The organism is Alitibacter langaaensis DSM 22999 (assembly GCF_003096995.1).
In the GTDB taxonomy this organism is placed as follows: Bacteria; Pseudomonadota; Gammaproteobacteria; order Enterobacterales; family Pasteurellaceae; genus Exercitatus; species Exercitatus langaaensis.
The window spans coordinates 1-42230 of record NZ_QENU01000016.1 but is presented as its reverse complement, the minus strand read 5'-3'; the positions used below and the strand labels follow the sequence as shown (position 1 = coordinate 42230).

37 protein-coding genes and 2 pseudogenes are annotated in these 42230 nt (G+C 42.0%); 4 read left to right on the top strand and 35 right to left on the bottom strand.

All coding sequences use genetic code 11. From position 1 onward, the window contains the following. From C8D76_RS08710 to thrA, 4 genes and pseudogenes are all read right to left on the bottom strand, one after another. Positions 1-101, bottom strand: a pseudogene (locus C8D76_RS08710) (IS1595 family transposase); the annotation flags it as partial. Positions 102-141: 40 nt separating this feature from the next. Then, a complete protein-coding gene (gene thrC, locus C8D76_RS08705) occupies positions 142-1416 on the bottom strand; it encodes a threonine synthase (protein WP_116632394.1) in 1275 nt (424 codons plus the stop codon). 68 nt (positions 1417-1484) lie between these two features. Further along, positions 1485-2432 (bottom strand): homoserine kinase, encoded by a 948-nt coding sequence (gene thrB / locus C8D76_RS08700; RefSeq protein ID WP_116632393.1) that lies wholly within the window; start codon positions 2430-2432, stop codon positions 1485-1487. After that, positions 2432-4888: a bifunctional aspartate kinase/homoserine dehydrogenase I gene (gene thrA, locus C8D76_RS08695; RefSeq protein ID WP_116632392.1), complete on the bottom strand. Its 2457-nt coding sequence runs from the start codon at positions 4886-4888 to the stop codon at positions 2432-2434. Before thrA ends, thrB begins: the two co-directional genes overlap by 1 nt. Before the next feature lie 450 nt (positions 4889-5338). Between thrA and C8D76_RS08690 the strand changes: the two genes are divergently transcribed. Further along, the gene (locus tag C8D76_RS08690) at positions 5339-6040 is read left to right on the top strand and encodes a YggS family pyridoxal phosphate-dependent enzyme (RefSeq protein WP_116632391.1); all 702 of its coding nucleotides are present in this window, start codon (positions 5339-5341) and stop codon (positions 6038-6040) included. Between the two features lie 65 nt (positions 6041-6105). Here the strand turns inward: C8D76_RS08690 and murA are convergent, their stop codons facing one another. From murA to C8D76_RS08645, 9 genes are all read right to left on the bottom strand, one after another. After that, positions 6106-7383 (bottom strand): UDP-N-acetylglucosamine 1-carboxyvinyltransferase, encoded by a 1278-nt coding sequence (gene murA / locus C8D76_RS08685; RefSeq protein WP_116632390.1) that lies wholly within the window; start codon positions 7381-7383, stop codon positions 6106-6108. Positions 7384-7398: 15 nt separating this feature from the next. Next, a complete protein-coding gene (locus C8D76_RS08680) occupies positions 7399-7656 on the bottom strand; it encodes a BolA family protein (RefSeq protein WP_116632389.1) in 258 nt (85 codons plus the stop codon). Positions 7657-7672: 16 nt separating this feature from the next. Beyond that, positions 7673-8023, bottom strand: coding sequence for an STAS domain-containing protein (locus C8D76_RS08675; protein WP_165814362.1), 351 nt, complete (start codon positions 8021-8023; stop codon positions 7673-7675). A gap of 7 nt (positions 8024-8030) precedes the next feature. After that, the gene (mlaC, locus tag C8D76_RS08670) at positions 8031-8666 is read right to left on the bottom strand and encodes a phospholipid-binding protein MlaC (RefSeq protein WP_116632387.1); all 636 of its coding nucleotides are present in this window, start codon (positions 8664-8666) and stop codon (positions 8031-8033) included. A 47-nt stretch (positions 8667-8713) separates the two neighbouring features. Next, positions 8714-9217, bottom strand: coding sequence for an outer membrane lipid asymmetry maintenance protein MlaD (mlaD, locus tag C8D76_RS08665; protein WP_116632386.1), 504 nt, complete (start codon positions 9215-9217; stop codon positions 8714-8716). Between the two features lie 25 nt (positions 9218-9242). Then, positions 9243-10022 carry a lipid asymmetry maintenance ABC transporter permease subunit MlaE gene (gene mlaE / locus C8D76_RS08660; RefSeq protein ID WP_423802754.1) on the bottom strand — a complete coding sequence of 260 codons (780 nt, stop codon included), beginning with the start codon at positions 10020-10022 and terminating at the stop codon, positions 9243-9245. Continuing rightward, positions 10019-10828, bottom strand: a complete 810-nt coding sequence (gene mlaF, locus C8D76_RS08655) for a phospholipid ABC transporter ATP-binding protein MlaF (protein ID WP_116632385.1) — start codon at positions 10826-10828, stop codon at positions 10019-10021. The genes mlaE and mlaF overlap by 4 nt, the downstream gene beginning before the upstream one ends. Positions 10829-10970: 142 nt before the next feature. Continuing rightward, positions 10971-12677, bottom strand: coding sequence for a 2-succinyl-5-enolpyruvyl-6-hydroxy-3-cyclohexene-1-carboxylic-acid synthase (menD, locus tag C8D76_RS08650; protein WP_116632384.1), 1707 nt, complete (start codon positions 12675-12677; stop codon positions 10971-10973). Between the two features lie 2 nt (positions 12678-12679). Next, positions 12680-13948: an isochorismate synthase gene (locus C8D76_RS08645; RefSeq protein ID WP_116632383.1), complete on the bottom strand. Its 1269-nt coding sequence runs from the start codon at positions 13946-13948 to the stop codon at positions 12680-12682. A gap of 149 nt (positions 13949-14097) precedes the next feature. On the opposite strand from C8D76_RS08645, the gene C8D76_RS08640 reads away from it, so the two are divergent. After that, on the top strand, positions 14098-15315 hold the full coding sequence (locus tag C8D76_RS08640; protein ID WP_116632382.1) for a pyridoxal phosphate-dependent aminotransferase: 1218 nt from the start codon (positions 14098-14100) through the stop codon (positions 15313-15315). A gap of 56 nt (positions 15316-15371) precedes the next feature. Here C8D76_RS08640 and C8D76_RS08635 read toward each other — a convergent pair whose 3' ends face one another. Then, the gene (locus C8D76_RS08635; protein ID WP_116632381.1) at positions 15372-16520 is read right to left on the bottom strand and encodes a 3-phenylpropionate MFS transporter; all 1149 of its coding nucleotides are present in this window, start codon (positions 16518-16520) and stop codon (positions 15372-15374) included. Continuing rightward, complete coding sequence (proC, locus tag C8D76_RS08630) at positions 16520-17335, bottom strand: pyrroline-5-carboxylate reductase (protein WP_116632380.1); 816 nt, start codon at positions 17333-17335, stop codon at positions 16520-16522. Before proC ends, C8D76_RS08635 begins: the two co-directional genes overlap by 1 nt. 62 nt (positions 17336-17397) lie before the next feature. On the opposite strand from proC, the gene rdgC reads away from it, so the two are divergent. Next, a complete protein-coding gene (gene rdgC, locus C8D76_RS08625) occupies positions 17398-18297 on the top strand; it encodes a recombination-associated protein RdgC (protein WP_116632379.1) in 900 nt (299 codons plus the stop codon). 148 nt (positions 18298-18445) lie between these two features. Here rdgC and hda read toward each other — a convergent pair whose 3' ends face one another. The 20 genes from hda to C8D76_RS08525 form a co-directional block, all read right to left on the bottom strand. Further along, positions 18446-19141 (bottom strand): DnaA inactivator Hda, encoded by a 696-nt coding sequence (hda, locus tag C8D76_RS08620; protein ID WP_207775016.1) that lies wholly within the window; start codon positions 19139-19141, stop codon positions 18446-18448. Further along, positions 19142-22618: a DNA polymerase III subunit alpha gene (gene dnaE / locus C8D76_RS08615; protein ID WP_116632377.1), complete on the bottom strand. Its 3477-nt coding sequence runs from the start codon at positions 22616-22618 to the stop codon at positions 19142-19144. It abuts the gene before it with no gap. A gap of 45 nt (positions 22619-22663) precedes the next feature. After that, the gene (gene paeA / locus C8D76_RS08610) at positions 22664-23965 is read right to left on the bottom strand and encodes a polyamine export protein PaeA (RefSeq protein ID WP_116632376.1); all 1302 of its coding nucleotides are present in this window, start codon (positions 23963-23965) and stop codon (positions 22664-22666) included. Between the two features lie 2 nt (positions 23966-23967). After that, positions 23968-24492 (bottom strand): DUF1523 family protein, encoded by a 525-nt coding sequence (locus C8D76_RS08605; protein ID WP_116632375.1) that lies wholly within the window; start codon positions 24490-24492, stop codon positions 23968-23970. A gap of 28 nt (positions 24493-24520) precedes the next feature. Continuing rightward, complete coding sequence (locus C8D76_RS08600; RefSeq protein ID WP_116632374.1) at positions 24521-25303, bottom strand: TatD family hydrolase; 783 nt, start codon at positions 25301-25303, stop codon at positions 24521-24523. A gap of 9 nt (positions 25304-25312) precedes the next feature. Next, positions 25313-26290, bottom strand: coding sequence for a DNA polymerase III subunit delta' (locus C8D76_RS08595; protein ID WP_116632373.1), 978 nt, complete (start codon positions 26288-26290; stop codon positions 25313-25315). After that, entirely contained in the window at positions 26287-26925 is a 639-nt protein-coding gene (gene tmk, locus C8D76_RS08590; protein ID WP_116632372.1) for a dTMP kinase, read from the bottom strand. Before tmk ends, C8D76_RS08595 begins: the two co-directional genes overlap by 4 nt. An 11-nt stretch (positions 26926-26936) precedes the next feature. Further along, entirely contained in the window at positions 26937-27965 is a 1029-nt protein-coding gene (gene mltG, locus C8D76_RS08585; protein WP_116632371.1) for an endolytic transglycosylase MltG, read from the bottom strand. Between the two features lie 139 nt (positions 27966-28104). Next, positions 28105-29337, bottom strand: coding sequence for a phosphoglycerate dehydrogenase (serA, locus tag C8D76_RS08580; protein ID WP_116632370.1), 1233 nt, complete (start codon positions 29335-29337; stop codon positions 28105-28107). Between the two features lie 53 nt (positions 29338-29390). Continuing rightward, on the bottom strand, positions 29391-30050 hold the full coding sequence (rpiA, locus tag C8D76_RS08575; RefSeq protein WP_116632369.1) for a ribose-5-phosphate isomerase RpiA: 660 nt from the start codon (positions 30048-30050) through the stop codon (positions 29391-29393). A 219-nt stretch (positions 30051-30269) separates the two neighbouring features. Further along, on the bottom strand, positions 30270-31646 hold the full coding sequence (locus C8D76_RS08570) for an L-serine ammonia-lyase (protein WP_116632368.1): 1377 nt from the start codon (positions 31644-31646) through the stop codon (positions 30270-30272). Between the two features lie 52 nt (positions 31647-31698). Beyond that, positions 31699-32967 (bottom strand): HAAAP family serine/threonine permease, encoded by a 1269-nt coding sequence (locus tag C8D76_RS08565; protein WP_116632367.1) that lies wholly within the window; start codon positions 32965-32967, stop codon positions 31699-31701. A 335-nt stretch (positions 32968-33302) separates the two neighbouring features. Then, positions 33303-34457, bottom strand: coding sequence for a radical SAM family heme chaperone HemW (gene hemW / locus C8D76_RS08560; protein ID WP_116632396.1), 1155 nt, complete (start codon positions 34455-34457; stop codon positions 33303-33305). A gap of 225 nt (positions 34458-34682) precedes the next feature. After that, positions 34683-35276, bottom strand: coding sequence for an RdgB/HAM1 family non-canonical purine NTP pyrophosphatase (rdgB, locus tag C8D76_RS08555; RefSeq protein WP_116632366.1), 594 nt, complete (start codon positions 35274-35276; stop codon positions 34683-34685). 83 nt (positions 35277-35359) lie between these two features. Continuing rightward, positions 35360-35692 carry a ComEA family DNA-binding protein gene (locus C8D76_RS08550; RefSeq protein ID WP_207775015.1) on the bottom strand — a complete coding sequence of 111 codons (333 nt, stop codon included), beginning with the start codon at positions 35690-35692 and terminating at the stop codon, positions 35360-35362. Between the two features lie 290 nt (positions 35693-35982). Continuing rightward, positions 35983-36927, bottom strand: a complete 945-nt coding sequence (gene ispH / locus C8D76_RS08545; protein WP_116632365.1) for a 4-hydroxy-3-methylbut-2-enyl diphosphate reductase — start codon at positions 36925-36927, stop codon at positions 35983-35985. Then, on the bottom strand, positions 36924-37412 hold the full coding sequence (gene lspA / locus C8D76_RS08540) for a signal peptidase II (protein WP_116632364.1): 489 nt from the start codon (positions 37410-37412) through the stop codon (positions 36924-36926). The genes ispH and lspA overlap by 4 nt, the downstream gene beginning before the upstream one ends. Before the next feature lie 178 nt (positions 37413-37590). After that, the gene (gene ileS / locus C8D76_RS08535) at positions 37591-40395 is read right to left on the bottom strand and encodes an isoleucine--tRNA ligase (protein WP_116632363.1); all 2805 of its coding nucleotides are present in this window, start codon (positions 40393-40395) and stop codon (positions 37591-37593) included. A 27-nt stretch (positions 40396-40422) separates the two neighbouring features. Beyond that, the gene (ribF, locus tag C8D76_RS08530) at positions 40423-41373 is read right to left on the bottom strand and encodes a bifunctional riboflavin kinase/FAD synthetase (protein ID WP_116632362.1); all 951 of its coding nucleotides are present in this window, start codon (positions 41371-41373) and stop codon (positions 40423-40425) included. A gap of 263 nt (positions 41374-41636) precedes the next feature. Beyond that, complete coding sequence (locus C8D76_RS08525; protein WP_116632361.1) at positions 41637-42056, bottom strand: DoxX family protein; 420 nt, start codon at positions 42054-42056, stop codon at positions 41637-41639. Between the two features lie 73 nt (positions 42057-42129). Here C8D76_RS08525 and C8D76_RS08520 point away from each other — a divergent pair. Beyond that, a pseudogene (locus C8D76_RS08520) lies at positions 42130-42230 on the top strand (IS1595 family transposase); the annotation flags it as partial.

The following is a 42230-nucleotide window of genomic DNA, read 5'->3' as shown; positions in this document are numbered from 1 at the left end:
CCAAGTAAATCTGCAGCTGAGCGAGCCGTGACTTCTAGCACAAAAAATTCAAGTAATTTTCTCTGTATAGATTTCTTTAGTTTACAATGAGTTATATTCATTTTTGTAGATTAGCATAGTACCTAATCTACGTCAGCCCCTTTATTTTAATAAATACGCACGCAATGTGGCAAAATCAGCGTCCATTTCATCGGAAAGTAATGGCAATTTATTATGTTTATCGAGCGCTTCTGGTAATGGCAACTCGGTATTCAAAATACGTTCCACGCTTTCTTTAAATTTTGCTGGATGCGCGGTGCAAAGGAAGATTCCCGTTTCCCCTGCTTGCAATTGGTCTTTTAGTGCTTGATAAGCGATTGCGCCATGAGGCTCACATAAATAGCCTTCTGCATATTCTGCTTTTAATGCGGCTTCCGTTTCGGCATCATTTAAAGCTGCTGCACCTAATTCTTTCAAATTCCAACCATTGCGTTTAAAGAGTTCTTCCACGCGAGGCCAGTTATTTGGGCGGCTCACGTCCATCGCATTTGAAAGGGTTGCCACAGTCGCATTCGGCTCCCATTTTCCGCTGGCGAGATAACGTGGCACGGTATCATTGGCATTGGTTGAAGCGATAAAGCGTTTGATTGGCAAACCTAATGTTTTAGCAATGAGCCCTGCAGTTAAATTCCCAAAGTTGCCACTTGGTACTGAAACCACCACATCTTTACGTTTTTCTTTTGGTAATTGAGCCACCGCTTCAAAGTAATAACAAATTTGTGCCAATAAACGGCTGATATTAATTGAGTTTGCGGAATTTAAACCAATCGCTTGACGCAATTCTTCATCGTCAAAAGCCTGTTTCACTAATGCTTGGCAGGCATCAAAATCTGCATTAATGGCGACAGTGCGAATATTGCCCCCTAAGGTGCAGAACAGTTTTTCTTGTAATGGGCTGATTTTGCCTTTCGGATACAAAATCACCACATTGATATTTTCTAAACCGTAGAATGCATGAGCAACCGCTGCGCCTGTATCGCCAGAGGTTGCAGTCAAAATCGTGATTTTCCCATCGCCACGCACAGTTGCTAAGGCCTGTGCCATAAAGCGTCCACCAAAATCTTTGAAGGCTAATGTTGGCCCGTGGAATAATTCTAGCGCATAAATATTGTCATTCACTTTTGCCAATGGCGCGGGGAAAGTAAAGGCATTTTTTACCATTGCATTCAATTTATCAGCGGGAATTTCATCACCGATGATCGCCCCTAAGATTTTTTGGCTACGCTCATCTAAGGGTAAATCAAGCAATGCGTCAATATTGTCTAATTTTGGCAGCACTTCAGGGAAAAATAAGCCTTGATTTTTGCCTAAGCCTTGTCGCACAGCTTGGGCGAAGTTTACTTGTTGCTCTGGGTGTTTGATATTGTATAAGTTCATTTTTTCTTCCAATTTTGTTAAAAATTACCGCACTTTAACGCAAAAGTGCGGTGAGATTTTGCGTTATTTTATGCTAATTCCCGTGCGCCTGCATTATCCACTTTGCAAATATGCACAAAACCTTCGTTATTTTGCAAATAATGGTTTTCTAAATAATGCTCAATTTTCATCGCCGTTTGCAGATCTGGGGCGATACTAAACATCGTTGGTCCAGAACCTGAAATGCCCGTTGCCAACGCACCAAGATCGCGGGTCGCTTGTTTCACGTCTGCAAAGTTTGGCAGCAATGAGGCGCGATAAGGTTCAGCAACGACATCACGCATCATTAATGCGGCAAGCACTTCTTGATGGGTATGGCAAGCGTGCACAAAGCTGCCTAAATGGCGACCATGAGCAATCACATCTTGACGAGTATAGCTTTTCGGCAGAATTGCACGCGCTTCAGCGGTGGAAACTTCAATACCGGGATAAGCTAACACCCAATACCAATGATCAAAAAATGGTAAAGTTTGGCTGATATTGCCTAAGCTTTCCACCATGAGTTGCACCCCGCCTAAATAGCATGGCGCCACATTATCATAATGGATAGAACCTGAAATACGCCCCTCTAATTCGCCCATCATTTCTAGCAATTCCATTTTTGAAAACGGCTCTGCATGAAATTGATTTAATGCCACCAATGCTGCCACAATAGAACAAGCACTGGAGCCTAAACCTGAGCCGATGGGCATATTTTTTTCTAAGGTTAAGCGTAAAGGTTTAACATTGCCGCCGCGTAATTTTAAACGCTCGCTGAACAACACATAGGCTTGATAGACAATGTTTTTTTGCGGTTCTTTTGGCAATTTGCGAACAAAATAGCCCGCACTTTCCAATTCAAAACCCGATGCAATTTCATCAATTTGTACTACATCGCCGAGCAATGAACCATCAATGGGGGAAATTGCGGCGCCAAGGGTATCAAATCCCACACTAATATTGGCGCTGGATGCTGGCGCATAAATTCGTAAGCTCATTATGCGGCCCCCTGTAAAGTGCGGAGAATATCCGCAAAGATTCCTGCGGCAGTGACATCTGTCCCTGCGCCATAGCCCCGTAATAACAATGGAATTGGGCTGTAATAACGAGTCAAGAATGCAAGGGCATTTTCGCCGTCTTTAACTTTATAAAGAGGATGATTTTCATCAACGGCCTCAATGGATACACGGCATTTGTCGCCATTTATGGAGCCAACATAACGTAACACTTTTCCCTCGGCTTTAGCGGCATCAATACGCTGACTAAATTCGGCGTCCACTTCTGGTAACACTTTAAGAAATTCTTCTTTTGTCATTCCTTCAGCGAATCCTTTAGGCAATACGCCTTCCACCTCGATATCTTCAAACTCCAATGCAAGACCAGTTTCACGCGCTAAAATTAATAATTTGCGTGCAACATCGGCGCCAGATAAATCATCACGCGGATCTGGTTCAGTAAAGCCTTTTTCTTTGGCTAACAATGTGGCTTGTGAAAGGGTTAAGCCTTCTTCTAATTTACCAAAAATGAAAGATAGCGAACCAGATAAGATCCCTTCAAATTTTTCTACTTCATCGCCTGCGGCAAGCAGATTTTGTAGGTTTTCAATCACAGGTAAACCTGCGCCCACATTAGTTTCATATAAGAATTTATGGCGTCCTACACGTTCTGCTTGGCGTAATTCTTGATAATAAGCAAAACTTCCTGTATTGGCTTTTTTATTTGGTGTGACCACGTGGAAGCCTTCTCGTAATGCGCGCACATACAGATTTGCCACAGATTGTGCGGCGGTACAATCAACAAAAACGGGATTGACCACATGGTGTAATTTAATAAATGAAAGCAAGACATCAAAATCAGATGGCTGAATGGCGTGTTCGAGATCTTCTTTCCAATTATCTAAATTCAAACCGTTTTCATTGAGCAACATTTTATCCACGTTAGCCAATGCACAAACTCGGATCTCAATGCCTTTCTTTGCTAGAAACTCCTTTTGCTGTTTAATCTGCTCAATTAACGCGCCACCAACGCCACCTACGCCAACAAGAAACACATCAATCGACTTTTTATTATTGAACAATCCTTGGTGTGTCGCTTTCACCGCTTCAATGGCTTTATTCATTGGTACAACCGCAGAAATTGAGCGTTCAGACGATCCCTGTGCGATTGCCACAATGCTAATATTCGCTTGCGCAACGGAAGAGAAGAAACGCGCAGCGATCCCTTTTGCGGAACGCATACCATCGCCCACCACAGAAACAATCGATAAATCTTTAATAATTTCTACGGGATCTAAATCTCCGTTTTGCAATTCTTGCGCAAACTCTGTATTTAACACCGTCAATGCCCTTTCTGCTGATTTTGCTGGCACACAGAAACTGATACTATATTCTGATGAAGATTGAGTAATCAAAATCACCGAAATACCTGCATTAGACATTGTGGAAAATACACGCGCTGCCATACCAACCATGCCTTGCATACCAGGGCCTGATACATTAAACATTGCCACGTTATCTAAATTGGTAATGCCTTTAACTTGTAATTCTTCAGACGCATTTTCATCGCTATCAATAATCGAACCAGGTGCGGTCGGATTTCCGGTATTTTTGATTAAACATGGGATATTGGTTTGCACTAAAGGACCAATGGTGCGTGGGTGAATCACTTTCGCCCCAAAATAAGAAAGCTCCATCGCTTCTCGATAGGAAAGGTGCGGCAACAAACGCGCATCAGGCACTAAACGCGGATCACAAGTGAACACGCCATCTACGTCAGTCCAAATTTCACATACACTTGCTTTTAAACAGGCTGCCAAACAAGCCGCTGAATAGTCCGAACCGTTGCGCCCTAAAAGCACCAATTCTCCTTTCTCATTGCCCGCAGTGAAGCCTGCCATTAACACCACATTTTGTTTTGGAATGGAGCCTGCATCCACGCGTTTAGTGGATTCTGCAATGTCCACACTGCTTTCTAAATAAGTGCCATACGCCAACAATTTTTCTACTGGATTTATAACAGTTACCGCATAACCACAAGCCTCGAACCATGCTTTCATCATCGCAATGGATAATTTTTCCCCACGGCTATCAATTGTCGCTTTCACGGCATCTTCAACTTTGCCTGCTGCACGAATTTCATCTAATAAGCTGGCAATTTGCGCAAATTCAGCGTCAATTAAGGCTTTGGTTCCTACTAAGTCAAAGTGATTATTTTTTGCGTGTAATCCGTTGATAATGTTATAGAAAATTTCAACAGCATCATTAAAATGAGAATCGGTTGGTTGATTTTGGCTGGCTTTTTCAGAAAGTGCCACCAGATGATTGGTGATTTTGGCTGGTGCGGAAAGCACGCCCGCGGCTTGTTCTTCTAAATGGGCTTTTTCGATCAGCTCAGCAGCTTGCAAGAAACGTTCTGGATTGGCAAGCGATGTGCCACCGAATTTAAGTACACGCATAATGATTTCCTTCTAATTTGTTGTATTTGCTTTAATTTATAAAAACCGCCCACAAAAAAACCCGCTTAACTCGCGGGTTCCTGTGATAATCTTTCATTCGCACTAACCCGCCACGGACATCGTCATGGTAATGATAATAATGGTGGTTAAAGTGCGGTTAAAATTCATAAAATTTTCTCTTGAAAACGTATGCGTCTATAAATACCTAGATTTTATGCCGTTGTCAAATAGAAAATAAATATAAAAACAATGTTTCATACTTATTCTTTATCAATTTCTTTGATTTCACTACATTACAAAGTATTTTTCGCTAACAATATCCTTAACTTTCTGTTATCCATATCTATGATTGCCCCATACTAAAATAAAAAGTGTTTTCTCATAAGTGATTGAGCCGTGCTAAAATACGTTTCCACATACGCCAATTGACTCAAAGATAATTTCATAGCTATGCAACAGATAAAAGATAACTTAGAACAGATTCACCAAGCTATCCAAAGGGCTTGTGAAAAAGCGCGCCGCCCGCAAAGTGCGGTCAAATTATTAGCCGTTTCCAAAACAAAACCCGTGGAAGACATTCAAGCGGCAATCAACGCTGGACAGCTTGCTTTCGGTGAGAATTATGTGCAAGAAGGTGTGGAGAAAATTCAGTTTTTTGCTGACAAACACCCAGAATTAGAATGGCATTTTATTGGGCCTTTGCAATCGAACAAAACCCGTTTGGTGGCGGAATATTTTGACTGGATGCAAACGATTGACCGAGCTAAAATTGCCGATCGTTTAAATGAGCAACGTCCAGCGGGCAAAGCGCCATTAAATGTGCTTATCCAAATTAACATTAGCGATGAAAAGAGCAAATCGGGCATTCAGCCTGATGAAATGCTAGAACTAGCAAAACATATAATAAATCGACCGCACTTGCGCTTGCGAGGGCTAATGGCAATTCCTGCGCCAACGGCAAATCTTACCGAACAGCAACAGGCGCTCAGTGCGATGAATCAATTATTTGAGCAATTAAAAGCAGCATTGCCTCAACAACAAATTGACACCTTATCAATGGGAATGACTGATGATATGGAAAGCGCCATTCAATTTGGTAGCACGATGGTGCGTATCGGAACAGCAATTTTCGGCAAAAGAAATTATGCTTAACAAAAAATAGCGGAGTATTCTCCCCGCTATTTTTTTATTACACAAATGATGACACGAAACAAAAATTATTCTTCTGTGCTTTCTCTAAAACGTTCAATTTTAGCGCCTAAACCACGTAATTTTTCTTCGATGTGTTCATAGCCACGGTCGATATGATAGATACGATCGACGATAGTTTCGCCCGTTGCAATGCAGCCTGCTAGTACAAGGCTAATTGAAGCGCGTAAGTCCGTTGCCATCACTTGTGCACCAGATAATTGTTCAACACCTTGAATTAATGCGGTATTGCCTTCAATTTCCCCTTTCGCACCCATACGGATTAATTCTGGCACGTGCATAAAACGATTTTCAAAAATTGTTTCTGTAATTTTGCTTGTACCTTCTGCGATCACATTCAATAAGGTGAATTGGGCTTGCATATCCGTTGGAAAACCCGGGTGCGGCATGGTACGAATATTGACAGCGTTAGGGCGTTTGCCATGGCTGTCTAAGGTAATGGTATTTTCAGTTACTGTTACTTCCATGCCTGCTTCGCGTAGTTTTTCAATCACTGCTTCCAGCGTGTCTGGTTTGGCATTTTTACACACAATCTTGCCGCCAGAAACTGCGGCAGCGATCAGGAAAGTACCAGTTTCAATACGGTCAGCAACCACAGCGTGTTCACAACCCGCTAAGCGTTCAACCCCTTCGATAGAAATGGTATCTGTCCCTGCCCCTGAAATTTTTGCGCCCATTTTATTGAGAAAATCCGCTGTATCTACAATTTCAGGCTCACGCGCTGCATTTTCGATAATCGTGGTGCCGTTAGCCAAGGTTCCTGCCATCATCACAGACAAGGTTGCACCCACGCTGACTTTATCCATATAAACTCGAGTTCCTGTTAAGCGACCATTCACAGTGGCTTTTACATAACCCTCGTCTAATTCAATTTGCGCACCCATTTTTTCTAAACCAGAGATATGCATATCAACAGGGCGTGCGCCAATAGTACAACCACCTGGCAAAGAGACTTTCCCTTCGTGGAAACGCGTGAGCAATGGTGCTAATGCCCAAATTGAAGCACGCATGGTTTTTACCAGTTCGTAAGGTGCTACATAATGGTTAATCTTGCTGGCATCGATCAAGACTGATTTGTCGGCATCACGCTCTACCGTTACACCTAATTTACGCAAGATTTTAAAGGTGGTATCAACATCTTTGAGCTCAGGAACGTTAGTTAATTTAACGGGTTCTTCTGCTAAGATCGCAGCAAAAAGAATAGGAAGTGCGGCGTTTTTTGCCCCAGAAATTTGAACTTCACCACTTAATGGCGTTGCTTGTCCATATACACGAAATTTTTCCATTTTATTTACCTTGCCCTAACTCGCCATATTTAACATACGATCCATTTTCCATTTTTCTTTAGTATACGTTTTAATGGTTAATGCATGGATCTCACCACTCTCAAAATAAGACATTAATGGCGCATAAATCGTTTGTTGTTGTTTTACACGAGATAATTGGGCAATTTCATCATTCACCACAATCACACCAAAGTGAGCATTTTCACCTTGCGCATACACTTCTTCAAGGTTTAAGGTTTCTTTTAAAATTCGTTCAATTTCTTTTGGTTCCATTCTTTGTTCCATTACATTAAGGCTTTATAAAAGAGTCTAGCCAACTATCTAAATTAAAAAGTTCAGCTAATGTCTGTAATTCGTCAGGAGCATGTTCAATTATTTGGCTTGCAGCAATTTCTTGCATATCATGCAATAATTCGCTAAATAAAGCGAAACCCGCCGAATCCATACGTGTAAGCTGAGATAAATCCCAAATAACTTGCTGATTGGCAATTTGCGAAGCCGTTAAAACAGCAAAACGTTGTTTCCCTTTCCATTCTTTCCAAAGGGGCAACAACGTATCACGAGAAAGCTCCCCAGCGAGCTGGAGAGCAATTCTATCATTATTTTGTACTGTCGACCATGTCAGTTTTTCAGATGCCATAATTCGATTATTTTACCGTTACAGGAACTGCCGCTGCTTTTTGTACTTGAACAGTTAATGCATCAATACCGTCTTTGCGTAGGATACTGCTCCACTCTTGTTTTTTGGTTTCTACCATACTCACACCTTCAGCGGTCATATCGTACACTTGCCAGTTGCCTGTTTTACTATTTTTACGCCATTGGAAATTTAAGTTTAACGGTGCTTGTCCATTTTTTTGTAATAATTTCACCAGCACGCTAGCTTGACTCTCACTATTTAACTGTTCTTTTTGTACTTGAATGTCTTGATCAGTGTACATCGTTAACGCTTGCGCATAGGCTTGTTCAATAAATTTATTGAACGCTGCGAAGAATTTCTCACGTTGTTCTGGCGTGGTTGATTTAAAATATGTACCTAACACTAATGAGCCAGCATAATTCACATGAACATAAGGCATTAAATCATTGCGCACAATTGAACGCAAAGAGTCTGGGTTTGCTTTAATTTGTGCTTGATTCGCTTTAAGATCGGCGAATAATTTCTCAGCGGCTTGCTGAGTTAATTCATAAGGGCTACCAGCCGCCATAACACTTTGCATCGCAAAAAGTGCGGTCGCTAAAACGATAATTTTTGAGAACCAAGTTTTTAATTGCATTTTCATAAATACTCCTCTAAAGAGAAATTGTAAGGATTCTTTCCTAAATCAAATTATTGAGCTGCTGGCGTTTCTGCTGCGGGCTCATTTTTATTCTTATCGCCATATAAGAATTGGCCGATAAGATCTTCTAGCACCATCGCAGATTTAGTATCTGCCACTTTGCTGCCTTCTTTTAACATTGCTGTTTCACCATCATCAAAACCCAAGCTAAGGGCGACATATTGTTCACCAAGTAAACCTGAAGTTTTGATCGAAAGTGAGCTGTTATCTGGAATTTGATTAAATTCATCATTTATTGCAATAGTGACGGTTGGCAAATAAGTTTTTTCATCTAAATCAATATTTGTTACCCGTCCCACAACAACACCGCCCACCTTGAGTGGTGCGCGCACTTTAAGACCACCGATATTCTCAAAAGTTGCAGTAATATGATAGGATTTTGCTTCGCTAAAACCTTGAACATTCGCGACTTTAAGCCCCATAAACACAAGGGCGGCAATACCTAATAATAAAAATAATCCCACCCAGAATTCATATTTAATTGTTTGTCTCATCATTATTTCCTAATTAATTACTTGATTAAGCACCGAACATCATCGCTGTTAACACGAAATCTAAACCCAGCACCATTAATGACGCGTGAACCACGGTCTTGGTGGTCGCCTGACTGATTCCTTCAGAAGTTGGGATACAATCATAACCATTGAACAAGGCAATCCAGACCACGGCAAAGGCAAAGACCACGCTTTTAATAAAACCATAAAGCAAATCCTTTGTATCCACTGCATTTTGCATTACTGACCAAAAGGAACCGCTATCAATGCCTTTCCAATCAACACCCACAAGGGAACCACCAACCACGCCGACTGCAGTAAACAAAATAGCTAAAATTGGCATAGCAATAATACCGCCCCAAAAGCGAGGTGCGATTACTCGGCACAATGGATCGACCGCCATCATTTCAAGGCTAGAAAGCTGTTCTGTGGCTTTCATCAAACCAATTTCTGCGGTTAATGCTGAACCTGCACGTCCTGCAAATAAAAGTGCGGTCACCACAGGGCCTAATTCTCGTAATAAGGAAAGCGCCACCAGCTGCCCAACATTGGCTTCTGCGGCAAAATCCACCAACACCACATACCCTTGCAAGCCGAGCACCATACCGATGAAAAAGCCAGAGAGCAAGATAATCAATAAGGATTGTACGCCTAATACATACAATTGCTTGATTAATAATGGCGTATGTTTCCGAAATTCAGGTTTACCAATTAAGGCGCCAAATAACATAAAACCAGAACGCCCTAAGGCACGCACGGATTTTATTGTACTCTCGCCTAATCCAGAGATTAATTTCACAATCATTGGAATAAATCTCCTAAATAATCATCTGCAGGATAATGGAAACGCACAGGTCCATCTTCCTTGCCTTGGATAAATTGCATCACTTGCGCATCTTGGCTTTGTAGCAAACTTTTTGGCGTGCCTTCTGCAATAATGCGTTTGTCCGCAATAATGTAGGCATAATCCGCAATGCTTAATACTTCCTGCACATCGTGAGAAACCACAATAGATGTCAGATCCAGTGCTTCGTTTAAGCGTTTGATCAAGCTGATAATTACCCCCATACTAATCGGATCCTGCCCTGTAAAAGGTTCATCATACATAATGAGCTCGGGATCCAACGCAATGGTACGCGCCAATGCGGCACGACGCGCCATTCCGCCAGAAAGCTCCGATGGCATTAAATGCGCTGCACCACGCAAGCCCACAGATTCCAATTTCATCAATACCACTTTGCGAATGAGTTCTTCGGGCAGTTTGGTATGTTCACGAATAGGAAATGCCACATTATCAAAGGTGGAAATATCGGTAAATAATGCGCCCGATTGAAATAACATTCCCATGCGCTGACGCACTTTATATAGTTCGCTATTTGACATTTTACAGAGATCTGCACCATCAAATAAAATCTCACCCGTTTCGGGTTGCAATTGCCCCCCAATAAGCTTTAATAATGTGGTTTTACCAATTCCTGACGGCCCCATAATTGCGGTAATTTTGCCTTTTTCTACACGCAAATTGAGGTTGTCATAAATGGTACGTTCTCCACGCTTAAAGGTGAGATTTTTCACTTCAACGAGTGCTTTCTCACGTATTTTTTCTTCCATTTCACTCTCAAAAATCAAGTCAAAAATTAAGGCGGATCAATGAAATCCGCCATTAGATTATACTGTTTCAAATTCAATAATTTTTTGACTATAACATTCGTAAATCGTTCATATTCAAAATAAATTAAATTTTGACCGCACTTTATGCGCCAATGACGGCATGGCTAATTTGCTCAATTAAGCTTTTATAAATATGCGAACCATCTGTTGGATTCACTTTAATTTCAACAATGGTGGTTTCTTTGCGTGAATAGGCTTGTTTCAACGCTTGTCCCAAATCCGCCCAAGTGTAAGGGCGCGCATATTTCAAATCAAATGCCGCCGCTGCTTCGGCAAAGCCAAGATTGTGCGGCATGCGATAAAAGGCGTTTTTGACCTCGTTATCCACGGGCAACATATCAAAAATCGCCCCACCATTATTGTTGACCACAAAAACGACTGTTGGCTGGGTCACTTTTTTGAGCAACGCCAACGAATTTAGATCATACAATGCAGAAGTATCGCCCACAACCGCTGCCACTGGCTGATTGCCACCAATGCCAACCCCTGCAATCGTGGCGAATAAACCATCAATCCCACTCGCACCACGATTAGTATATACAGGGTAGTTTTCAGATAATTTCGTCAAGGCATCCACTAAACGCACAAACAAGCTGTTGCCCAAAAATAAAGCACAACTTTTTGGCAATACGCGTTCAATATGATGTGCCAAAGAGGCTTCGTTTAAGCCGCCACCTACTTTTTCTTCAATAAATTTTGCACAGAAATTTGACAGCGCTAACGGCTCGATCAACCAAGGTTTTTGACGCAACGGTGGGTGCGCGCGTAACCAATGATGCACTTTTGCGGTAAAGCGCGTTTGCAGATGATGATAAGGATCGACGCGATTTTCACTATCATCCACCAGCCAAAATTCACCACGGAAATCGGCTAAAAATTGGTTAATCCGTTTGCTCACAAAGCGCGAGCCCAGCTGCACCACAATATCCGCTTGTAATAATTTATCGCGCACCGTTTTATTCGCCAACCAAATATCCGCATAAGGCAATGTAGGTTCTACCCCTGATTGAATATCGGTGAGCATAATCCAGCCCATAGTTTCCGCCCAGGCTTTCACGCCCATTGCCTGTCCGTGCGGTAATTTTCCGACAACTAGCACGCCACGTTTAGTGCGCCAATCATCCCAATGTTCATGCACGAGTACTTCTTCTTGCGGCGGCTGATGAATCGCCCAAGGTCTCTTTTGTGCAAGCCAACGTTGCACAGGCGCCAACCAAGGATGGCTGTCAATTTCGCTCACATTCGCATCATAAAGCGGCTCGGCAAAAGGCGCATTAATATGAATCACGCCCGAACGTTCGGCTTGTAAATAACAAGCTTGATCAATGCTAGAAATCAGCCAATTCGCCGCATAATCTTGGCTCGGTTTAGGCAAATTCAAGGTAGAAACGGGGTACTGCCCAAACATATTTTCTTGCAAAATCGCTTGATTAGCGCCACATTCGAGCAATTCTGCAGGGCGATCTGCGGTAATCACAATTAAATTGACCGCACTTTGGCGCGCTTCAATAATCGCAGGATATAAATTCGCCGCTGCTGTGCCAGAGGTAACGATAATTGCCACAGGGCGATGTGAAGATTTGGCTAATCCTAAGGCAAAAAAGCCTAAACCACGTTCATCAAAATGCGTATGACATTGTACTTTTTGTTTTTCTTGCAAACGCACCGCTTCTAATGTTAGCGGAGTCGAGCGAGAACCTGGCGCGATACAAACGTGTTTCACGCCGTGACGCGTCAAGGTTTCTAAAATCACTTTAGACCAACAACGGTTAAAGGTACTAACTGACATCTTTACTCTCCACTACTTAATAAGGTCAATAGCCCAGAGGCTTTACGCTCAATTTCTTGCCATTCTAACAAGGGAACAGAACCTTCGACAATGCCTGCGCCGGCAAAAATACGGATTTTATTTTGTTCAATAAATGCACATCGAATCGTCACACAAAATTCGCCTTGCTGTTTACTCATCACCCCAAGGGTGCCAGCATACCAAGTGCGGTCAAAATTCTCTGAGTTTTGTAAAAACGCAATGGCTTTTTGTTGTGGCAGCCCTGATACCGCAGCGGTGGGGTGAATCGCCTGCAAACAAGCTGCATCAGAAAATTCAGGTTTGAGCGTGGCTTCAATTTGGCGGCGTAAATGCTGTACTCGGCGTAATTGTTTGAGTTCAACCTTCCCCACGTTTACTTGGGTGACGACATTTTGTAGGTTATCGCAAATATCTTTCACTACAAACAAATTTTCTTCGTCATTTTTACGATCCTGCAACAACCACGCCGCCTGCTGTTGATTTTGCTGTTCATCATCAGACATCAAAGCCGTTCCCGCAAGAGCCTCTGTTTTTACTTGAGGACCTTGACGCTTAAACAATCGCTCGGGCGTTGATCCAACAAAGGTACAATCCGCATTTTCAGCATATAAAAAATGGTAGCAGCCCGTATTTTGTTTTTCGCTTTCCGCCAGAAAATCTTTTGCATTAATAGGCTGCGCGCTTTCAAATTGGCTTTCATTTGCCAGCACTACTTTGGTTAATTTATTTTGCTGAATGGCAATCAACGCACGCTCCACCCAGCTACACCACTGCGCTTGATTCGCTTTTTGCGAAACCAGTTTCACTTGCTGTTTCAATGGCTCAAGTGCAGTGAAATGTTGTAATGTTTTTAGCGCGTTTAAGGCTTCACGTTTTTCTTGCGCGCCATCCGCTTGATTGTCCATATAAACGGAAATTCGCACGCCTTGCGCGTTTTGTTCAATCATTAAACGTGGCAACCAAAAATGCCCTTGTTTAGCAAAGGTCATGCCGCCTACTAAGGTTAAATCTTGGCTAGCCACAAAATGCTGTGCAGAAATCTCATCAGAAAATGACCGCACTTTACCAATGGCGGCGATTTTTCGCACGCTGTCGCGGAAATTCAAATAATATTGCGGAAAGGTGTCTTGTCCTTTCATCCATGCCAAAAGATCGCCAAATTCGGCGATTTCTAATTGAAATACACTGATCATCGGCGATTGTGGATTAACTTGGTGAGATTTCACTTTTTCAGCGAGTGACTCAAACATAGCTTCCTTCAATAAAACAAAGGCAAAATTGCCGTGCATTTTACCCCAATTCAAAAAAAATTTTTAGTAAATCTTTTATTCCCGAAAAAATAGGGGTAAAGTGCGGTTAATTTTTCACATTTTTTTATTTATAACAGAAGGAAATGCCAATGAATTATTTTCCTAAATCCGACAAGCTGGAACACGTTTGCTATGACATTCGTGGCCCCGTTCATCAAGAAGCGTTGCGCCTAGAAGAAGAAGGCAACAAAATTCTTAAATTAAATATCGGTAATACGGCACCATTTGGTTTTGAAGCCCCTGATGAAATTATGGTGGATATTATTCGTAATATGGCGACTTCGCAGGGCTATTGCGATTCAAAAGGGTTATATTCGGCGCGTAAAGCGGTGGTGCAATATTATCAATCTAAAGGCATTCATGGGGCAACGGTGAATGATGTGTATATTGGCAATGGTGCCTCTGAGCTCATCACGATGTCTATGCAAGCCTTGCTCAATAACGATGATGAAGTGTTAGTGCCGATGCCTGATTATCCGCTATGGACGGCGGCGGTTACGTTGTCTGGCGGCAAGGCGGTGCATTATTTATGTGATGAAGAATCCGATTGGTTTCCTTCCATAGACGATATTAAAAGTAAAATCACCTCTCGCACAAAAGGCATTGTGATTATTAATCCCAACAATCCAACGGGCGCGGTGTATAGTAAGGATTTACTGGAACAAATTGCGGATTTAGCGCGTGAACATGGTTTGATCATCTTTGCAGACGAGATTTACGATAAAATTTTATACGATGGCGCGGTGCATCACCATATCGCAGCAATCGCACCTGATATTTTAACCGTAACGTTCAATGGTTTATCCAAAGCTTATAGAATTTGTGGTTTCCGCCAAGGTTGGATGATCTTAAACGGACCTAAAGAAAAGGCGAAAGGCTATATTGAAGGCTTAGATATGATCGCATCGATGCGTTTGTGTGCCAATGTGCCAATGCAGCATGCAATTCAAACTGCGCTAGGCGGCTATCAAAGTATCAATGAATTAATCGTGCCGGGTGGGCGATTATACGAACAACGTCAACGGGCGTATGACTTGCTCAACCAAATTCCCGGTGTGAGTTGCGTAAAACCTAAGGGCGCGCTTTATATGTTCCCGAAAATTGATATTGAAAGATTTAATATTCATGATGACGAGAAAATGGTTCTTGATCTGCTCCGTCAAGAAAAAGTGTTGTTAGTGCATGGCCGCGGTTTTAACTGGCATGCGCCAGATCATTTCCGTTTGGTGTTTTTACCCCATATCAGCACCTTAGAAGATGCACTTGGGAAATTCTCGCGTTTCCTTGCGAATTACCAACAAAAATAGCGAAAACACTCAAGAGAAAGGGCGCGTTGTGCGCCCTTATTTATGTGTTGAATCAATTATTCTGCGACACGCATTTTCCTTGGAATGGTCACTAAAGCAAGTGCGGCAGCACCTGCCATTACCGCAAACATAATAGAAGCATTTTGATTGTATAACCAACCTGCCACCACCGTCATCAGCGCAACAGACATACAGCTCGCCAAGCCGTTATACAAGGCTTGTAACTTCACAATATTTTGCTGCGGTTGGCTTGCGATATAACGCATCATCGCAAAATGTAACAGGGCAAAGGTAAGACAATGGAAAAGTTGTAACGGCGTAATAATCCATAAACTCACGGATAAACTGTATCCCATCCAGCGCACCACCGCACCTACCGCCGCCAATGTCATTAATTTAGACACCGACCAGCGCTTGAACAAACGACCAGAGAAAAAGAACAAGGTGATTTCTGCAATCACCGCCAAGCCCCACAATAAACTTGTGGTTTGCACGGGGATTCCTTGCTCGTTCCAATATAAGATACTATATACATAATATCCTGCATGGGAGCCCTGCACTAAACACGCTGACACTAAAACGCGGCGTGTTAGTTTATCCTTCAATAAGCCTAAAAATGTCACCTGCGAAGAAGTGTCATCAGCCTGCTGATCTTTGACTTGAATGGCGGGATTCATTAATAAAAGCATGGCATAAAAGACAAAAAGTGCGGTCAAAATCCAGATAATTTGTTGTTCGCCGATAATGCCAATAATCTGCCCGACCACAATTAATCCAATGGTAAACGCCATTGAGCCGATTAAACGCGCTTTGCCATAATCAATGCTAATTTGTTTTTGCCATGTTGTAGCTAAGCTGTCGGTTAAAGGCATTCCCCCTGCATTCAACAGGCTAAACAAGCCAATAGAACAGAATAAGCCCCAAAAACTTTCCGCAAAATATGCCATCAAAATAGTAGAAAATACGATCAACCACGATGTAAGGCGTAAGGTGGGTAATAATTGGCTGGATTTCTTCACTTTGCTGCCAAAGAAAAAACTGCCAACAAAACGAAATAGATAAGAAGATGACATCACCAAACCGATGATCTCAGCGCCGTATTGTTGTGATTTTACCCACACGGGAAGATAAGGCACGACCACGCCATAGGCAAGGTAATAGCCTAAAAAAGCACAAGAAAGCCATAAAAAAGGAGAGATGTTCATTAGAATAATTTTTCCATTTCTTGAGATCTTGCCACGCAAGCTTGCATAGCTTGTTCCACGGTGCTGGCAAGTTGATGTTGTTCAAAAATCGCCAATGCGGCTGCCGTCGTTCCACCTTTAGAAGTGACATTTTCTCGCAACGTTGTAAAGGAAAATTGTGGTTTTTCCACCACCATTTTTGCCGCGCCTAATGCGGATTGTTGAATGAATTCGCGAGCTTGCTGCTCTGTTAAACCCATATTGGATAAGGCTTGTTGCATCGCTTCCATAAACAAGAAAAAATAGGCAGGGCTTGAGCCAGATGCGGCGGTGACCACATGCATATCGCTCTCTTGTTCAACCCAGCAGGTTTTCCCCACGGCACTTAATAGCTCCTGTGCGAACTGCTTAAATTCAGCCACAACGTTGGTTGGCGCAAATAAACCTGCCATGCCTTCCGACACCAAAGCGGGGGTATTTGGCATCACTCGCACAATATTATGCGCACTTGGCAAAAGTGCGGTCAATCTTTGTGAAGAAATGGCTGCCATAATAGAAATCAATAATTTATCGCTAAAATCGACCGCACTTAGCGCAGCACAAGCCGCTTCTGCCGCCTGTGGTTTCACCGCAAGCACCACGACCTCAGCTTGCTTCACCGATTGTTCATTATTTGTGCTAATTTGCACACCGCGCTCTGCAAACAATGCCAATTTCGTTTCATTGTGATCACAAACGGTAATATGAGCGGCGGGATAGCCTTGTTTTAGTAGCCCAAATACAATTGCCTGTGTCATATTTCCACCGCCAATAAAACAAATTGATTTATGTTGCATAATTTTCCCTAAGATCGATTAGAATAGCCGCAACATTTTACATTTAATAAAAAGGAATGCCAATGTGGTTTAAAAATGTATTAATTTATAAATTAACGAAAGAGCTTGATTGGTCGGGCTTACAAGATCAATTAGCGCAACATCAATATTTCCCTTGTAATCAATCAGATATGAGCAAGTTTGGCTGGACAACACCGTTGCGTGGCAGCGAACTTTTGCATTTTTCCGTCGGGAAACAAATTTTGCTGGTTGCGCATAAAGAAGAAAAAATCTTGCCAAGTCATGTAGTAAAAGCAGAACTTGACGAACGCATACGCCATTTGGAAGAGAAAGAAGCGCGCAAGCTGAAAAAAACCGAAAAACAAGCCTTAAAAGATGATGTGGTAGCTATGCTGCTGCCCCGCGCATTTAGCAAAAATCAGCAAACGGCGATTTGGATCAACGCTGAAACCAATTTAATTTATGTGGATGCCGCCGCCAATAAACGAGCTGAAGATGCATTGGCTTTATTGCGAAAATCTTTGGGCTCGTTGCCTGTGGTGCCACTTGCTTTTGTGATAGAACCCGCATTGGCGATGACAAATTGGATCGCGCAAAGCAATATTCCGCAATATTTGACCGCACTTGAAGAGGGCGAGCTGAAAGCCGCAGAGGACAAGGGCATTATTCGTTGCAAGAATCAATCTTTAGAAAGTGAAGAAATTTTTTCCCACTTAGAAAAAGGCAAATTAGTCACTAAGCTTGCCTTGGATTGGGACGAGCATTTAAGTTTTGTTTTCTGCGAAGATGGCTCACTCAAACGGCTAAAATTTGCGGATCAAATTCGTGAAAAAAATGATGACATTCTTAAAGAAGACTTCGCCCAACGTTTCGATGCCGACTTTATTCTGATGACTGGGGAATTAACCAAACTAACAGCATTCTTGCTTGATGATTTAGGCGGCGAGAAAGAACGTTTATAAAGCCATTGCGAGTACATTTCATTCGGTGCGTGCCATTCTTCGGCGCGCACTTTTCTTGAACCTTGCCCTAATAACATTCTTGTGATTAAAAATACGCCAATCAGACAATGATAAAAGAAGCCAAAGCCATAAACCTGTAAAACCTGATTTATAACTTTAATGTTTCCTTTACAAATGGAATGGTCAATTTGCGTTGAGCTTGTAGCGAGGCTTTATCCAGTTGCGCCAAGGCTGCAAACAAGGTATGCATATCACGATCTAGACGTTTAAGCAGAAAATTAGCGGTTTCATCGGGCAATTCAATGCCTCGACTATGTGCATTTTGCTGCAAAGCAATGACTTTTTGCTGATCATCAAGCCCATGTAGCTGATAAATTTCGCCCCAGCGTAAACGTGAAGCTAAATCTGGGAGCTGTACAGAAAGCGTATTCGGCGATTGGTCGGCACTAATCAACAACAAGGTGTGATTGGTTTCACGAATGCGATTAAATAAATCAAAGAGCGCCAATTCCCATTCGGTTTTGCCGACCACACATTGAATATCATCTAAACAAACCAGTTCCTGTTGCTCTAAATTATCCAACACAGCAGGAGAAAAATAAGCAGATTTGTTGAGTGGCACATAAAGTGCGGTGCGATTTTGAGCAAAAAATTCATTTGCCAATGCTTTCAATAAATGAGTTTTGCCACAACCTTGAGTGCCCCAAACATAGAAAAAAGGCTGTTTTAGTTGGCTGAAATTTTGGCGTAAAGAATTGAGCAACAATAAATTATTGTTGCCATAAAAATTTGCAAGGCTAGCATCATCATGCTGATGAATCGGCAAAGACAGTTGCAACATAATTTAAGCAAACTCCAATTCCACCGCACTTTCCCCAAGGAAACTAACTAATTCAGAAAGCAATTCATCGGTAGGCTTAATATACCATTGCACGCCTAATTTCATCAATGCACGCCCTTGTGGACTGTCGTAATAAATATTAATCGGCAACGCTCCGCCACTATGTGGCTCAATCACGCGCTTAAATTGCTTAATAAAGTGCGGTGAAATTTGCTGTTGTTTTAGGATAATCGCAAGGCTTTTGGCGTATTGAGTTCGGGCCTCATCAATGGTCATCAATTCGCGCACAGACATCCTTAAGCTCTGCGAGAAATCATCAAAACTCACCTGCCCTTTCACGATGATAATGCTGTCTTTATGCAATTTTTCGCCATATTTTTCTAAGGCATCGGCAAATAAAGTGATCTCTAATTTCCCAGAGCGATCTTCTAGCGTAGCAATGCCCAAGCGGTTGCCTTTTTTGGTGACTGCAAAACGTGATGCAATCACCAAACCACTGGCGGTGCTCATTTCACCACGGCGATTCGGTGCAAGATCTTTCAATCTTGTCGAACTGTAATAGGAAAGCTCTTTCAAATAAGGGCTAATCGGATGGCTACTTAAATACAAGCCTAGGGTTTCTCGCTCGCCCTCTAGCTGTTGTTTTTCTGTCCAACGTGGTGTATTGGCGTATTTACGCTCAACATCAGCATGGCTTTCCGTTAGCACGCCAAACATATCCCCTTGCCCAATTTCTTCATTTTTGGCAAATTGACTAGAAGACTGCAACGCGTCTTCCAAATTTTTTGCGAGCGCGGCTCGGTGCGGACCTAATTTATCAAACGCCCCTGATTTAATCAGACTTTCAAAGGTACGGCGATTAATTTGTTTTAAATCCACGCGCGCGCACAGATCAAATAAGTCTTTGAAAATGCCGCCTTGTTCACGGGCTTTAACCAACGCATCAATCGGGCCTTCGCCGACCCCTTTAATTGCGCCGATACCATACACAATTTCGCCTTGTTCATTGACGCTGAATGGGCGTTTACCTGCATTAATATCTGGCGGCGTAACTTTTAAGCCCATACGCAAACATTCATCGTATAAACCCACAATTTTGTCGGTATTATCAATTTCCGAAGTCATTACCGCAGCCATAAATTCCGCAGGGAAGTGCGTTTTTAGCCACAGGGTTTGATAGGAAACCAAAGCATAAGCGGCAGAGTGAGATTTATTGAAGCCATAACCTGCGAATTTTTCCACTAAATCAAAGATCTTCATCGCCAGATCGCCATCAATGCCTTTATTTTTAGCCCCTTCTTCAAACACAGAACGTTGTTTTGCCATTTCTTCTGGCTTTTTCTTACCCATTGCACGGCGCAACAAGTCAGCGCCACCAAGCGTATAACCTGCCAATTCTTGTGCAATTTGCATAACCTGTTCTTGATAAACAATTACGCCATAGGTTGGCTCTAAAATGGGTTTCAAGCATTCATGTTGATATTGCGAATCGGGATACGCCACTTCTTCACGACCATGTTTACGATCGATAAAGTTTTGCACCATACCTGATTCCAATGGACCTGGGCGGAATAATGCCACCAAGGCAATAATATCTTCAAAACAATCGGGTTGCAGGCGTTTGATAAGATCTTTCATGCCCCGTGATTCCAGCTGGAACACCGCGGTTGTTTCCGCATTAAGCAAGGTTTTAAAGGATTCAGGATCATCAAGGGGAATGCTTTCAATCCGCACTTCAGGCTTGCCCTCACGAGCCATTCGCGCATTAATCATTTCCAACGCCCATTTAATGATCGTTAGCGTCCGCAACCCCAAAAAGTCGAATTTTACCAAGCCCGCATATTCCACATCATTTTTATCAAAATGGGTAACGGGATGTAAGCCCTCGCTATCACAATACAGTGGCGAGAAATCCGTAATCAAGGTTGGGGAAATCACCACGCCCCCCGCATGTTTACCTGCGTTTCGTGTCACCCCTTCTAACTTGCGAGCCATATCGATCAGCGCTTTCACTTCTTCATCGCTGTCGTACACTTCTTGCAGCTGCGGTTCCATATCAAAGGCTTTTGCCAATGTCATACCAGGATCGGGCGGCACTAATTTGGAAATGCGATCCACAAAACCATAAGGATGACCTAACACACGCCCTACATCGCGAATCACCGCTTTGGCAGCCATTGTACCAAAGGTGATGATCTGCGATACCGCACCACGCCCGTAAGTTTCCGCAACGTGTTCAATAACGCGGTCGCGACCTTCCATACAGAAATCCACATCAAAATCGGGCATGGATACACGTTCTGGATTTAAAAAACGCTCGAAAAGCAGATCAAACTCAAGGGGATCCAAATCTGTAATTTTTAGCGCATAAGCCACTAAAGAACCCGCGCCCGATCCGCGCCCTGGCCCGACTGGCACGCCATTATCTTTTGACCACTGAATGAACTCCATCACGATTAAGAAATAGCCAGGGAAGCCCATTTGGTTAATCACACCCAATTCGGTTTCTAAACGTTCATCATAAACTGCACGCTTTTCTGACCGCACTTTGGGATCGGGGAAAAGAAATGCTAAGCGTTCTTCCAAGCCTGTGCGTGCTTTTTCGATTAAATAATCTTCAGTGGAAAGATCGCCTGTGGGGAATTGTGGCAGAAAATATTTCCCTAAACGGATGGTGACATTACAACGCTGCGCAATCAACACGGTGTTTTCTAAAGCGCTGGGAATATCCGCAAACAGATCGCACATTTCCTGTTCGCTGCGGAAATATTGCTGTTCGCTATAAAGCTGTGGGCGTTTAGGATCGTCTAGGGTAAAACCATCGTGAATGGCGACACGAATTTCGTGGGCTTCAAAATCTTCGGATTTTAAGAAAACGACATCATTAGTGGCAACCACAGGCAAGCGATGCTTACGCGCGATCTCTAAAGCCGCACGAATATAACGCTCTTCATCGCTATGCCCGACTCGGGTTAAAGCAAGGTAAAAATGTTGTGTAAAAAATTCTTGATAAAAATTGACCGCACTTTCTACGTCTGCCCAATGTTCTTTTAATATTTTTTTCCCAATATCACCTTTTCGCCCACCAGATAAAATGATGATGCCGTCTTTATGCTCAATCAACCATTCCTGATCGATATAGGGCAAATCGTCATAGCCGCGCTGATAAGCCTTTGATAATAAAAGGGTAATATTTTTATAACCCTCATTATTTTTAGCGAGCAAAGTAAGTTCAAAGCGTTCATCGCCCATTAATTCACTTTTCACTAATACATCAGCACCGATAATCGGCTTCACGCCTGCGCCTAAGGTTTCGCCATAAAATTTCACCAAACCACAAAAGTTAGTGAAATCCGTCAGCCCCATCGCCACCATATTTTCTTGCACGCAGGCTTTCACCAAGGGTTTCACCTTGGCAATACCGTCAATCATGGAAAAGTCACTATGTGTACGCAAGTGAACAAAGCGAGGCTGGCTCATTGAGAATCCTTATATTAATCGGGGATAAATTCGGGCAATAAACAATTACATTTCGTGCGCTAAATCTTGGCGAACGGAGACCAAAAGCTGATCGATTTTGAAATTGTCTGTATCAATAATTTCAAATTTGTATTTATCATAAAGCACAAAATCGGTTTTCTTTGGAATTTTGCGTAGCATATACATCATAAAACCAGCGATTGTTTCATAATTTTCCCAGTCGGGAAATGCTTCAATATCTAAGGCTCTCATCACATCTTCAAGGGGCGTTGCACCATCAATCAGCCATGAACTTTCATCACGGCGGACAATTTGCTCTTCTTCGCTAGACACTAATTCGCCCATAACGATACTCATCACATCGTTTAAGGTAACAATGCCTACGACCAAAGCGTATTCATTGACAATCACTGCAAAATCTTCGCCCGCAGATTTGAATAATTCCAAGACTTCATACAACGAAAGCGTATCGGGAATAAATAAGGGCTTGCGCAGCAAATGGTTATCCGTGAGGGAAACTTTGTCGCCTTTTAAATAAAAGGTTAGCAAGGTATGGGATTCCACATAACCAATAATTTTATCCAAGCTGCCATCACAAATCGGCAATTTGGAATGGCTGTCCGATTCTAAGGTGGCGAGCACTTTTTCACGGTCAAAAGTGCGGTCTAAAAACACGATATTTTCGCGGGTCGTCATTGTCGAAGTGACGGTGCGCTCTTGCATATCGAAAATATTTTCGATCAAATAATGCTCTTGCGCTTTTAAAACGCCTGATTCCGCCCCTGCTTCTACTACCGCCACAATATCTTCCGATGTCATGCTTTCTTCACGAATCGTGGATACACGCAATAATCGAAGCACAAAATTGGCAAGGCTGTCGAAAATCCACACCAATGGGCTGAACACAAAAATGCAGAATTGCATAATTTTCACGGTGCGCAATGCCACCACTTCGGGATAGGTCATCGCAATGCGTTTCGGGATCAAATCCGCAATTAACACAAAAGAAAAAGTAACTAAAGCAAATGCCGTCCATGATGCAACGCTAGCCAATAAATCTTTTGGCACGACATTAGTCAACGCCTCTGCAATATATGGCGTGAGCGCGCTTTCCCCTAACTTCCCCGCTAAGACTGCCACCATATTTAGCCCAATTTGGACAACCGTAATAAAACGCCCAGGCCGTTCTTGCAAACGCAATATCAGCGCGGCGTTAAGGTTGCCCTCATGGGCTAAGGTTTGTAACTTTAGCCTACGCGAGCCAGCTAAGGAAATTTCTGCGGAAGAAATCACCGCACTCATCGCTATCAATAATGCAATAATTAAAATGGGTTCAAGCAATCCCATGCTTATGCCTCGCTGTCAAACCAACCGCGGATAAATTGAATGCTAAAGAACATCGTTAGCAAGCCTAAAACATAGAAAATCCAGCTTAAAATTGGGTGTGAAACTTGCTCTTCATCCACTTCGTGCATTGAAACGACATTACGGAATTCATTAAACATCACGATGTTCCAGCCATAATATTTCACTTCCACCAATTTTTTATTTTGGGCAAAACCTGAAGCGCGCGCCTGTTGCACCGCGGAATCAAATTTAAAATAGAATGGAAAGCCCCAGCGTGTATCTTCATTGCGATACACTGTTGGTTTTGCTTCATCAGTGCGTTGCGTATAAATATAATAAACATCACGCGTTGGGCCGTCTTCTGGATTTGACTTAGTAATTGGGCCATCTTTATCCACCCGTTTGACTTCTACCCCTGTTACATAGGTGGTTTCATAATGTGGGAACACAAAATTAATCCCCGCGAATAATACCGCGTGGAATAGCACCACCACGAGAATGAAGAAATATTTGATAAATTTACGCATGTTGTCTCCTTTGCTTAAAAAGTGCGGTCTATTTTACTTGAATTTTAAATAAACGCTCAAAATTTTCTGTGGTAATTTTCGCAAATTCTTGCGCGCTTACCCCTTTCAATGTTGCCACATATTCGCAGACTTCGCGCGTATAGGCAGGTTGATTTTGTTTGCCACGATACGGCACTGGCGCTAAATATGGGCTATCTGTTTCCACTAACAAACGATCCAACGGCACTTGGCGAATCACCTCGCGCAGTTCTTCTGCATTTTTAAAGGTCACAATGCCAGAACAAGAAATGTAAAAACCGAGATCCAATGCTTGCTCAGCAAACTGCATTGTTTCGGTAAAACAATGAATAACGCCGCCACAATGTTGCGCCTGATTTTCTCGCAACAAAGCAATGGTATCATCGCCTGCATCACGGGTATGAATAATCACAGGTTTATTTAGCTGATTTGCCACTTGAATTTGGCTGGCAAACACCGCTTGCTGTTCAGACTTATTTTCCGCGCTGTAATAATAATCTAGTCCAATTTCCCCAATTGCCACCACTTTAGGGTGAGCAGCTAAGGCTAACAAACGCGCCTGATCATAAGGCTCTTCATCTAAATCCAACGGATGGACGCCACAAGCCAAAGAAACGTTATCTAAATGGGCTAACATTTTTTGCTGCTGTTCAAAACGGCTTAATGTCACCCCAATATTCAATAAATGGCGAACACCACGCAAACGGGCTTTTTCTACCACATCATCGACATTTTCATGTAATTTTTCATAATCCAACGCGTCTAAATGGCAATGACTGTCCACAATAAACATAAACTTTCCTTAATTTTCAAATACTTCTGTCACTAATTTTGTTAATCCATCAAGCAAAATCAATTCCTGATTCACCGCATTAATTTGGGTTAAATCTGACCGCACTTTTTGTACAATTTGGTTGGCGTTGAGTAGCCCTTGAGCGGTTTGTTTTTGGCTGAATTGTTGGATGCCACGCTGTAAATCTTGGTTAATCCAGTTAGATTGAATGCCCAATTTGTCTTTTAATGCATCGGATAAAAAAGAAGAAATCCAATCCAATTGCTGGAAAATCAATGCGCTATCAAATAATGGCAACAATTCTAACGGGGAAGAGCGGGTATAAAATAGCCAAAATTGGCGCAAAAATTCACGGCGTTTTTCCAATAAATTTTGTTGCAAGCACTCTAACGCGAGCAGTGGACGGCCATAATTAATGCGAAGTGCGGTCAAAATTTCGTGCGTTTCTGCAGAATATTCTGTGTGCAACCAATCTTGCGCCACTTGCAAAGAGGGCGCATTCACAATCCAAGTCTGACAACGACTGTGAATGGTTGCCAACAAAGGTGAACTTAAACCTGTTTGCAGTAAAAAATAAGTATTCGGGCGTGGTTCTTCTAAGGTTTTTAATAACGCATTCGCCGCAGCTTCTGTCAAACGCTCCGCCCCTTGCACCATCACTACTTTATTGCCATTTTGCTGTGCGTGCTGATTCACTTTTTCGTTCATCTCGCGCACTTGATCTACGCCAATATCTTTATTATCAATCGGCGCAAGCAAGTGAAAATCGGGGTGGCTACCCGCAGAAAATAAATGGCAAGCATGGCAATGGCCACAAGGTTTTTCACTTTCTTGGCAAAATAACAAACTAGCAACCGCATCAATCAATCGCTCGCTGCCCAAACCAAAATCGGTTTTGAACAATAACGCGTGATGCCCATGCCCTTGTGAAAAAGCATTGCTAATTTGATGATAAATTGGCTCAAGCCACGGGTAAAGTGTGGTCATAAATCGATAAATTTAGAAAAAACGAAATTTTTAACCGCACTTTTAATATCGGCAGTCACTTCTTCGAGCGTTTGTTCAGCATTGATAATCACTGCTTTGGGATTATCCTTGACCAGTTCTAAATAACGCGCTCGGGTGCGATAAAAAAAGTCCAATCCAGATTGTTCAATGCGATCTAATTCGCCACGACCGCGTGCGCGCGCCAACCCAATCGCTGGGTCAATATCTAAATAAATGGTAAAATCAGGTTCAAAATCGCCTAAAACGCTGTTTTTTAAGGTTTGCATAAACTGTTTGTCGAGCTGTCGCCCGCCACCTTGATAGGCTTGTGATGACAGATCATGGCGATCACCAATCACCCATTTTCCTTGCGCTAAGGCTGGCTTAATCACATTTTCCACTAACTGAATACGCGCGGCATAAAGCATCAGCAATTCAGCCTTGTCTGTGATTGGTTCTTCGGTTTCATGCTTGATTAACTGGCGTAATTTTTCCGCTAACGGCGTGCCGCCCGGCTCGCGAGTGAACACTAAGTCTGTAATGCCTAATGCTTGTAGTTCTTCCACAATCGCATTATGCGCTGTGGTTTTGCCCGCACCTTCTAAACCTTCAAGGACGATAAATTTTCCGTTCATACTGTTCCTGATTATTTATTTTTGTTTTGACGTTGCCAGCGTAAATATTCTTGCACGGCACGATTATGCTCTGTGAGCGTGCGTGTAAATTTATGTCCGCCCGAACCATCTGCAACAAAATAGAAAAAATCGGTTTTTTCTGGGTGTGCCACTGCCATTAGCGCGCTTTCACTCGGATTCGCAATCGGCGTTGGCGGCAAGCCATCAATGGTATAAGTATTGTATGGCGTTGGTGTTTCTAAATCTTTTTTGCGAATATTGCCGTTATAGCTATCGCCCATACCATAAATCACGGTAGGATCGGTTTGTAAGCGCATTTGAGATTTCAAACGGTTAATAAATACAGAGGCAATTCTTGCACGTTCGGCTTGCACGCCACTTTCTTTTTCTACAATAGAGGCAAGAATCAGCATTTCATATTGATTGGCGAGCGGTAAGGCTTCATCACGTTCAGCCCAAGCCTTGTCTAAACTTGTCTGCATTTTTTCTACGGCACGTTTCAACAGCGCAAGATCCGTAGAATTAGGCACGTAATTATAAGTGTCAGGATAAATCCAACCCTCCAATTTGCCTTGTGAATTTTCTGGCAATCCGAGCAATGTCATTATCTCGGCTTCTGTTTTATCCGTTAATTCGTGGGTCAAGTGCGGTGCATTTTGCAAAGATTTTAATGCTTGCTTTACAGTTTCGCCATCAGTGAAACGAATGGCGAGTTGGGCCTCTTTTCCACTATTCAGCAATGTTAATAAATCAGCTACGGTTTTCACATCTGTCAGAGAATACGTTCCCGCTTTCACATTGTTATATTCAGGCTGCAACTTCAATGCCCAAACCAACCATTTGCTATCATTTACCAAATGTTCACGTTCTAACAATACGGCTAATTTTTTGCCCGTGGTGCCACGTTCAAGGGTCAATAATTGATCTGGCTGAGTATGCACAGGTTGCTGAATAAATCGCTGAATTTGCTGATGCCCCCAAAAGCCTACACCAACAAGAGCAATCAATATAAAAAGTAGGAAACAGAAAAATTTTTTCATTTAGTCTTTGTTATTAGCCAATAATTTGCAGGGAATTTTAGCACATAACGCGAGAGAAAGAAAAAGTGCGGTGATTTTGACCGCACTTTGAGTTGGAAGAGTTAAAGCGAGCAAAATAGCGCTTATTTATTGCATTGCTTTAGTACAAAAGACGCGCACGAATAGTGCCATCAATGGCTTTCAATTTCGTTAATAATGCTTCTGTGTCATCTGATTCCACATCAATAACCACATAACCAATTGTCGGATCAGTTTGTAAGAATTGGGCGGCGATGTTGATATTCGCATCCACAAACACTTTGTTGATTTGATTTAAAATACCTGGGCGATTGTGGTGAATATGTAATAAACGTTTCGTCCCTTCGTGTTCTGGTAAAGACACTTCAGGGAAGTTAACCGCAGACAAGGTTGAACCATTATCTGAATATTTAACAAATTTTAATGCCACTTCCGTGCCGATATTTTCTTGCGCTTCCGCCGTTGAACCACCGATGTGTGGCGTGAGCAACACATTATCAAATTTACGCAACGGGGATTCAAACACTTCATCCGCAGATGCAGGTTCGACAGGGAATACATCAATGGCGGCGCCACGAATTTTTCCTGCTTCCAATGCAGCAGCTAGGGCATCAATATCGACCACCGTGCCACGCGCAGCATTCACTAAAACACTGCCCTGTTTTAATTGCGCAATACGATCTGCATTCATTAAATTTTTGGTTGATGGGTTTTCTGGCACGTGTAATGAAATAACATCACATGAACTCAATAATTCTTCCAGCGAGCCTACTTGATGGGCGTTACCCAAGGGTAATTTAGTTTCCACATCGTAGAAATACACATTCATGCCCAAAGATTCAGCAATAATACTCAACTGCGAGCCGATATGCCCATAACCAATAATACCCAATTTTTTCCCGCGTACTTCGTGAGAGCCCACCGCAGATTTATTCCATTGCCCACGATGTACTTCCGCATTGGCTTTTGGAATTTGGCGCATTAACAAAATAATTTCAGCCAACACTAATTCTGCCACAGAACGGGTATTTGAATAAGGCGCATTAAAAACAGGGATCCCTTTTTCTTTCGCTGCAGATAAATTGACTTGGTTGGTGCCGATACAAAAACACCCCACCGCAACTAATTTATGGGCGTGTTCTAAAATATCTGCCGTTAAATTTGTGCGAGAACGTAAGCCCACAAAATGCGCATCTTTAATCGCTTCTTTCAATTCTTCGGGATCTAAGGCTTTTTTGTGGTATTCAATATTGGTGTATCCCGCTTCGTGCAATACATCAATCGCATTTTGATGCACGCCTTCTAATAATAAGAACTTAATCTTTGATTTATCTAAAGAAACTTTAGCCATAATATTTTCCTTATAATAATTTTGAATATGTTGTGTTTGCGCTTAAAGTGCGGTCATTATTTAATAAGTTTTGCCCCTTCAGCGGTGCCAACAATGACAATGTGCGCTAAATTTAAAGCAAAAATGCCGTTGGTCACCACACCCGCTACGTTATTTAATTCTTTTTCCATTTCAATGGGATTCATAATTTTGAAATTATGCACATCCAAAATTACGTTGCCATTATCAGTCACCACGCCTTCACGCCATTCTGGTGAACCGCCAAGGGCGACTAATTTACGCGCCACTTGCGAACGCGCCATCGGGATGACTTCCACGGGCAAGGGGAATGTTGAACCTAAAACATCCACCTGTTTTGAGCTATCCACAATGCAGATAAATTGTTTAGCCAATGACGCAACGATTTTTTCTCGTGTCAACGCTGCCCCACCGCCTTTGATCATCATTTTTTGTGGGTTAATTTCATCAGCACCATCCACATAAATGTCCAAACTTGAGACATCATTTGCGCTGAATACTTCAATACCTTGCTTGCGCAATAATTCTTCCGAGGCCTTTGAAGCCGCCACAGCACCTTTAATTTGATTTTTCATTGAACCCAATGCTTCGATAAAACAATTTACCGTCGAGCCGCTGCCAACGCCAACGATAGTATCAGGTTGTACAAATTTTAACGCTTCCTGCGCTGCCAATTTCTTCATTTCGAGCTGGTTCATATGTTTCCTTATTGCGCATAATACTCAAACGATTGCTATACTCTAATACTCAACAGAATAGGATGCAATAATATTCTGTTATAAATTATTTCATCTCATTATAAAAGCGTGCATTTTGCACTGAAATCATAGCTTACCACATCTTTACAAAATTAGAACAATCAGAAAAAAATAAGCCAGAATTTTCGTTCTGGCTTATGGGCAATACTCAACTGGGGATTAGCTACAAGTCACCTTAATAGCAAGACCGCCTTGTGAAGTCTCACGGTATTTTGTGTTCATATCTTTACCCGTTTCATACATGGTTTCAATCACTTTGTCTAAAGACACACGCGGGCTAGATGTGCGGCGCAGTGCCATACGGCTAGCATTAATAGATTTAACGGCAGCAAGGGCATTACGTTCAATACAAGGCACTTGTACTTGCCCTGCAACAGGATCACAAGTTAATCCTAAATTGTGTTCCATTGCGATTTCAGCGGCAATACATACCTGTGATGGACTACCCCCCATAATTTCTGTTAAGCCAGCCGCTGCCATAGAACAAGCCACCCCAACTTCGCCTTGACAGCCTACTTCCGCACCAGAAATAGACGCATTCATTTTATACAATGAACCAATCATGCCGCAGGTTAACAAATAACACTCAATGATTTCTGGCTCTAATGGGGCAATAAATTTTTCATAATATGCCAAAACAGCAGGCACAATGCCACAAGCACCATTGGTTGGCGCGGTAACAACTCGTCCACCAGAGGCATTTTCTTCACTCACTGCAAGCGCAAATAAATTCACCCAGTCAATAATCCCCATTGGATCATTCGACAAGTTATGTTGTGATTGCAACATACGGTATAAATTCGGCGCGCGGCGTGGCACTTTAAGTGGCCCCGGCAAAACACCTTCCGTTTTGATGCCATTGCGAATACACTCGCTCATCGTTTTCCAAATAGAGGCTAAATAGGCTTCCGTTTCTTCTTTACCATGCAATACTTTTTCATTTTCTAGCATGACTGATGAAAATGGCAGTGCATTTTCTTCGCAATAATGCAAAATATCTTCAGAGCTTTTATACGGAAATGGAATTTTCTCATCGGCGCTTTCTGCTTGTTCAGTTGAAGCATTCAGCTCTTCTTCTGTCGAAATAAAGCCACCGCCAATAGAATAATAGGTTTGTGCGTAGAGCAAGGTGTCATGATGAAATGCCTGAATACGCATACCATTTTCATGCAGCGGCAAAAAGTCTGAATGGAAAATCAGATCCTTATCAAAATCAAATGCGGCTGTTACCGCGCCTTCGGCTAAAGGCAAAAGTGCGGTCGATTTTACTTGAGAAATAAAGGTCGGAATATTTTTAATATCCACATTATGCGGCAGAAAACCTGCTAACCCCATAATAATGGCAATATCCGTATTGTGTCCACGCCCTGTCATGGATAATGAACCATACACATCCACTTGGATATGATTGGTTTGGGTTAATAAATCGCGTTCGATTAAATCGTTCACAAATTGTTTGCCTGCACGCATCGGCCCAACCGTATGCGAGCTTGAAGGTCCAATGCCAATTTTGAACATATCAAATACACTAATCATATAATCTCACTTAAAAACTGAGACGAACCCTGTGTCCGTCTCCTATGAATGGTTAAAATAAACCGTAAACCACCGCTGAAATAGCAATTAATCCCATTACCGTCACAAACACATTACTCAGTTTACCTTGATAACGTTTCATTGCGGGTACTTTAGCAATGGCGTACATTGGCATAATGAACAAGATCATCGCAATAATCGGGCCGCCTAAGGACTCAATTAAGCCTAAAATACTTGGATTAATAATTGCCACTGCCCAAAGTGTCACGAGAAAAAATACTGCCGCGCCATAATTTAATTTGCGTGGTGGAATCGGCGTTTTGTCTTGACGCAATTTTAAGAATAACCCTTCTAAACCTTCTTTAGCACCAAGATAATGCCCGAAGAACGAACTAGTGATCGCTAAGAACGCCACAAGTGGTCCAAAGTATGAAATATACGGATTATCAAACTTATTGGCTAAGAACGATAAAATGCTGATATTTTGTGTTTTAGCTGCGGCTAATTCTTCTGGTGAAAGGGTTAATACGCAGCTAAAGACAAACAACATGACGAAACATAATAACACAGTTGAGGTGCCTTTTAATGTGCGACTCACATGTTTTTCTGTGCGTTCAAATTCTTGATATTCACGTTGTTGTGATAAGCTGAAAGCTGAAATTTCTGGCGAATGGTTAAATGAGAACACCAAAACTGGAATGGTGATCCATAATGTTTTTAAGCATTCTGAGAAGGTTGGATACTCTGAAAGTGATGCTGTATTCCATTCAGGAATTAAATAAATTGATAGCACAAAAAGAATGCAAACTAAGGGATAAACCAAATATTCGGTGATTTTTAACATCACTTTTTCACTGAGCAACATTACGCCAATAAGCGATGCAATCAATACCAAAGACAAAATCGCGCGGTTTGGTGATGCCATACCCAATTGGTTCACAATAAAGGAATCCACGGTGTTAGTAATCCCGTTTCCATAAATTAACAGGATTGGGAAAATCGCAAAAAAGTATAATAAGGTAATCAAAATCCCGGCTTTGCGTCCAAAATGCTCCTCCACCACATCGGTAATATTGCTCCCTGGTTTACTTGATGAAAGCACGAAACGAGCCAACCCACGGTGCGCCAAATAAGTCATCGGCATAATAATGATTGCCATAACCACTAATGGCCAAAAGCCGCCCATACCCGCATTGATTGGTAAGAAAAGCACGCCCGCACCAACAGCCGTACCAAATAAATTGAACACCCAAGTGATGTCAAATTTATTCCATTTATTATCATTAGAATTGGAAAGTGTAGAATGAGAATTGGCAGACATAAGATTCTCCAAAGTTAAAAAATAAAATTGTTGAAAACCACATTAAAGCATCAAAATACGAAACCGACAGTTTTCAAGATCAAGTTTAAGGGCTTAGAAATTAACTTTAGACGAATAAATTGCTCACTTGCACCGAAAATAAGGCGCAAAAAAGACGGGTCAGCAAGTTTTCTTGCTGTCCTAAATGAAAAAATCAAACAAATAATAAAATCTTTTCGTTTAGCTTAATTCGTCTTAAAGCACACAAAATATGCAATAAAAAATCTAAGCCTTTCACTTTGGGCGGCATATTAATCGCAGAAATCAGAAATAGCAAATATAAAAAGTAATCAAATTTAATCTGGTAGGAAAATTTCTAATAATTCATTTAAGAATAATTTGCCATGTTCGGTGATTTGCCACTGAGAATCTGTTTCTAAAATATAATTTTGCTCAACCGCAAAATCTATTTGTTTTTTGACCGCACTTATTGAAATACCCGTAAATTGCTCAAATTCTCTTTTCGGCACGGCTTCAAGTAAACGGAAACGATTCATAAAAAACTCAAAAGCGCGGTCATTTTCTGGCACATTTTTTTGTTCATAAAGATATTCACCGCGCAAATAACCTTTGGGGTGTTTCGTTTTTGAATAACGAATAATATCGCCCTGTTCAAAACTCATTTTTCCGTGCGCGCCGCAACCTATGGCAAGATAATCACCAAAGCGCCAATAATTTAAATTATGCTGACATTGAAAACCTGCCTTTGCATAAGCGGAAGTTTCATATTGCTGATAACCCGCGTCAGTCAGCAGTTTATGCCCTTGTTCAAAAATCGCCCAAAGTTCATCGTCATCGGGCAATTTCGGTGGACGATAGGCAAACATCGTGTTCGGCTCAATAGTGAGCTGATACCAAGACAAATGCGGCGGTTCAAGAGCGATGGCTTGGCGTAAATCATCAAGGGCTTGTTCAAGGGTTTGATTAGGCAGCCCATGCATAAGATCTAAATTGAAACTTTTCAGCCCAGAAACTCGCGCAATTTCCACCGCACTTTTGGCTTCTTGCGCATTATGAATGCGCCCAAGCGACTGTAATTTTTCATCTGAAAAACTTTGAATGCCCATAGAAATGCGCGTTACCCCAGCTTCCACATAGCCATGAAAACGTTCGGCTTCTACGGTGCCGGGATTGGCTTCCATTGTGATTTCAATGTGCGGTGAAAATTCGACCAGTTTTTGAATTTCAGCTAATAAAAAACCAATGCCTTGAGCCGAAAATAAACTTGGCGTACCACCCCCAATAAAAATGGAATGCAATGGCCGCTGTTGTATCGAATCCTTAAAACGCAGTAGATCGACTTTCAGATCGGCAATTAAATGTTGAAGATAGGCTTGTTCGGGAATGTCACCCTTTTGCCCGTGAGAATTAAAATCGCAATAAGGGCATTTTTGTACACACCAAGGAATGTGCACATATAAACTTAACGGCGGGAGCGTGAGTTTAGCCATTAATGCACCATACATTAACGCACCATAATAGCTGGGCTTGGGTTGTTGTCATTAACATTTTACTTTCCTAAAAATAAACGCACAAAGTGCAGTCTAAAATTTTCTTTTTTCTGACCGCACTTTGGCTTAAATTTAAAAGCTATTTTCTTTCATTAAGAATTATAGAGTAGCTAAAATCATCGCAGACTAGCCGTAAAAAATATGAAGAAAATAGTCGGACCCAAATTAAGCGCCTAATTTCGCTTTTAATACTTTTAATGCTCGTGCGCGGTGAGAGATTTTTTTCTTCTCAACCGTTTCAAGTTCTGCAAAGGTGCAGCCCGTGTCATCGCTTAAAAATAGGCTGTCGTAGCCAAAACCATTTTCCCCTTTTTCTGCAAAAATAATCGAGCCATGGCATTCGCCTTCAGCAATAACAGGGGTTGGATCGGTTTCATGTTGCAATAACACAATGCAACTGACAAATTTTGCTTGGCGTTTTTCTGCAGAAACAGTAGCCAGTTCACGCAATAATTTTTGGCGATTGGCTGCGTCGTCGCCGTCAACACCTGCATAACGTGCGGAATACAAACCCGGTGCGCCATTTAAAGCGTCAACCGATAAGCCGCTGTCATCGGCAATTGCAGGCAATCCAGACAGTTTCGCCGCATGGCGCGCTTTCAATAATGCGTTTTCTACAAAGGTTAAGCCTGTTTCTTCAGGGCTTTCAATGCCGAGTTCTGTTTGCGCCACCACTTCAAAACCGAAGTCTGCAAGCACATCTGACATTTCTTTTACTTTGCCTTTATTTCCTGTTGCCAATACAATTTTTTGTTTCATCGCAAAGATCCTTATTTTAATTAGATGCGATATTATAACAAAAAAGCGGCATATTCCTATGCCGCGATTGGGTCTCAATGATTTTAAAAAGCAAGACGATCTTTGTTTTTTTCTAAAGTGGCTTTGCCAATGCCTTGCACTTCTAGCAATTGTTCCACCGCGGTGAAATTGCCATGTTTTTCACGATACTGCACAATCGCCTCTGCTTTTTTGGCACCAATACCAATTAATTTGCTTTGAATCTCAGCCGCATCGGCGTTATTGATATTCACTTTGTCATTGGCTGGCAAGGGTTGTGAATTCTCCGCAATTTTTTGTTGCTGCAGCGTATTTTGTTCCGCTGCCGTGCTTTGCTCCGCTACCACATTTTGCTCCTGCGCCGTATTTTGCTTCGCTACTGTACTTTGCTCCGCTATTGTACTTTGCTTTGCAAGGGCTTTCACTTCTGGGGTTGAATTCGCCAAGGCGGTGGCGCTAAATACTGTGGTTAGAGATAATGTGGCGAGGGCGACCAGTGCTGTCAGTTGTTTTTTCATAGTTTCTCCTTAATCCTAATTATGCTGTTGAGAATGTTCAACGGGCCTACTTTCATAGAATAAGGAAAAACTCGCAATAAATTGACCGCACTTTTGGAATGAAGATCACGAAAATACTTCAAGTGCGGTCAAAAATTCAAGAATTTTAAGGTTAGCCAATATGCCGTTGGCTATGATACATCACGAATTCGCAATTCTTTTGGCACTTCAAAAAACATATTTTCTTCTACGCCCTGCAAATTTTCGACATCATTTGCGCCGAGTTCTTTTAAACGGGCAATAACCGACTGAACCAACACTTCAGGCGCTGAGGCCCCGGCGGTTAAGCCAATGGTACCCACATTTTCTAGCCAATTTGGCTCAATATCTTCTGCGCCATCAATCAAGCGCGCTTGCACGCCCATGCGTGTTGCCAATTCGGCTAAACGATTGGAATTTGAGGAATTTTTTGAGCCAACCACCAAAACTAAATCCGATTGTTTGGCTAATTCACGCACAGCCTGCTGGCGATTCGTGGTGGCGTAGCAAATATCATTTTTGCGCGGGCCTTGAATATTGGGATATTTCACTTTTAACGCTTCGATAGCTTCCGCGGTGTCGTCTAAAGACAAGGTTGTTTGCGTCATAAAGGTCAAATCGGCATCATCTTTAATGTTTAAGTTCACGATATCTTCTACACTATCCACCAGAAAAATGCCGCCTTCTGGGTTGTCATATTGCCCCATCGTTCCTTGCACTTCAGGGTGCCCTGCGTGACCAATCAAAATTGCTTTGGTGCCTTTTCGGCTTGCACGCGCAACTTGCATATGCACTTTTGTTACCAAAGGGCAAGTGGCATCAAACACCTTGAGATGACGGCGTTTGGCTTCTTGGCGAACCGCTTGTGATACGCCATGTGCAGAAAAAATCACGATAGCGCCATCTGGCACTTCATCTAATTCTTCCACAAAAATTGCACCGCGCTCACGCAATCCATTGACCACAAAACGGTTATGCACCACTTCGTGGCGTACATAAATTGGTGCGCCGTGAATTTCTAAGGCGAGTTCAACAATGCTAATGGCGCGATCTACGCCCGCACAAAAACCACGTGGATTAGCTAAAATAATTTTCATGCTTTTTTCTTCTCTGGATTTTTAAATGCGTCTAATGCCAATAATCCTGCGCCAACGCAGATCATAATATCGGCGACATTAAAGACGGGATAATGCCAAGTTTTCCAATAAAAATCGAAGAAATCGACCACAAAACCGTGATAAATACGATCCACCATATTGGCTAGTGCCCCGCCAATAATCAACGCATAAGCCGAATTTTGTAGTTTTCGATTGGCTGGATTTTTCGCTAAAAAGCACACTAAAATCGCCGAAATCACGACTGCTAGAATAATAAAGAAATATTTCTGCCAGCCGTCATGATCCGCTAAAAAACTGAACGCTGCACCATAATTACGCACATAGGTCAAATTGAAAACGGGTAATACATTGACGCTTTCATACAGTTCAAAATTCTGTACCACAATATATTTAGTGAGCAAATCTAAGCAAAAAGCGACCGCACTTAGCCAGAGAAATGAAAGTCCTGATTTTTTATTTTCCATAAATTCCTTGTCTGCCAAGCCTAGAATTCGCCTGACAGTGAGCTGCCTTTTAGTATAAAAAGCATCAAAATAGGGTGCAAATATTAAGAGCCGCAAAGCAGCTCAGTTTTAAATTCCCACACAAAACGTATGAGGCATGAAAAATACGGCCATTTCTGACCGCACTTTTTCATTTTAATTAAGCAAAGTGACGCACTTCCCCATTGCCGTTGACATTTTCTTCACAGCGAGAACAAAGTGAATATTCATCTTTGCTGTCAGAATAATGCCAGCAACGTGGACATTTGTGATTTGCTGAACGAATCGCTTTAATCGCTAAGCCTTTTAATTCGCTTTCAGCCACATCTGCTTGCGCCAATGGTTTAACTTCTGCTTTTGAAGTGATTAATACAAAACGTAGCTCATCTTTTAATTTGTTGAGCAAGTTTAAGTATTCATCATTTGCATAAAGTGTCACTTCCGCTTCTAAAGCACCGCCGATGACTTTGTCGTTGCGAGCCTGTTCTAACACTCGGTTGACTTCAGCACGCAATGTGAGAATTTGTTGCCAGTAAGCATCGTCTAATTCTTCATTGCTATCTAAAGCAAATAAGCCTTCATAGAATTCTTCTGTGAACACAAATTCTGCACGCTCGCCTGGTAAGTAGCCCCAGATTTCATCTGCGGTGAATGAAAGAATTGGTGCCATCCAACGCACTAAGGCTTCAGCGATATGCCACAACGCCGTTTGGCAGCTGCGGCGCGCAAGGCTGTCCGCTTTGGTGGTATATTGACGGTCTTTGATAATATCTAAGTAAAATGAGCCCATTTCGATTGAGCAGAATTTCATTAAACGCTGTACCACAGTGTGGAATTGATAATTATCATAGGCGTCTTTAATTTCAGCTTGTGCTTGGTAAGCACAGTCTACAGCCCAACGATCAAGAGAAATCATTTCTTCAGGTTTTACCAGATCACGTTTTGGATCAAAACCGTTTAGGTTAGCCAATAAGAAACGCGCGGTGTTACGGATACGGCGATAAGAATCTGCTGCCCGTTTTAAAATTTCATCGGAAACGGTCATTTCGCCCGTGTAATCCGTTGACGCCACCCAAAGGCGCAAAATATCGCCACCAAATTTATCCATCACTTCTTGCGGGGTGACGATGTTGCCGATAGATTTCGACATTTTACGCCCTTGACCATCGACAGTGAAACCGTGGGTTAGCACTTGTTTGTACGGCGCTTTGTTATCGGTTGCGGTGGAAAGCATTAATGAAGACATAAACCAGCCACGATGTTGGTCTGAACCTTCAAGATACATATCCGCTTCTTTGCCGTTAAATTCTGGGCGAGATTTCACCACAGAATAGTAGGTCGATCCAGAATCGAACCATACATCTAGGGTATCTGGCACTTTGTTATAATGCGCGGCATCGTCACCTAAAATATCTTTAGGATCAAGATCCCACCAAGCTTGAATGCCTTTTTGTTCCACTAATTTCGCGACTTCTTCAATAAGCTCTACCGTGCGCGGATGAAGTTGTTCTGTTTCATTATGGATAAATAATGCAACAGGCACGCCCCATGTACGCTGACGCGAAATACACCAGTCTGGGCGGTTTTCTACCATTTTTTCAATGCGCGCCTGACCCCAATCTGGAATCCAACGCACTTGTTTGATTTCACTTAATGCTTGTTGGCGCAAGCCTTGCGTTTCCATACCGATAAACCATTGTGGTGTCGCACGGAAAATAATAGGTGTTTTATGGCGCCAGCAATGTGGATAGCTGTGGCGGATTTTTTCTAATTTAAGTAAAGCGCCTACTTCTTCTAATTTTTCTAGCACTTTGCCATTTGACTCAAACACGCCAAGACCAGCAAAGAACGGTGCTGATGAGACAAATTTACCATCGTTGCCGATAAGCCCCGCCATACCAATATTATATTTGCGCGAAACCACATAGTCGTCTTGACCATGGTCTGGCGCAGTATGCACTAAACCTGTACCACCATCTAAGGTAACGTGATCGCCTAAAATCAATGGTACGGTGTAATCATAGAATGGGTGGTTAAATTGTAATAATTCAAGACTTTCGCCCTTGGCTGAGCCTAACACTTTCCAGCTTTCTACGCCAACTGCTTTCGCCACGGATTCAACTAATTCTGCGGCTAAAATCACACGTTCATCGCCAAATTGAACAATTTGATATTCAAAGTCTGCATTAACTGAAATAGCTTTGTTTGACGGCAATGTCCAAGGGGTGGTTGTCCAAATAATCGCGGAAAGTTTGCCAACGCCTTTTTCCGTTAAATTAAATAATTTTTCCACCGCACTTTCGTCATTCGCAGCAAAGCGCACATAAATGGAAGGCGAAGTTTTATCTTCATATTCCACTTCAGCTTCAGCAAGTGAAGAAGCGCAATCTAAACACCAATGCACTGGTTTTGAGCCTTTGTATAAATGCCCGTTTTCAACCGCTTTACCAAAAGCACGAATAATATTCGCTTCGGTATCAAAATCCATGGTTAGATAAGGTTTATCCCAATCGCCCAATACGCCTAAACGAATGAAATCTTTTTTCTGCCCTTCCACTTGCTCACGAGCATATTTACGGCATTCTTCACGGAATTCCGCAGCAGAAACTTTTTGATTAGGTTTACCCACTAAGCCTTCAACTTTTAATTCGATCGGCAAGCCGTGGCAATCCCAACCTGGAATATACGGGCTATCAAAACCGAGCGCAGTTTTCGACTTGATAATAATATCTTTTAAAATTTTATTGACGGCGTGACCAATGTGAATGCTGCCATTTGCATAAGGAGGGCCATCATGCAAAATAAAAGATTTTTTGCCTTTTGAAGATTGACGAATTTTTTGGTAAAGATTTTTGTCATACCAATTCTTTAGCATCGCAGGTTCGCGCTTGGCTAAATCCCCACGCATTGGAAAACCTGTTTCTGGCAGGTTTAATGTGTTTTTGTAATCAATTTTTTCAGACATTTTTTGTACCGTTATCAATAAAATATGTTACGAATTAAAATAATTTTTTGCGACCTGTGCATCTTGCTGAATTTGCACTCTTAACGCTTCAATGGACGGGAATTTCATTTCATTGCGAATTTTTTTACAAAATTCAACCTCAATCGTCTGCCCGTATAAATTATCATTAAAATCAAAGAGATGCACTTCTAATAACTGTTTCACCCCATTGACAGTAGGGCGCTGCCCAATATTAGCGACGCCTGTAAAAAACTCACCGCATTTGCACCGCACTTTTACTGCATATACGCCACTAATTGGGTTCACTTGGCGATGCAAACGAATATTGGCAGTCGGGAAACCTAGGGTACGCCCTAGCTTTTGCCCATGGACAACTTTGCCTAAAATACAATACGGGCGACCAAGCAGACTTTCAGCTAGCTGAAAATTATCCTGTGCTAATGCGCTGCGAATGGCTGTGCTACTAATGCGCTGCTCTTCTAAGCGAAAAGTGCGGTTATCTTCCACTACAAAACCAAACTGCTTTCCCGCTTGACGCAATAAGGCAAAATTCCCTTGTCTATCTGCCCCAAAACGAAAATCATCGCCAATGCTTAAGAATTTCACTTGTAATTTATTTACCAGCCAATCTTGCATAAACTGTTTGGCAGATAACATAGCAAAAGTGCGGTCAAATTTCACACAAATTACCGCGTCCACACCATGCTGTGCCAATGCCTGTAATTTATCACGCAACCGCATTAATCGAGCGGGTGCTTTTTCGCCTTGAAAATACTCACGGGGCTGCGGTTCGAATAACATCACAACCATTGGGAGATTTAAACTATCTGCTTTAAGGCGCAAATGCTTCAATACTGCTTGATGTCCAAGATGCACACCATCAAAATTTCCAATAGTTAATGCACAACCGTTGCTAAAATTGCCTCGTTCGCTCACTGATTTTAAATGAAAATTGTGCATTCCTCGAATGAGTTGCATTCGATATTTGTCCTATAGCTAAGCAGAAAGTTAAAAATACGGTCTATTATACGCATAAATCAGCGAAGATTAAAGACACGGAGAACAAGATTGCCACCAGTCCTATGCAGTATATCGCATAATTAATCATTCCTAGCTTAGTTGCCAAATATAAAAATACCCTAGACTATAAGAATAAGTTTAGGGTATTGATTTTTCAGTAGTTTTCTACACAAGTCTATGTTTCTACATAAGCTATGCAGTCAATAAACTTTGGGTGAAAATTAATCAGCTTTTAACGCATATTTTCCAGAACCTAGCAACATAATGGCTAAGAAACCAGTAAAGAAGGTAGCAATTGCCTCAACTGACCATGCTCCTACTTTGGTTAAAGTGAAGAAATCGTGACTATGCATTAAGACAACGATCACTGCACAAGAAATCAGGCTCACAAAGGCACTTAGACGGGTAAATATCCCCAATATAATTAAAATAGGCGCAATAATTTCGCCTAAATATGCAGCATGAGCCAAAAATCCAGGTAGTCCTAATTCAATAAACTTTCCTGCAACAAAGTCTACCCCACCAATCAGCTTATGAATGCCGTGTAACATAAACATTCCCGCAAATGCTAGGCGTAAAATTAATTTAGCCAGTTCAGGAGCATCCACAATCTGATTAAATCTATTAATAAAATATGTCATATTGATTTCCTCATTTATAAGTATAAAAATTAAGGGGGCTGACGTAGATTAGGTACTATGCTAATCTACAAAAATGAAGATAACTCATTGTAAACTAAAGAAATCTATACAGAGAAAATTACTTGAATTTTTTGTGCTAGAAGTCACGGCTCGCTCAGCTGCAGATTTACTTGG

Bases quoted from the DNA above. Each gene is read 5' to 3' on its own strand.
- thrC (WP_116632394.1), bottom strand. From the start codon at position 1,416: ATGAACTTATACAATATCAAACACCCAGAGCAACAAGTAAACTTCGCC.
- thrB (WP_116632393.1), bottom strand. From the start codon at position 2,432: ATGAGCTTACGAATTTATGCGCCAGCATCCAGCGCCAATATTAGTGTG.
- thrA (WP_116632392.1), bottom strand. From the start codon at position 4,888: ATGCGTGTACTTAAATTCGGTGGCACATCGCTTGCCAATCCAGAACGT.
- C8D76_RS08690 (WP_116632391.1), top strand. From the start codon at position 5,339: ATGCAACAGATAAAAGATAACTTAGAACAGATTCACCAAGCTATCCAA.
- murA (WP_116632390.1), bottom strand. From the start codon at position 7,383: ATGGAAAAATTTCGTGTATATGGACAAGCAACGCCATTAAGTGGTGAA.
- C8D76_RS08680 (WP_116632389.1), bottom strand. From the start codon at position 7,656: ATGGAACCAAAAGAAATTGAACGAATTTTAAAAGAAACCTTAAACCTT.
- C8D76_RS08675 (WP_165814362.1), bottom strand. From the start codon at position 8,023: ATGGCATCTGAAAAACTGACATGGTCGACAGTACAAAATAATGATAGA.
- mlaC (WP_116632387.1), bottom strand. From the start codon at position 8,666: ATGAAAATGCAATTAAAAACTTGGTTCTCAAAAATTATCGTTTTAGCG.
- mlaD (WP_116632386.1), bottom strand. From the start codon at position 9,217: ATGAGACAAACAATTAAATATGAATTCTGGGTGGGATTATTTTTATTA.
- mlaE (WP_423802754.1), bottom strand. From the start codon at position 10,022: ATGATTGTGAAATTAATCTCTGGATTAGGCGAGAGTACAATAAAATCC.
- mlaF (WP_116632385.1), bottom strand. From the start codon at position 10,828: ATGGAAGAAAAAATACGTGAGAAAGCACTCGTTGAAGTGAAAAATCTC.
- menD (WP_116632384.1), bottom strand. From the start codon at position 12,677: ATGTCAGTTAGTACCTTTAACCGTTGTTGGTCTAAAGTGATTTTAGAA.
- C8D76_RS08645 (WP_116632383.1), bottom strand. From the start codon at position 13,948: ATGTTTGAGTCACTCGCTGAAAAAGTGAAATCTCACCAAGTTAATCCA.
- C8D76_RS08640 (WP_116632382.1), top strand. From the start codon at position 14,098: ATGAATTATTTTCCTAAATCCGACAAGCTGGAACACGTTTGCTATGAC.
- C8D76_RS08635 (WP_116632381.1), bottom strand. From the start codon at position 16,520: ATGAACATCTCTCCTTTTTTATGGCTTTCTTGTGCTTTTTTAGGCTAT.
- proC (WP_116632380.1), bottom strand. From the start codon at position 17,335: ATGCAACATAAATCAATTTGTTTTATTGGCGGTGGAAATATGACACAG.
- rdgC (WP_116632379.1), top strand. From the start codon at position 17,398: ATGTGGTTTAAAAATGTATTAATTTATAAATTAACGAAAGAGCTTGAT.
- dnaE (WP_116632377.1), bottom strand. From the start codon at position 22,618: ATGAGCCAGCCTCGCTTTGTTCACTTGCGTACACATAGTGACTTTTCC.
- paeA (WP_116632376.1), bottom strand. From the start codon at position 23,965: ATGGGATTGCTTGAACCCATTTTAATTATTGCATTATTGATAGCGATG.
- C8D76_RS08605 (WP_116632375.1), bottom strand. From the start codon at position 24,492: ATGCGTAAATTTATCAAATATTTCTTCATTCTCGTGGTGGTGCTATTC.
- C8D76_RS08600 (WP_116632374.1), bottom strand. From the start codon at position 25,303: ATGTTTATTGTGGACAGTCATTGCCATTTAGACGCGTTGGATTATGAA.
- C8D76_RS08595 (WP_116632373.1), bottom strand. From the start codon at position 26,290: ATGACCACACTTTACCCGTGGCTTGAGCCAATTTATCATCAAATTAGC.
- tmk (WP_116632372.1), bottom strand. From the start codon at position 26,925: ATGAACGGAAAATTTATCGTCCTTGAAGGTTTAGAAGGTGCGGGCAAA.
- mltG (WP_116632371.1), bottom strand. From the start codon at position 27,965: ATGAAAAAATTTTTCTGTTTCCTACTTTTTATATTGATTGCTCTTGTT.
- rpiA (WP_116632369.1), bottom strand. From the start codon at position 30,050: ATGAACCAGCTCGAAATGAAGAAATTGGCAGCGCAGGAAGCGTTAAAA.
- C8D76_RS08570 (WP_116632368.1), bottom strand. From the start codon at position 31,646: ATGATTAGTGTATTTGATATGTTCAAAATTGGCATTGGACCTTCAAGC.
- C8D76_RS08565 (WP_116632367.1), bottom strand. From the start codon at position 32,967: ATGTCTGCCAATTCTCATTCTACACTTTCCAATTCTAATGATAATAAA.
- hemW (WP_116632396.1), bottom strand. From the start codon at position 34,457: ATGGCTAAACTCACGCTCCCGCCGTTAAGTTTATATGTGCACATTCCT.
- rdgB (WP_116632366.1), bottom strand. From the start codon at position 35,276: ATGAAACAAAAAATTGTATTGGCAACAGGAAATAAAGGCAAAGTAAAA.
- ispH (WP_116632365.1), bottom strand. From the start codon at position 36,927: ATGAAAATTATTTTAGCTAATCCACGTGGTTTTTGTGCGGGCGTAGAT.
- lspA (WP_116632364.1), bottom strand. From the start codon at position 37,412: ATGGAAAATAAAAAATCAGGACTTTCATTTCTCTGGCTAAGTGCGGTC.
- ileS (WP_116632363.1), bottom strand. From the start codon at position 40,395: ATGTCTGAAAAAATTGATTACAAAAACACATTAAACCTGCCAGAAACA.
- ribF (WP_116632362.1), bottom strand. From the start codon at position 41,373: ATGCAACTCATTCGAGGAATGCACAATTTTCATTTAAAATCAGTGAGC.
- C8D76_RS08525 (WP_116632361.1), bottom strand. From the start codon at position 42,056: ATGACATATTTTATTAATAGATTTAATCAGATTGTGGATGCTCCTGAA.